37 protein-coding genes and 1 pseudogene (1 of these 38 cut by a window edge) are annotated in these 47,576 nt (G+C 45.5%); 19 read left to right on the top strand and 19 right to left on the bottom strand.

Translation table 11 applies throughout. The features are described 5' to 3' along the window. The first annotated feature begins 449 nt into the window (after positions 1-449). Positions 450-2,816, top strand: a complete 2,367-nt coding sequence (locus QZ938_RS02305) for a hypothetical protein (protein ID WP_293347252.1) — start codon at positions 450-452, stop codon at positions 2,814-2,816. A 289-nt stretch (positions 2,817-3,105) separates the two neighbouring features. Beyond that, positions 3,106-3,996: a glycosyltransferase gene (locus tag QZ938_RS02300; protein WP_293347249.1), complete on the top strand. Its 891-nt coding sequence runs from the start codon at positions 3,106-3,108 to the stop codon at positions 3,994-3,996. Positions 3,997-4,486: 490 nt separating this feature from the next. On the opposite strand, the gene ribE is transcribed toward QZ938_RS02300, so the two are convergent. Then, positions 4,487-5,200, bottom strand: a complete 714-nt coding sequence (ribE, locus tag QZ938_RS02295; RefSeq protein ID WP_293347246.1) for a riboflavin synthase — start codon at positions 5,198-5,200, stop codon at positions 4,487-4,489. A gap of 385 nt (positions 5,201-5,585) precedes the next feature. Here ribE and QZ938_RS02290 point away from each other — a divergent pair, with 385 nt between their 5' ends. From QZ938_RS02290 to QZ938_RS02270, 5 genes are all read left to right on the top strand, one after another. Continuing rightward, the gene (locus tag QZ938_RS02290; RefSeq protein ID WP_293152327.1) at positions 5,586-6,095 is read left to right on the top strand and encodes a bifunctional nuclease family protein; all 510 of its coding nucleotides are present in this window, start codon (positions 5,586-5,588) and stop codon (positions 6,093-6,095) included. A gap of 5 nt (positions 6,096-6,100) precedes the next feature. Beyond that, entirely contained in the window at positions 6,101-7,231 is a 1,131-nt protein-coding gene (locus QZ938_RS02285; RefSeq protein ID WP_293347242.1) for an aldo/keto reductase, read from the top strand. A gap of 388 nt (positions 7,232-7,619) precedes the next feature. Further along, positions 7,620-10,910 (top strand): PAS domain-containing protein, encoded by a 3,291-nt coding sequence (locus tag QZ938_RS02280; RefSeq protein ID WP_293347239.1) that lies wholly within the window; start codon positions 7,620-7,622, stop codon positions 10,908-10,910. Positions 10,911-10,927: 17 nt separating this feature from the next. Next, entirely contained in the window at positions 10,928-11,458 is a 531-nt protein-coding gene (locus QZ938_RS02275) for a hypothetical protein (RefSeq protein ID WP_293337898.1), read from the top strand. A 108-nt stretch (positions 11,459-11,566) separates the two neighbouring features. Next, positions 11,567-12,505 carry a DUF1963 domain-containing protein gene (locus QZ938_RS02270; protein WP_293347236.1) on the top strand — a complete coding sequence of 313 codons (939 nt, stop codon included), beginning with the start codon at positions 11,567-11,569 and terminating at the stop codon, positions 12,503-12,505. A 170-nt stretch (positions 12,506-12,675) separates the two neighbouring features. On the opposite strand, the gene QZ938_RS02265 is transcribed toward QZ938_RS02270, so the two are convergent. Next, on the bottom strand, positions 12,676-13,785 hold the full coding sequence (locus QZ938_RS02265; RefSeq protein ID WP_293347233.1) for an extracellular solute-binding protein: 1,110 nt from the start codon (positions 13,783-13,785) through the stop codon (positions 12,676-12,678). A gap of 64 nt (positions 13,786-13,849) precedes the next feature. Here QZ938_RS02265 and QZ938_RS02260 point away from each other — a divergent pair, with 64 nt between their 5' ends. Then, positions 13,850-14,008 (top strand): hypothetical protein, encoded by a 159-nt coding sequence (locus QZ938_RS02260; protein WP_293347230.1) that lies wholly within the window; start codon positions 13,850-13,852, stop codon positions 14,006-14,008. Between the two features lie 600 nt (positions 14,009-14,608). Then, complete coding sequence (locus QZ938_RS02255; protein WP_293152309.1) at positions 14,609-15,004, top strand: hypothetical protein; 396 nt, start codon at positions 14,609-14,611, stop codon at positions 15,002-15,004. A gap of 447 nt (positions 15,005-15,451) precedes the next feature. Here QZ938_RS02255 and cobT read toward each other — a convergent pair whose 3' ends face one another. The 6 genes from cobT to QZ938_RS32975 all read right to left on the bottom strand — a co-directional run bounded on the left by cobT (position 15,452) and on the right by QZ938_RS32975 (position 21,015). After that, on the bottom strand, positions 15,452-16,558 hold the full coding sequence (cobT, locus tag QZ938_RS02250; RefSeq protein ID WP_293347227.1) for a nicotinate mononucleotide-dependent phosphoribosyltransferase CobT: 1,107 nt from the start codon (positions 16,556-16,558) through the stop codon (positions 15,452-15,454). 317 nt (positions 16,559-16,875) lie between these two features. After that, the gene (locus tag QZ938_RS02245) at positions 16,876-17,631 is read right to left on the bottom strand and encodes a DUF2232 domain-containing protein (protein ID WP_293347224.1); all 756 of its coding nucleotides are present in this window, start codon (positions 17,629-17,631) and stop codon (positions 16,876-16,878) included. A gap of 602 nt (positions 17,632-18,233) precedes the next feature. Beyond that, positions 18,234-18,731: a universal stress protein gene (locus tag QZ938_RS02240; protein WP_293152300.1), complete on the bottom strand. Its 498-nt coding sequence runs from the start codon at positions 18,729-18,731 to the stop codon at positions 18,234-18,236. Positions 18,732-18,820: 89 nt separating this feature from the next. Next, entirely contained in the window at positions 18,821-19,531 is a 711-nt protein-coding gene (locus QZ938_RS02235; protein ID WP_293152297.1) for a Crp/Fnr family transcriptional regulator, read from the bottom strand. Positions 19,532-19,852: 321 nt separating this feature from the next. Further along, positions 19,853-20,692, bottom strand: coding sequence for a transposase (locus tag QZ938_RS02230; RefSeq protein ID WP_363318766.1), 840 nt, complete (start codon positions 20,690-20,692; stop codon positions 19,853-19,855). A 26-nt stretch (positions 20,693-20,718) separates the two neighbouring features. Further along, positions 20,719-21,015, bottom strand: coding sequence for a helix-turn-helix domain-containing protein (locus QZ938_RS32975; RefSeq protein WP_363318765.1), 297 nt, complete (start codon positions 21,013-21,015; stop codon positions 20,719-20,721). Between the two features lie 293 nt (positions 21,016-21,308). Here QZ938_RS32975 and QZ938_RS02225 point away from each other — a divergent pair, with 293 nt between their 5' ends. From QZ938_RS02225 to QZ938_RS02195, 7 genes are all read left to right on the top strand, one after another. After that, positions 21,309-21,560: a hypothetical protein gene (locus QZ938_RS02225; RefSeq protein WP_293152291.1), complete on the top strand. Its 252-nt coding sequence runs from the start codon at positions 21,309-21,311 to the stop codon at positions 21,558-21,560. A 451-nt stretch (positions 21,561-22,011) separates the two neighbouring features. Further along, positions 22,012-22,587 (top strand): IS607 family transposase, encoded by a 576-nt coding sequence (locus QZ938_RS02220; protein WP_293152287.1) that lies wholly within the window; start codon positions 22,012-22,014, stop codon positions 22,585-22,587. Then, on the top strand, positions 22,496-23,656 hold the full coding sequence (locus QZ938_RS02215) for a transposase (RefSeq protein ID WP_293347221.1): 1,161 nt from the start codon (positions 22,496-22,498) through the stop codon (positions 23,654-23,656). Before QZ938_RS02220 ends, QZ938_RS02215 begins: the two co-directional genes overlap by 92 nt. A 184-nt stretch (positions 23,657-23,840) precedes the next feature. Then, positions 23,841-28,166, top strand: coding sequence for a hypothetical protein (locus QZ938_RS02210; RefSeq protein WP_293347218.1), 4,326 nt, complete (start codon positions 23,841-23,843; stop codon positions 28,164-28,166). Between the two features lie 425 nt (positions 28,167-28,591). Continuing rightward, complete coding sequence (locus QZ938_RS02205) at positions 28,592-29,302, top strand: sugar transferase (RefSeq protein ID WP_293347215.1); 711 nt, start codon at positions 28,592-28,594, stop codon at positions 29,300-29,302. A 329-nt stretch (positions 29,303-29,631) separates the two neighbouring features. Then, on the top strand, positions 29,632-30,150 hold the full coding sequence (gene pgsA / locus QZ938_RS02200) for a CDP-diacylglycerol--glycerol-3-phosphate 3-phosphatidyltransferase (protein ID WP_293152275.1): 519 nt from the start codon (positions 29,632-29,634) through the stop codon (positions 30,148-30,150). A 635-nt stretch (positions 30,151-30,785) separates the two neighbouring features. Further along, positions 30,786-32,237 (top strand): methyl-accepting chemotaxis protein, encoded by a 1,452-nt coding sequence (locus QZ938_RS02195; RefSeq protein ID WP_293152272.1) that lies wholly within the window; start codon positions 30,786-30,788, stop codon positions 32,235-32,237. A gap of 157 nt (positions 32,238-32,394) precedes the next feature. Here the strand turns inward: QZ938_RS02195 and QZ938_RS02190 are convergent, their stop codons facing one another. The 3 genes from QZ938_RS02190 to QZ938_RS02180 form a co-directional block, all read right to left on the bottom strand. Then, positions 32,395-34,140, bottom strand: coding sequence for a diflavin flavoprotein (locus tag QZ938_RS02190; protein WP_293152268.1), 1,746 nt, complete (start codon positions 34,138-34,140; stop codon positions 32,395-32,397). Positions 34,141-34,608: 468 nt separating this feature from the next. After that, positions 34,609-36,336 (bottom strand): diflavin flavoprotein, encoded by a 1,728-nt coding sequence (locus tag QZ938_RS02185; protein WP_293347212.1) that lies wholly within the window; start codon positions 36,334-36,336, stop codon positions 34,609-34,611. Between the two features lie 693 nt (positions 36,337-37,029). Then, the gene (locus QZ938_RS02180; protein ID WP_293347209.1) at positions 37,030-39,129 is read right to left on the bottom strand and encodes a GAF domain-containing protein; all 2,100 of its coding nucleotides are present in this window, start codon (positions 39,127-39,129) and stop codon (positions 37,030-37,032) included. A 318-nt stretch (positions 39,130-39,447) separates the two neighbouring features. Here QZ938_RS02180 and QZ938_RS02175 point away from each other — a divergent pair, with 318 nt between their 5' ends. Then, positions 39,448-40,347 (top strand): pantothenate kinase, encoded by a 900-nt coding sequence (locus QZ938_RS02175; protein WP_293347206.1) that lies wholly within the window; start codon positions 39,448-39,450, stop codon positions 40,345-40,347. Between the two features lie 441 nt (positions 40,348-40,788). On the opposite strand, the gene QZ938_RS02170 is transcribed toward QZ938_RS02175, so the two are convergent. From QZ938_RS02170 to QZ938_RS02155, 4 genes and pseudogenes are all read right to left on the bottom strand, one after another. Beyond that, positions 40,789-41,595: an alpha/beta hydrolase gene (locus QZ938_RS02170; protein WP_293347203.1), complete on the bottom strand. Its 807-nt coding sequence runs from the start codon at positions 41,593-41,595 to the stop codon at positions 40,789-40,791. Between the two features lie 158 nt (positions 41,596-41,753). Beyond that, positions 41,754-42,209, bottom strand: a complete 456-nt coding sequence (locus QZ938_RS02165) for an NUDIX hydrolase (protein WP_293185753.1) — start codon at positions 42,207-42,209, stop codon at positions 41,754-41,756. A 69-nt stretch (positions 42,210-42,278) separates the two neighbouring features. Further along, positions 42,279-42,530 (bottom strand): redoxin domain-containing protein, encoded by a 252-nt coding sequence (locus QZ938_RS02160; RefSeq protein ID WP_363318764.1) that lies wholly within the window; start codon positions 42,528-42,530, stop codon positions 42,279-42,281. A gap of 187 nt (positions 42,531-42,717) precedes the next feature. Continuing rightward, a pseudogene (locus QZ938_RS02155) lies at positions 42,718-42,846 on the bottom strand (redoxin domain-containing protein); the annotation flags it as partial. Positions 42,847-43,325: 479 nt separating this feature from the next. On the opposite strand from QZ938_RS02155, the gene QZ938_RS02150 reads away from it, so the two are divergent. Further along, the gene (locus tag QZ938_RS02150) at positions 43,326-43,517 is read left to right on the top strand and encodes a hypothetical protein (protein ID WP_194066729.1); all 192 of its coding nucleotides are present in this window, start codon (positions 43,326-43,328) and stop codon (positions 43,515-43,517) included. A gap of 104 nt (positions 43,518-43,621) precedes the next feature. Here the strand turns inward: QZ938_RS02150 and argH are convergent, their stop codons facing one another. Both argH and QZ938_RS02140 read right to left on the bottom strand, forming a co-directional pair. Then, positions 43,622-45,007: an argininosuccinate lyase gene (argH, locus tag QZ938_RS02145; protein ID WP_293155522.1), complete on the bottom strand. Its 1,386-nt coding sequence runs from the start codon at positions 45,005-45,007 to the stop codon at positions 43,622-43,624. Between the two features lie 246 nt (positions 45,008-45,253). Next, positions 45,254-46,690 (bottom strand): transposase, encoded by a 1,437-nt coding sequence (locus tag QZ938_RS02140; protein WP_293347200.1) that lies wholly within the window; start codon positions 46,688-46,690, stop codon positions 45,254-45,256. 83 nt (positions 46,691-46,773) lie between these two features. On the opposite strand from QZ938_RS02140, the gene QZ938_RS02135 reads away from it, so the two are divergent. Next, entirely contained in the window at positions 46,774-46,965 is a 192-nt protein-coding gene (locus QZ938_RS02135) for a transposase (protein WP_363318763.1), read from the top strand. A gap of 214 nt (positions 46,966-47,179) precedes the next feature. Here QZ938_RS02135 and QZ938_RS02130 read toward each other — a convergent pair whose 3' ends face one another. Both QZ938_RS02130 and QZ938_RS02125 read right to left on the bottom strand, forming a co-directional pair. Next, a complete protein-coding gene (locus QZ938_RS02130; RefSeq protein ID WP_293155516.1) occupies positions 47,180-47,419 on the bottom strand; it encodes a hypothetical protein in 240 nt (79 codons plus the stop codon). Further along, positions 47,409-47,576, bottom strand: the 3' portion of a protein-coding gene (locus tag QZ938_RS02125) for a PP2C family protein-serine/threonine phosphatase (protein ID WP_293155513.1). It continues 1,320 nt past the right edge of the window; the window shows 168 of its 1,488 coding nt (coding positions 1,321-1,488); the start codon falls outside the window, past its right edge — the gene reads right to left on this strand; its stop codon occupies positions 47,409-47,411. The genes QZ938_RS02130 and QZ938_RS02125 overlap by 11 nt, the downstream gene beginning before the upstream one ends.

Below are 47,576 nucleotides of genomic sequence, written 5' to 3'. Positions count from 1 at the left end.
ACAATCAAATAGGTTCGTAGTGAGGACTTTAGTCCGCATCCATAGAAGGACTAAAGTCCTTAGTACAAACAATCAAATAGGTTCGTAGTGAGGACTTTAGTCCGCATCATAGAAGGACTAAAGTCCTTAGTACAAACAATCAAATAGGTTCGTAGTGAGGACTTTAGTCCGCATCATAGAAGGACTAAAGTCCTCACTACAAACAATCAAATAGGTTCGTAGTGAGGACTTTAGTCCGCATCCATAGAAGGACTAAAGTCCTTAGTACAAACAATCAAATAGGTTCGTAGTGAGGACTTTAGTCCGCATCATAGAAGGACTAAAGTCCTCACTACAAACAATCAAATAGGTTCGTAGTGAGGACTTTAGTCCGCATCCATAGAAGGACTAAAGTCCTCACTACAAACAATCAACAAAAGCCTCCCATAATAATTGGTAAATTGTAGCTTATGCTAATAGCGCAGTATTTGTGGGAATTAATTTTATTTCTGATTATTATAGTCTGCCCAATTCCCCTAAGCTTGTCTCTGACCTTCGAGAATCAAAAGGAAAACAGTAACTATTCATTTCCTCATTTTATTCTCGTACTTTTGACGGGATGGAGTATTGCACAAATTTGTATAGGTTTGATTTTAGGAAGTGCCGATCGCCTAAATCTGGCTGCGGTCATTCTAGCAGAAATGTTGATTTGTGCGATCGGCTTAATTCTGATTTATGCCAAAAACCAGAAATCTTTTAGCTTCTCGCAGTGGCAGATTCCCCAACTCAAGCAACCTCTCAACCCATCCGAACTCCTAATCATTGGTGCCACCGCATTTGCAGGATTTGTGTTGTGGGAAACCCTAGCAACTAAACCCACAACAAATTATGACTCATTGTGGTTTCACCTACCTGTAATTGCCAGATGGTATCAAACCCACTCATTTACATTCTTAGATGCCGCCGGAAATTGGATTTTTGAACACGAGCAAGCCCGAGTATATCCCTACAATTGGCACGTCTTGTCTGCTTTGTGCGTACTCCCCTTCAAAGAAGACTTTCTCACAGCTTTTCCCATGCTAATTGCCTGGGTACTTGAAGGAATTGCCGTCTATCTATTAAGTATAAAATTTGGAGCAACGAGATTTTATGGCATGGCAGCAGCATCTTTAGTATTAACAGTACCGATGATGCTCAACCAAGTTAACACCATTCACCCAGACTTACCGCTAGCTGCGATATTTACAGTCGCTTTATATTTAGGTTTATCCTATCACAGCAGCCGATCGCAATCCGAGCTATCCCTATTTTTGGCATCTGTAGGAATGATAGCCGGAATTAAAATCACTGCCCTAGTCTATGCAGCCTCACTTTTAGGAGGATTAGCAATATTAGAAATTAAAAAATTCATCGTTAATAAAAATTCTACAGGGACTAATTTTAGAATTCGCCACATCAAGCCAGTCTTGGTGTGCGGCATACTTTGCTGCTTGTTTTTAGGAGGTTTTTGGTATGCGAGAAACTTGCTGCACATCAATTATCCTGTTGGTGATTCCCGCGAGATTAACATTCCCTTACAGCCTGTTCCCCCACCGTCTCCCGTAACGCCGCCAAAACCTCCCGCAGCATCTCCAAAACCTCCCGTAGCATCGCCAAAACCAAGCGTAACGCCGTCACCCACACCTCCCGTACAGCAGCCAACACCTACCATACCTGCGCCTTCAGCTTCGCCACTGTTGAAGATTTGGCAAAGCACTTTAGCCGCTCAATTTAATCCCAGCAATATTTCCCACTGGCAAATATTTGGCTTGCAAGTCCTGATTAGATTGCAACTGCCATTTCTGGCGATCGCACTTCAGGCCTTAGCAGCACCTCTGGCTTTGACCCAAGGTAAAACCAGAATCAATCAAAACAATATCATTTTAACCGTAGTTCTCGCCAGCACCGCAATTCTGTACGTCATTACACCTTACACCTCCGGTACAGCGGGAGAGTCTATTGGTCAACTCAGCCCTTTACTCGGCTTTAATCTCAGATACGGCTTTCCCTTTTTAAGCTTACTGGCGATCGCAGCAGCAGCAACCGCAACTCTGCTCAAAACTCGCAAGCAAGTAATTATAGCAGTTGTTTTAATTAGCAGTATTTCCGGAATTATTAGCAACACAATTTTTGACCTGATTAAAAATGCTTCTTTTACCGGAAAGAGTATTGTTTGGGGAAGCTGGTTAATTGACAGGTTTAAATCTAACTTCGCGGAAGCCATCAATGTGGTAATGAAGATATTAGCGCCCAGTTGGCCAGATTTAGGAATCTACCCATTAATTTATGTTGGATTGCTGCTGCTAGCTGGGATTTTATTTAAGCGCAATGCTAGCTTGATTGGCTTGAAAAATCTACTCGCCAGCTTAAAAAAGTCGAGTTACATAATGATAATTTGTGTCTGCATAGCATTGATGGTAAGTGCTAGTTGGGTGGCGAGGGAAAAGCGAGACGTTGCTCGCGCCGAACTGTATCGCGGCATTTACGAATATATTGATAAAAATACAGTACCAAATGAAAAAATCGGCTTCTTTTTAAGTTACCGCAGCTACCTGTTTTACGGGAGAAAGTTGGACAGACAAGTTTTGTATGTGCCGTTTAGAGCCGATCGACTTCCGCAATGGATGGACAACCTCCACAAAAATAACATTAAGATGGTAGGATTCGGGCCCTTAACTGATACAGACGAATACACCAAACTAGCTTTATCTTGGCTGACAAGTCCCGAGGGCCCGTTGCAACCAGTTTTCGGCAAAGATTTTAATACTGAGTCGGTTCTGTATCGCTTAAAATATTAAAATATATACAGGTACGTTGTTGGGCTTGAGCCTCCTTATATTTATTATATAGTAAGCGCCGTCTCATCAAAAAATCTATTTACAGTCATATAGCCTTTCTGAAAAAGATGAGGTATGAATGACATCCTATATAAGCACTAAACTAAGGAATGAAAAATATATAACTTGCACAATTAAACTCCAGAAGCCTTGATGCTAGCTAAAGTATTCCTGAATTAGTAACATTATTTATTTTTCATTACCAAGAAGGGCTAAAGCCCAACAACGTACCTCATGTTTCTGAACTCTCATGAACCAAACTAAAACTCTATTTTCAATTATAGTTCCGACTTACAATCGCCCCGAGCAATTAGCGCAGTGTCTTCAGTCTTTTGTTGAACTAGAATATCCGCGCGATCAGTTTCAAGTGATTGTCGTCAACGACAGCACCGAAATATCTGTAGAAACTACAATTTCCCCTTTTCAAAATGGGTTAAATCTCACACTTCTGACGCAACCCAACTCAGGCCCCGCAACGGCGCGAAATACTGGGGCTTTTGCAGCGGAGGGCAAATTTTTAGTGTTTGCAGACGATGACTGTACTGTGGCGGCAGATTGGCTGCAAAATCTAGAAAAGCGATTTCGGGAAACACCAGACTGTTTGATCGGAGGTCGAACTGTCAACGCGCTGCCAGATAATATCTATTCTACTGCCAGCCAGCAACTGATCGATTACCTTTACAGTTATTACAATGCTATTGGCGATCGCGCACAATTTTTCACTTCTAACAATTTTGCCCTTCCCGCTGAGGCTTTCGAGAAAATCGGCGGGTTTGATATGAGTTTTTCGCTGGCGGCTGGAGAAGATAGGGAATTTTGCTTTCGGTGGCTCAATTTGGGAGGCCGCGCGGTATATGCTCCCGAAGTGACAGTCTATCATTACCACGCACTAACTCTGCGGAAATTTTGGCGGCAGCAATTCAATTACGGTAGAGGTGCTTTTTTGTTTGGGGAAATTATCTCGAAAAGTGGGGCTAAGGGGAAACGGCAACATCCGTCATTTTATCTGAATTTGCTAATTTATCCATTTTCCCAGGGATCGGGTATTCAAAAGCTATTAATTGCTGCTTTGTTTTTGGTTTCTCAGGCGGGAATTGCGGCGGGGTTGTTTTGGGAGAAAAATGTTTTTTTTGAGGAATAGAGTTTGTGGATGGGGAGCTTCAGTTTTAATAGGATCGGAATGATTTAACCACAGAGAGCGCAGAGGACACAGAGAGAAAATAGAGAGATTAATCCAAGACGATGCTACCGGATTTTATATAATTCGTGGCTGACTCACCAGAGAAGTACGAACTATTGTCTGCTTTGTTTTTGGTTTCTCAGGTGGGAAGTGCGACAGTTTTTTTTTTGGAAAAATGTTTTTATTGAGAAATAACATGAAGTTCATTAAAATAACCATTATCGGTTCGTAGTGAGGACTTTAGTCCGCAAAAAAAATAGGAATCAACTCCTCAATACAGGTTCGTAATAAGGACTTTAGTCCGCAAAAAAAGAGAGGACTGAAGTCCTTGCTACGAACCTTTTCGTAATGAGGACTTTAGTTCGCAAAAAAAGAGAGGACTGAAGTCCTTGCTACAAACATTTTTTGGGAAAAGAGAGGACTGAAGTCCTTACTACGAACCAATTTATGATTACACAAATCCGTGTTCTGCTAAGAATTCCGGTGTAATTGTTCCTAAACTGTTGATGGCGGGGGTTTCTTCCCAGGGTTCGGGATGGGCTTGCCGGCCGCTGCGGAGAAATTTGGCTACATATTTGCCTAGTATGTCTGCTTCTAAATTAACTAAACTTCCCGCCTGCAAATAGCTGAGGTTTGTCTCGGAAAAACTGTGCGGAATTACGGCAACTTCAAACCAATTTCCGTCAGCATCGCAATCTGCTACGGTGAGGCTGATGCCGTTGACGGCGATGCTGCCTTTGGAAACAATGTATGGTGCAATTTGACGCTGCCATCCTGAATTGGCTGTTGGTGGGGCTGTAAACCTCATCTCCCAAGCGTTGGCGGTTTGGGTGGATGTGGCTAAAGTGCCGATCGCATCTACGTGCCCCGTCACAAAATGTCCGCCCAATTTGCTACCGGCGCGCAGGGAACTTTCTAGGTTTACCCAAGCATCGGGTAATGCTCCCAAAGTAGTGCGGCGCAAAGTTTCTGGGGAAGCGATGGCGACAAAACCTTGGGGCAGAACTTCTACTACTGTCAAACAAACTCCATCTACTGCTACGCTGTCGCCAACGGCTAAATCTTGTAAAATCTGGTAGGAGTTGCTTGAGGTGCAGGAAATTTGGAAGTAATCGTTGCCTAACGATTTCAGCTTTCCGAGAGATTGAATTAGTCCTGTAAACATAGTTATTTTTTTCTAGTCGATCGCTTATTTAAATCAAACCAAAGGCACAAACAAACCAGACACATCAGCTTTTGCTGTCCCTTACCAAGAATAATGGGTTTAAAGCCTCCTCCTTCGAGGGGAAAATAAAACAAAATTATTCACTGTTTCAATCCTCTGACTTATAGGTAGAGGTCGCTCTCCCACGGTCAACTGTCAACTGTCAACTGTCAACTGTCAACTGTTGAAGCCCCCTCCTTGAATCTTCAATCCGAAAATCGAAAATCAACAGTCCTCAATCAGTTGTAGATTCAGGCGAAGATCGAGTCATACTTGATTTAGATCATCTATTTATGTCCAAGTTCTCTGCCGCCTTGCAGTGTCTTAATTCTATGAGGCCGATCGAATGATTGAAATGAAAGTCGCTGGAATTGCCTTAGATGCAGCCACGCGCAGCCCTATTGTCCTATTGAGAGACGCTACAGAGCGTCGCGCTTTGCCTATTTATATCGGTCAGGAGCAGGCAAAGGCTATTATTAGCGCTCTAGAAGGTCACAAGCCTCCTCGACCTTTAACTCACGATTTGATAGTCAATTTCCTAGAGGCCTGGAGTCTTACCTTGGAGCGCATAGTGATTCACTCGCTGCAAGATAACACGTTCTATGCCGTGCTGATTGTCCGTCAGGGTGAAGTGAAAAAAGAGATCGATGCCCGTCCCAGCGACGCGATCGCCATAGCTCTGCGGACGAATAGCCCCATCTGGGTGATGGAAGAAGTCGTCGCCGATGCTTCTATACCGGTCGATCGAGATGCTGATGAGGCCGAACGCCGAGCTTTCCGAGAATTTATTTCAAACCTCCGTCCAGAGGATTTGATCAAAAGAAGCGGCTTGGGCCAGGGCGAAACTTCGTCCTAAAATCTATGCGCTATCGACGGTTTGGCAAAACGGAGTTGCACCTGTCTGTTTTTTCGTTGGGAACCATGCGCTATCTGGCTTCTGAGGAAATTGCCTGCCAGACTGTACGGCAGGCGGTATCTCAGGGAATCAATCACCTGGAAACGGCGGCGGGTTACGGTTGTAGCGAGGAATATCTGGGCGCGGCCCTCGCATCTGGTTTGTCTGTCGGTCGATCGCGCTTCCACGTCACCACGAAAATCCCTCCTGGGGACGATGCTGCTGCAACGGAACGCTGCATCGACTCGTCTCTCAAACGCTTGAATTTAGACTATATCGATTGTCTGGCAATTCACGGTTTGAATGCTTGGGAACATTTGGCTTGGGTGCGATCGCCCACAGGCTGCATGGAAGCTGTACGCAAAGCCTTGGCTGATGGCCGAATTCGGCACGTCGGTTTCTCGACTCACGGGCCTCTGGATCTGATTTTGGCTGCTATAAATACAGATTTATTTGAATTTGTCAATCTGCATTATTACTATTTTTTTCAGCGCAACGCCCCGGCAGTTGAACTCGCCAAGCACAAAGATATGGGCGTTTTCATCATTTCTCCGGCAGACAAAGGAGGGCAACTCTACACGCCCCCAGAAACTCTCGCACAATTGTGTTCGCCTTTCTCGCCTTTGGAGTTGAACTATCGGTTTTTACTGAGCGATACTAGAATTGGAACTCTGAGTGTGGGGCCTGCAAATCCGACAGAATTAGAGCAACCTCTAAAATATGCCGATCGCGACTTTCCCCTCACCCAGGCCGAAATTGCTGCGTTTGTGAGGCTGGAATCGCTGATTGCCGATCGTTTGAAAACTGACAAATGCAGCCAGTGCTACGCCTGTTTGCCTTGCCCGGAAAACATCAACATTCCTGAAGTATTGCGGCTGCGGAATCTCGCTGTCGGGTGCGACATGACTGAGTTTGGCAAATACCGTTATGCTATGTTTGAAAATGCCGGACATTGGTTTCCTGGAAGCAAAGGCAACCGCTGCACCGATTGCGGCGAATGTTTGCCCAGGTGTCCCGAAGAGTTGGACATCCCAACTTTGCTCAAAGACACTCACCAGCGACTGAATGGCAAAGCGGGCAGGCGGTTGTGGGATTGAACACCAGTTGACAGTTGACAGTTGACAGTTGACAGTTGACCTGTGGTAGGGGCGGTGCCAAGAGTGCCCGCCCTCTTAGTTCATAGTTCAAAGTTCATAGTTGACAGCAACCTTTAGCTGGAAGGAAGAGGATTGGAGTAATGAATCATCTTCTTTTAATTTCTTCCGATCGGGCTTGGGGCTTTCAACCAATTCTTTCTGGTAAAAAAACTAAATAACAAAATCTGGTTGAAGAGCCAGAAACTTTATTTCTATGACAATACCCCAGTTATTTTATTACTTTCTTCGAGCCAGCGAGAGCCAACATTTTTCTGATGGGTGATTAACGGAACTCTCTCTAAAATCTCAACTTCCCAATCTCAACTTGATACTTCCAGATTAATATCCCGTGTCATCTACAAACGATTCAGCATTTACTACTATGGCTCAAACTCAGTTAAACGACAGCCAGCAAAACTGTTCGGAGCTTACTAATTTTGGGACTTCCGAAAGAAGATTGAAAGCAGTTTTCAGACCTTCTACCTACAACTTGTCTGTCACCAGAAAACAATTAATTGGATTGCTGGCTTTACAAACCATCTTGCCAGTCGGATTAACGGGAGCAGCACTTTGGCTAACATCAACTGTTGGAAGCAGCGAACTGCAAAATCAAGCTAAATCTGAACTGAGCCTTAGTGAAAGTAACTACAATCTTAAACTCGATCGCGCTGCATTCAGTTTGCAAAACTCCTCTGACAGCAAAACGATCGCCCAAATAGCCTCAGCTTATAACAGCGGTAAAAACATATCAAATTTGCGACAATCTGTCAAGGATATTTTGGAAACCCAAGTTAAAACAGGGGAAATAGACAGTGCTGTCTTAGTGGGAAAAAACGGGCAGATTGTAGTTAGCGTCACCCCCAACATCAAGGAAAAAAGTGTTAACCTGCAAAAAATAGTCGATCGAGTATTCGCTGCCAAAAAGCCAATAACCGCCAGCAAAATTATTGCCAAATCGGAACTTCAGAAACAATTGGTATCTTTGCCGCGCGCTGCGGGAGACGGTAGCGTTCTCGTCCGCTACACAGCAACTCCTGTAAAAGATCCCAAAACTAAGACGGTGATTGGTGTCTTAGTGTTAGAAAAAATTTTGAGCCAAACGACGGCAGTTGCTAGCAGCGAAACCATCAATTTACAAAGTGGCGGATATCGCGCTATCTACTCCGTCCCAACTGACGGCAAATTTGTGTTGGCAAGTTCGCAAACATTTACCAAAAATCAAAAGTTGCCAGATTTGCTGGCAGACAAATCGCTGCTGAAATCGGCACTCGCAGCCGCCGGCAAGCCTGTCGCTCAGGAAATGCGAACAGGCAGTAAAACTTATACAGTAGCTGCTCAATCCCTGGACAATTTAGCCGGAAAACCCGCAGCAATTTTAGTGCGGGGAATGCCACAAACTGATCTCGCATCCTGGTGGGTCAATAATTGGCTGCTAGCACTGTCTGTGGCTGCCGCCGCACCCCTGGCCTTGGCAGTAGGAGTCACCCGCCTCCTGGCCAAACCAGCTAACTCAGATTTATTAACAGCAGACGGCAATTCACGATCTAACTCCACCGCCGAAGCGCAGCCACAATCGGTGAAGTGCGTTAGCGAAACCCTAGAAAAGGATCGCACTTCTGACAATTTATCTGACAATTTAAATTTGGGCGAACTCCCCGGTTTATTCCCGAAACAACCGAATTTAGACAGTCAATTAGCGATGGATTTTGAGTATGGAAATTGTGCGGGCGATCGCGCGCAAATCACAAATCCCGAAATCTCGCTAACTGTCCCAACCCCAGTATTGGCAGCCAACTCAGGCTCAAACCACCCACAGCCGACAAATACAGAACCAGCAAAAAGCTCGATCGCCTTAAATCAAGTCCAAGAAGCTTGGCAAGACTTAAATCGCCTCAACTTGGAATTGCAGCGAGAAATACTCGAACGTCAAAAGGTTCAAACAGCCCTGCGGAAGAGCGAAGAACTGCTGCAAGCGATTTTAGACAACTCCACAGCAATGATTCACATCAAAGATGCTGACGGAAAATACCTGCTTACAAACAGCCATTTTGACAATTTGTTCCATATGGCAAAAGAACAAATAACTGGTAAAACCGACGGCGATATTTTTCCTCAAGACAAAGCATCAGTCTTGCGAGAAAATGACCTAAAAGTGATTGAAACCTGTTCGCCCCTAAGCATTGAAGAAGTCATCCCTCAAGACGACGGGCCGCACACTTATCTGTCTCTCAAATTTCCCCTCTGCAACTCCGAAGGTACAGCTTATGCAGTCGGTACAATTTCTACAGATGTGAGCGATCGCAAAAAAGCCGAACTCACCCTAGAAAAAGCCAAAGTAGAACTAGAAATAGAAGTCGAACAGCGCACGGCATTCCTCAAACAAGCCAACCAACTCTTGCAGTTTGAGCTCGCCGCCCGAGCCCGCGGCGCCATTACCGTCAGACAAATGACGGCTCAAGTAGCCCGACACGCCAGAACAGTTGACGGCATTCTCGGCGCATCCCTCGACCTAATTTTTCTAGTGGATCAGTCGGGAAGGTACACTTACGTCAGTCGCACCGCCGCCCAAGCTGCCGGCATGAACCCCAGAGAAATGATTCGCAAAACCTGGCAGGAATTAGGCTGGCCTCCAAACATTATGGAGCGGGTTCACCAACAGTGCGATCGCATATTTGTCACAGCCGAACCCGCCAAAGGCGAAGTAATCGTCCCCACCGCAGCCTGGGGAACCCGCGACTACGAGTACATTCTCAGCCCGGTGTGTGCGACAGACGGTAGCGTGGAAGCGGTGGTAGCCACGCTGCGGGATATCACAGAGCGCAAAGACGCCGAGGAAGCGTGGCAGTTGGCCAAAGAAGCCGCCGAACTCGCCAACCGCGCCAAGAGTGCTTTTCTGGCAAACATGAGCCACGAGTTGCGGACTCCCCTAAACGCAATTATCGGCTACAGCGATATGCTGGTGGAAGATGCCGAGGAGGTGGGCAACTTAGAGGTAGTTTCGGATTTAGACAAAATTCGGACTGCTGGGAAACACTTGCTGCAACTGATTGACGACATTCTCGACATTTCCAAAATTGAAGCTGACAAGATGGAGATTTATCTCGAAAGCTTCGATGTTGGCGGCCTCATCGAGGAGGTGGCGACAACCATCAAACCGTTAATTGAGAAAAACGGCAATACCTTGCAAGTATTGAGTGCCGAGAATATCGGCGCCATGCACGGCGATTTGATGAAAGTGCGGCAGGTAATCCTGAATTTGCTGAGCAATGCTGCTAAATTTTCTGAGAATGGGGCGATCGTACTTACTGTCGAAAGAATTACCAGTGAAGAATTTAAAAATAAATATCAACCGCGAGTTGTTCAAATGTTAATTTTGGATGCTGAATATTTAGTTTTCCGAGTGACAGATACGGGCATCGGCATGACACAAGAACAGCAAGAGCGACTGTTCCAACCTTTCACCCAAGCGGACAATTCAACTACTCGCAAGTACGGCGGTACAGGTTTGGGATTGACTATCAGCCAGCGTTTTTGTCAGATGATGGGCGGTGATATTGAAGTTACCAGCGAGTTAGATTGTGGTTCTACTTTTACGGCTTTTCTTCCTGCTTCCTTGTTTAGGCGATCGGAATTTCAATAATTTTGTCGCAATAAATTATGATAAATCACCAGAAACTCAGCCACAAAAATCAAGTTTTCCGGCGCAGACCTAGCATTTTGACAAAAAGTTTATTTTTGTTCCTAATTGCCAGTTCTACGTGCATCACAACCTTGCTGTGGGGACAATCTGCGGCGTTTTCCCAGCAACCAGTTTGCCCGAGTGGAGATGCTGCCAATTTCCCGTCGCCGCCGCTTTCGCAAACCGAAAAAAGCACGCCGAGTCTGTGGTTGGCTCAAAAACAGTTTGGCGGCAAATTGCTCGATCGCTGGTTTGTCGATCGCAGCAACACATGGGTTATCCTGATCGTCAACCGCCAACTGTGGAGTTTGCTGGATTATATGGAACGCTATCAGTTTGTCAACCGCTTCGGCACAGCTTCCAGCGAGTACGGTTACAACCTGCGAGTTTGCAACCGTCAGGGGACGGCTTTGGCGGTTTATGCGTGCAAGGGCGATCGATCGAGCTGTAAAATAGATTTAGAATCTCTGTCAAATCCGGGTCTTCGAGGTAAATTCAAAGTATTTTAGTAGGGTGCGCTAGTAGCGAGTTGTGTTTTGGGCGATCGATAAATCAAGAGTTCACGCACCCTACATTTGAGCTAATAAAATGTGGTTTGTTATTCGGGCGAAAAAAAAATGAAAACAACCCTTAATCTTCCTGCTGAATTTGAACCTTTTCGTCAAGAAATTGAAAGTTCAGAAAAGCCTGTTATTAAAATCACTTATGAACGCAGGGCGACTGATTTCTGGTCAAGCAAATTTGGCGGACTGCCTTACTTGCCGAAAGGTTACGATTTTCCCAAAGATAGTGATGGAAAATATATGCACCTTTTGGCACAACTCAATTTTGAGGAAATCTTTGCCCAAGTGCCATATTTAGCGCCTTTCCCCACAAAAGGAATTTTGCAATTTTATATTAGTAACAATCTAGGTTGGTATGGAATGGATATAGAGAAGTTGGACAATCAAAAAGATTTCAAAGTATTGTACTTTTTAGAAATTGACAGAAATAATTGTCAAACAGATTTTGCTTTTTTGTTGGATATCAATGAGAGCTATTCAACTTTAAACAATCAAAAATTTAGTGCCTTGCAATTTGTTGACGCAAATAATTGTCCGATTGATAATCCTTTTAGTGAGCATATTTTTGAACGTGATTATTTACCTTTAAAGCACCAATATGTGAATAATTCTCAAGAATGTTTGGCTTTACAGTTTAGTCCTGACAATGAGTGCGTTTGCCCAGAAGACTATCAAATTAATAACTTTTTTGAAGAAGAGAAACTTAAACAATTCTTTGATATAATGGAGGCAGATGATTGCAAATTAAATGATTGGTATTATGCGAATTTATACGAGATTCACCATAAAATAGGGGGATACGGCTACTTTACACAAACTGACCCTCGTGAGTATAGTCCGCAATACCAAGACCATAAAGTTGTACTCTTACACATGATTAGTGATGATGAGATTTGTTGGGGTGATTGTGGAGTAGGTAACTTTTTGATTCGTGCTGAGGACTTAGAAAAATTAGATTTTTCTCAGGTGATTTATAATTACGATTGTTCTTAAAATTAAAATACTAACTCTTCAACCAGTGCTATTTTTTTATTGTTCTAAGGTACGTTGTTGCGTTTCAGCGCTCTTTGGGGGACAGCATTATAAATGCAAAACTGCGATCCTCCTCGCTATTTCATAGATTAAAACAGCGCTGAAGCGCAACTACGTACCTCAATACGTACTTAACCTCTCACTACTTGCCGAATTTCTTGCCAAAGAGCTCGATATTGGGCAATCCCCGCATCCCCGAAAGGTAGCAGAAAGTCGCTGGCGGCAAGAATTTTAGCATCCGGCAGCAACACGGGATTGCTGCGTACATCTGCGGGCAAAGCCTCGGGTTTCATGCCGACAATTATTGGCGAACTAGCCTTAGCCAGCAAAGATAATTGAGGTGCAATCTGAGGCTGCAAGCAAAAATTAATCCATTTTTCCGCTAACGAAACTGGCTTTTTTGATGCGGGTTGTACCCACAAATCTGTCCAAATTGCACTTCCAGAAGCAGGAATTACTACACCAATATTGTTTTGAGTTTGCAACAGCGGCAGTACGTCACCAGATGAACCTACTGCCAGCCAAGTATCACCTAAAATTAACGGTTGCAAGTAAGCATCGGAACTGTAAAGCTTTGCTTGTGCGTGCAGGTTGGCGAGTTCTTGTTTGAGGTTGGGAACTCGATCTAATTGCTGCGTGTTGTAAGATTTCCCGAGTTTTTTTAATGTTAAACCTATAACTTCTCTCGCGCTATCCGGTAGCGAAATTCGATCGCGCAATTCCTCTCGCCACAAGTCACTCCAATCTTTCGGAGTCCACCCCAAAGCCTTAAATTTGTCGGTTCGATAGGCAATTACCGTACTTCCCCAGCGGTAAGGTGCAGCCCAAACTTGACCTTTGGCGTCTAATTGGCCGTCAGCGTTACGCCGGACGAGTTTTTGCCATCTTTCGGGCAATTGCGACCAATTAGCAACTTTAGCAGGATCGATCGGCTGAATCAATTTTTGCCGAATTGCCAAAGTCAGCCAATAATCTCCCAACATCACCAAGTCAGCTTGATTTTTGGCTTCCGGTGTGCGTTTCCACTCCTGTAACAGGGCGAATAATTCTTTTAATTGCCCTTCCTGCGTTACTTGCAACTGCGGAGACGGTTGTAAATCGCGACTAAATTTGCTTGCGAGTTGGGCGGGAATACCGTTTTTGAGCGATCGAATTTTGAGAGTGGGTTTCGAGTCGCAACCTGCCACCAGTTGACTTAAAGTTAGGGTAGCTGCGCCCAAGAGCAAAGACCTTCGTTTCACCTGTGAATCCGCTTTTCTAAATATTGACCGATGTTTTGTGTTCTGCGACCCGGGAAATAATTGTTTGTCGAGTCCGGTAGCCCGCACCGATTTGTCTTATTTCTTTTTCCAACACACAGCCATTGTACTCGCTTCTGCTGCGATCGGAGTCCGTGCTGCTCTTGCCGTCAACTTACCAGAAAGAATTGGTTCAAAGCCCGCCCGCCTTCGAGGGAGAAATTAAAATCAGACTATTGATTACTCGAATCCTCTGGCTTAATGGTATAGCTTGCTCTCGAATTGTCAACTGTCAACTGTCAACTGTCAACTGTTAAACGCCGGTCTTTCCGGGCGATCGCCTGTATCTGTGTTACATTCCTTAATATCAGGAAACCGCGAAAGCCCCACACTCTGCCGTTGGATGACGCTTTTTCCACAACCGAAGTGAAAAATTTCTTTTAAATCCGCAACAGTTTAATAACTACAAAACCCGGTTGCTGTCTCCATAACAATCTCAAGTCCCAAATCGAAAAATGGCAAATTGACTGCCGAGTCAATCTCACACTCCTGGAGGGACTCCCACTCTCAGAAGCCGAGTTTTTTTGTTTTTTTTAACTATGATTGAAGGTTTGAACAAAGTATAGGAGTTAACAAACCTCGTTTCAGAATCCAAGAAAATCTAAAATCTAAAATCTAAAATCCTCAACCTGAGTCTCTAAATCTAGCGTCAGGATTGGGAACACAACAATTACGTCAAAAATTAAATAATTTAGTGATAAATCCCAGTTATGTAAAGATTTCCCTAAAATGTAAAGATATAAGTTACTATCCCGAGGATGACTGTATGGAAGCGCTACGCCAGCAAGTTACAGCATTGACCCAACAAGTCGATGCTCTCTACAAACTCGTAGAAAACCTCAATGAAAAGTTATTGGAGTCCGCCAAGGAGACGAAGCTGGCCCAGCAGCATATGGACGATCGCTCCCTGACAGCAGGAAATCACAAAACCTCTCCCTATCAAAGCTACAGCAATCTCGACGGCATCCTCGGTCACAAGGACATACTGTTAGATGACAGCTACTTCGACAAGAATTCTCAAAGTCTGGAAAAAGAGCTGACTTCCGAAATTCAAATCCAGCGCCTAACAGCTCAGCTAACAGCGGCTTACAATCGAATTGCTGCCTTAGAAGAACAGTTGGTCGCCAAAAGAATGCACTCACACGTAGGCGGGTCTAATTAAATATTGCTGCTGGCGATCGGCATCGATCGAGAGAGAAAAGACAACTTGCGTTGATTTATCCTCGTCTACTTATAGAGTCATTGAATAGAGTGTTTTTGTCTCGCACAATTCACAGTATGAATACTGCTTCAAAGCGAGATATTGTGTAGAATATTCTGTAAATCTGAAAGCAAAAATGCTACAGAAAATGATATAATTATTCAGCCCAAACTAATGTATAGCAATCCTAAATGATTCATGAAGAGTTGTAGGGGTAGTGCCCCCGTGCCTACCCCTTATCTATCGGGGCAACCGGGCTCTTAAAGATTCCCTACAAGAATTATGCAAATGATGCGAGGATTGCTATAGTTGAGCAGCACAACGAGGTTTGCAGCTCGATCGCGCATCTGAATTTTTCATATTTAATGCGTGAGATTCCGAGACGCACGGAAAACGAAAAACCCGGTTTCATTGTGTAATTTCACAGCGGGAGGCAAGGGCCTCCACAGCTTGCAGGAGTTGGGTGGGACTCCAATTCACAGCTAGGCCGCTGGCGATCGCACACGCGCCCGCACCCACACCTTCCTTCACATACCCGCGATCGTAAGCTTGCAGTTGCGGGTAGCGAGAACTCGCAAAACTTAGCTGTGCAGCCAACAAAGGGACACCGCCGATATCCGAGGCGAGTCCTATAGTGTCCCCTGTGGGGTCTTCGGCTACCCAGCGCGTAGTCCCCACCGCGACTTGTTCGGGACGCCATAACAACTCATATTCCGTGGCTAAGGCTTGCATCAAAGCATACACTGCCAGCATTTGCGTGCCACCAGCCAAGAGTACCCCGCAAGTCCGACTCGCGGCGATCGCCATTGCAGCCGTCGCTATCTGCATCGGATCGCCCACCGCCGCTACCAAATCCAGGGGAGTGCTATTTTTTTTGCCGCTTTCCCACCCAGCATTATTCAGTCCCGCTGTCACCGCAGCTAATTTTTGAGCGTGATTGCAGGTAGGGTGAGAACTATTAACCTTGCCCGCTGCTGCAAAACCCAAACCCATTAACACGGCCAAAGCAGTAGTCGTCCCGCCAACTACGCACTCCCCTAAAATTAAATAACTGCCATTAGTTTCGGCGGCCAATTTAGCGCCCCAAATTAATCCTTCTTCCAGCAAATGTTTGACTGTTTCTACTTCCAAAGCATTCCCAGAAGTAAGACACTTTGCCGCAGTACCGCCCAAATCAATTGCAGGTACGGGAGGTGGGAGGGGTAAACCTGCATTAAACAGGTAAAGGGGAATTTCCAAAGCTTCAACTGCGGCGCGAGATATTAGTACCGGTGAGGCACCCGCTTCTAGGGGCGGCAAGGGATACTGCGGCGACGGTTGGGGGCCGTTGTGCAAAAATTCTGCATCGGCCAAACAAGTAAATTGTCGATCGCGCGGGGTTGCTCCTGCTGCCGAAATCCCCGGAATTAAGCCAGTTGCGGTGAATCCTAACACGCAGGCAAATATCGGTTTTTGTCCCCGATGGCGATCGAGCCACCGTTTGCCCCGTTCAATTTCTGTATAAACATGAATCATAAAATTAGTTATTAGTTATTAGTTATTAGTTATTAGTTATTTGTTATTTGTTATTTGTTATTTGTTATTTGTTATTTGTTATTTGTTATTTGTTATTTGTTAAGCTGTCACGCATTTAAATTGCATATTCAGGGCGAGACGCCCACCCTACGAGACGGCGAATTGTTTGTTGACATTCAACTTAAATGCACAACAGCTTATTTTTGATTTTTCTTATATTTGTTGTTATTTGTTGCTTCCCATGCCCCATCCCTCCGCTTCGCCCATGCCCCATGCCCCATGCCCATGCCCCATGCCCCATGCCCCATGCCCTATAACTACTCCTCATAATCGATTAAAACTTGCACCCAGCGCGGCGGCCGCGGAATCGGATTTCCCAAACGATCTAACAGCAACAAAGCTACTAAATGCACTACAAATAAATAGACAATATTGTTAATCAAAATCATCCCAGCGGCGATCGCCCCAATTGTACTCAAACTCGGCACGCTCAGCCAGCCCAGCTTCACAAATACCCATTCCACAATCTCTGTTACCTGGGCGGTTACATAAACCCAGAGATCTTGACCCACCAAAGCTGACAGCAGCCAAAACTTAAAAAAGAAGCCGACAGCACCAATTACCGCCCCCACACTAATAGAGACAGACCAACTCGCTTTGCGCCGCCAAAGTCCTCCCAGTGCAACTCCCATAATTCCAAAAGGAATCACGTATAAAATGCTCCGCGTTGGGCCCATGAGTACCGACAGCAGCAAACCGGAAACCAAAGCTGACATCCAAGCGGCTCTACTCCCCCAGCGCAGGTAAACCAGGGCTATGGGCACCGGGAAAAAAACCCGCAGCAACGGGCCCAGCGGAAAGTAATAATTTATCAGCCAAATCAAGCTAGCGGTACTTGCCAAAAATGCCGTTTCTACGAGCCTCAAAGGCGCTTCTCCAGAGGGGGGCGTTCCCGGCTCCGAATTTTTGCGATCGCCAGCCATTGCTGAAAAAGTGGCGGTTTGTGGCTCATTATTGCTACTGGGTGAACTGCCTGAATTAGACGCGGCATCTGCTGACAAAAAATCACTCATCCGATTTTAGATTTTAGATTTTAGATTTTAGATTTTAGATTTTACAGGACTTACGTGCTACACGTCTGATTCCTGATTTGAAATTTTCCGATTTTAGATTTTACAGGACTTACGTGCTACAAGTCTGATTCCTGATTTGAAATTTTCCGATTTTAGATTGTAGATTTTACAGGACTTGCGTGCTACAAATCTGAATTCCCGATTTTCCGATTTAATATTTTACCATAAAGAATAGGTTTAAAGCCGCAACTCTTCGAGGGAGAAATTAAAATCAGACGATTAATTACTCGAATCCTCATACTTAAAGATAGAGGTCGCTTTTTTACTGTCAACTGTCAACTGTCAACTGTCAACTGTCAACTGTCAACTTTTGAATCCAATCTTCTTCCTTCTAGGTAGAGGTCGCCCTCAAGCGGTCAACTGTCAATTGTCAACTGAATAAAGTTTGATATTTTACGGCACTGGCGTGCCATAAGATTAATTTCCGGTTTCACTATTTGGAGGCCTCGCCACCCAATTTAATATTTTTCGCACAAACCAGGTTTAGGTAGGAACGCCAGTCTTATTTTAGATTGATTTTCTCAGGAAAATTTTCAGCAGCATCATTTTTCAGCTTTGACTTCCTGAATTACAAATACCGAACAAGATGCGTGGTGAACGACATAATTGCTCACACTCCCGAGGAAAGCTTCTGTAAGCCCCGTGCGGCCGCGCCTCCCCACTACTATTAAATCTGCACCCCAAGTTTGGGCGTGTTCGCAGACACAATGCCCCGGATCGCCATCCATTTGGCAGTCAAATTCCACCTCCAATCCTTGTTTGGCTGCGACCTCGCTATAATTTTTCAGCAAACCCTCAGACTGTTTTACCTCCCTTTCCAGCCGCAAACGTTGAGCTTGATAAGCTTGATCCATTAACTCGGCATTCAAGCCCAAATCTACCGGAATTGGCACTGCCGTCTCGCCCAGCGAGTTGACAGTAACGCAGTGAAATAGCATCATCTTAGCTCGATCGATCGAGGCTAATTCTAAGGCTTGACTGAAGACGCGGCGGCCAAGTTCAGAATCATCGACGGCGGCGAAAATTTTCTTAAAACTCACAGCTTTACCTCTGGCGGGAAATCATCAATATCCGTTAGTTAACAGAGAGTGCTGTTGAAGGAGATTCAAATTAACAATCTCTGATACTTCTAGACTAACAGACGTTCCAAGGCGTGTAGGTCGGGAATGCACAAAACGTCACGTTCGCGCTGAATAGTTCCTTTTTTTTCCAGCTTGCTCAGCACTCGCGTTACCGTTTCCCGAGCCAGCCCGCTGAGGCTACTTAATTCTCTGTGCGGCAGGTTGGGAATTTCTGTACCTCCACTGGACATTTTTTTCCCTTGCCCCTCTGCCAAAAATAATAGAATATCTGCTACTCGCGAGGTACTGTCAGACTCTCGCAAACGCAGGCGGCGGTTGACTTGCCGCAGGCGGCGGGCCATCAGTTGAGCTAGCCGAATGCCTGCGAGGGGCTCGGTATGAATGAGTTGCACAAAATCTTGAGCTGGCATATTGCCGATCAGTGTCGGGGCTAGGGTGATGACATCTGTCGATCGCGGTGCTTCTTCGATCGCTGCCATTTCCCCGAACAGTTCTCCTTTCCCTAAAATATTCAGCGTTACTTCTTTTCCGTCTAGATTGTAGGTGCGAATTTTCACCCAACCATCCAATATAAAATACACTGATGTTCCCCAGTCATTTTCTAGTAAAATCACTTGATTCGACGGATGACTGCGGGTAACGATGTGGACAGTTGCTCTCTCGATTACAGGGTCAGGCAAACCTGCAAAAAAAGGAGTAGAAACTATCAATTGATTTATATTTGACTGCGGATCTCGGGCGTTAAAGCGGTCTTCCATGAGGCCATCATCTTAATTTATGCGCTTGAGCTGCGCTGGGCAGTTAGAAATAGCTTGCAGCCGAGTCATTCGAGCGATTTGAGATTCAAGCATTTGAGGAACAAGGATCTAAAAATCGGCAATTTTTCCTCTAAAGTTTTGCGGTCAAAGGTCGAATATGGGAATTATTGACGCGATCCCCGGCATAAATGCGCGGGAATTCTCAAAGGTTGCATTCCGGTGCGATCGCATCCACACCTTCACGCTTTCTTCTTCCTGTCTCTTAGGCTCTTAACTAGACCGTTTCCGGTCCCCGTCAGACCGCCTCCACAGGCAATTTCTTTAATGTCTACGAAGCGTCCCTCCGCCGACAATCCTTGAAAACCGAATAACTTGAGCGGCTGCTACATCTCGATGTGTTGTATACCCACACTCAGGGCAATTATGCACTCGTTCGTTAAGTGCTTTCTTGCCAGTGTGACGATCGCAATTCGGACAAACCTGAGAAGTGTAATCCTTGTTTACCTTCTCAAAATGTACTCCCCGTTTCCAGCACACCCACGACAGAATCGCGATGAATTGACCGAAACCAGCATCTAAGGTGTGTTTGCCAAACCTACCTTTTGCCCAGACTCGAAAATCGATATCTTCAACAAATATCATTCCCGCATCTAGAGCTAGGTCATGAGCTAATTTAAACTGCCAATCTTTTCTGGTATCAGTAACACGCTGATGCAGCCTAGCAATTTTTCTATTCAACTTATGACGGTTGTTAGAGCCTTTCTTCTTGTTCTTGAGCCGACGTTGCAGCAATTTAAGCTTGCGGTGTTCGATCTTGAGAAACTTAGGACGTTTAACTAATTTGCCTTCAGAAGTTGCTAAAAATTGGTCTAAACCTAGATCTATGCCAACGGGGAATCCCTGTGCAACGGGTTGAGGAACATTAACATCACATTCTAAGAAAAGTATGACGAAATATCCACTAGCCTTCCGGACAATTTGAGCTTGCTCGATCGCAAACCCATTAGGAATCTCTCTTGATTTAATGAATTCAACAATGCCTAACTGTGGGAGTTTAATAGTATTTCCTTGGAGGCAATTTTTGAGCATTTGGGGAAATACAAACGACCGCATTCGGTATTTATTCTTAAATCTTGGGAATCCCATTCCCTTACGTTTCATGTCTAGGAAGGCTGTTTCCAGCTTTCTTAACACCTGTTGAAGCATCTTTTTGCGTTAACCGTTTTAAGTTCGGGAAACAACTCTTTAGCTTTGGTTAGCTCCGCTGCCTGATTGTAATAATTTGGGTAGGGAGCATCAGCCGGAATAATGTACTCGCGAGCGATCGAGCAAGCATTAATCGGACATTTACGAGAGTTAATCCAGTCTTTACGTTCTCTCAATGCGTAGTTCCAAACCTTACGACAAATTACCAGAGTTATTTCGATTTGAGAAATTTGCTTCTGTGTCGGCTTTAGTTTGTACTCGTAACTGAGATTTAGCATGATTCTTGACTAGCTCTACAAAATATTATATCATTTTGTAGATACTATGACAATAACGAAATCTCACTCTTGTCACTGGCATTGCCTTAGCCTCCTGTTAGCTTTCATGTCCGTCTTGAAAGGACGGGGTTCTCAGCATATTTTTTATAGCCTCAAGCTCTGATTGGGAGCTAGAAACTAAAGACTATACCATAATTGTTTAGATACATACCGCCGAGTAAATTTTATTAACAAAATTTTAGCAGCGCAGCAAGGGACTGAGCGATCGAGTTAGCGAAGACAATGACTTCGCGATGACAAGCTTAACACTGCTGAGAGATTTGTTGTCAGCAGGCCCGACAGTCGATCGGCTAGCGGAAGCACAAGTCCGCCAACGGGACAGACAGCGACCACATCCGATTGCAACTCTCTGGAACCAGTCAAATGTCAGCACTACCAAGAAAATCCACACCAATTCCCAGTCTAAAGGTTGGCACTCTTGGCAACCGAAACCGACGCAGTTTCGAGCAATTTTTTATGCTACCCCGAGATTATTGTACCATTAATCTCTAGCCATGAACACAGATCGAAAGCTATCATGAAAGGTTGCTCAAATCGACTGCATGGGGACAAGCCTGAATCCGAGAATCCCAAATCGCAGATTGTTTGAGGTTTTTCACAAGTCTGTGAAAGATGGAAACAAAAATTTACCGCATTACCTGAGGAGAGACTCGCACCCAGCCACCGACGCCAACTCCGGGTTATGGGTGAGGCACTGGCAGTTCGCGCGCGACTATCCGTCTTCGGGTATAGCCTGTGTGTGTCCGGAAACCAGGAAAGCAGTCGCAGAATTTGAGAGGACTTGCAGTCAACAGAAGCGGGCATTTGATGCGGAAGTACCGCCTAACCTATCATGGCAATAGAAGTCAACCGAAGGCAAAAGCAAAAGGTTGACATACAGTAGTTGATTTTCTAACAATCATTCACATATGCTGCCAGATGCAGTATCTTTGGTGAATGGCATACATACCACTTAGAAAAGCAGTCGAATTCCTAGGCTTGCATCCAAACACCTTGAGGAAGTACGCAGATGAAGGACAGATTAAATCAATCAAAAATGGAGCAGGGCAGCGCCTCTACGACGTTGAGTCTTACCAATCCAATGGAAAAATCTGTTCAGTCATCTGCTACTGTCGAGTCAGTAGTGCCAAGCAAAAAGATGACCTTGCTAGACAAGTCGAATTCATGCGACAGCGATACCCAGACTCGGAAATCATCCAAGACATTGGCTCTGGACTTAACTTCAAAAGAAAAGGACTGCAAGCCTTACTGGTCAGATTTATGCGCGGGGATAAGCTCACGGTTGTTGTTACCTGTCGAGACAGATTGTGCAGATTCGGATTTGAACTTTTCGAGTTCATGGCAAAACAAAACGGTGGAGAAATCGTGGTTCTCTCAAATCCTGTTCACGCGAGCGAATCCGAACTTACAGCCGATCTTCTTGCCATCCTTCACGTCTTTAGTTGCCGAATGCACGGCCTCAGAATCTACAGCCAGAAAATCAAAGAAGATCCGACTATTCCTAAGCCCTGAACAAAAGGCAATACTCAAGCAATGGTTGGGAGTTAGTCGTTATGTCTACAACACAACTATCAAATACTTGCAGCAACCAGGCACCAAAGCCAATTGGATGTCAATTAAAACGCAAATACTCAATGGGCTGCCTGATTGGGCAAAACCAGTACCGTTTCAAATAAAATCTATTGCCATTAAAGATGCTTGTGTGGCTGTCAAAAAAGCCAAAGCAGATTTCAAGAAAACTGGAAAGATTTGTAGTTGCAAATTTCGCAGTCGAAAAAATACAAAACAGTCTATTTGTATTCCGAAGTCCGCCATTGGGACGCAAGGAATTTATTACACAAAATTGGGTCAGTCAAAGCTGAAAGAGGCATTACCCAAAGACTTCAGCGACGGACAATTAACCCTTGCCTATGGCGAGTATTACATTGTTGTATCTGAAGAAGTGCAACCACGTCAGACCGACAACCAAGGTCGCGTGGTTGCCTTAGACCCCGGTGTTAGAACGTTCATGACTTTCTTTTCTGAGTCTTCCTATGGATGGCTGGGAAATGATTCTAATCTTTGGATTCAAAAGTTGTGTTTCCGCGTCGATAAGTTGAGTTCAAGAATGAGTAAAGCCTCTAGCAGACAACGCAAAAAATTCAAGAAAGCAGCGGACAGATTGAAGTCTAGGATTCAACATCTTGTCAAAGAGTTGCATCAGAAGATTGCTAAGTTTTTAGTTGATAATTTTGACGCGATCTTACTTCCATCATTTGAGTCTTCTCAGATGGTGAGCAAGTCACGTCGCAAGATTCGCTCTAAAACTGTTCGTCAAATGCTGACTTTGAGTCATTATCAGTTCAAAAAGCATCTAGAGTGGAAAGCTTGGGAGCAGGGCAAAGTTGCTTTAACTTCTATTAATGAAGCCTACACTTCAAAGACTGTTTCATGGACTGGAGAGGTCAAAAAGATTGGTGGTAGCAGAACGATTAAAGATTCTGATGGGAATCAGATGAACCGGGATCTAAATGGTGCTCGTGGGATCTTCCTTCGGGCATTGGTTGATACGCCTTGGTTACACAGCTTTTTGGCTGTTTAGCTTGTGTGTTTGTTAGTAAATATTAGCAAAAAAGTATCGGTTAATTCAAAGTTGTCAGCAAATATTAGTCAATTATTGACCGACTCGCATTCAGATGATTCTATCTATTGGCATAGCTGCCGCCTGATTTCAATCTTTTTTCAATTAAAATTTCTCTCTAGCCGCATTCCCAGAGGTTCCGCCCTTGAATTCTCAGAAGTACAAAATTCAAGCACTGATTGCTGAGATTGATGAGGTACTCAGCAAGCCCGCACCCCGCTTGCCTTGGACGGGTTCGATCGATACTGTCCACCAGCGCCAGCTTTTAGAGCGAGTTCGCACTTATCTGGTTTCCTCGGAGTCAAAGGTAACTGCCCGCAAGGGGCCCGCCAGCCCAACTGTCCGCCCGGAACCAGTTCCAGTACCCAAAATGCCCCCGAGGATCGATCGCCCCTCAGCAACAGAGCAAATTATGCTTGCCGTCACCGAGGAAATCACCAACCTGCGATCGGGTTTGACGGGGCCGCTCCAAGAAGAAATAGTAGCTCTGCGACAAGAGCAACAAGCCCTCATTCAAGAAATCAAACAGCTAGAAGCAAAACGGCAGCAACAACAATCCCTAGCTCAGCAACAAGCAAACCAACAGCAAATCATTTCTGAATTCTTGCAGGTACTGACGGGGCGCTTGGAAGAAACTTTGGATCGCGATTTATCCCAAATTTTGGGCGGCCTAGAAAATCAATTATTACCAAGCACTGGCGCACAATCGCAGCAATCGGCTTTAACCGCACAAACCTCAGAAGAACTCCCGCTGCTAACACCGGCTCAGAGATTGGAGCAAATGCAACGGTTCCAAGCTAGTGCTGACAGTCTGCTGATGAGGCTCGATTCTACGATGGGTATTGTGTTCGAGGCTTTGGAAGCAAATCTGCAAAGCTATCAAGCTTCCTTGTCCCAAGGACTTGAAAATATGCATGGTTTGAGCCAGCAGAGCGAGGCAATGTTCGCGACTTTTGTCAATCACTTGGTCGCACAGTTGGGACGAGAAGCCTCTTCCTACGTGCAGCAGCCGATCGCCCTGGCAAATGTCGAAACAGGATCCCCAACCGCATCCGATCGCTCTGTTGCTACTGGTGGCTTCTCAAATACCAAGATTCACTCATCAGCCGATGCCGAAAGTGAAGAGCACAGTGGCGAACTCGGAGAACAAGACAGATTGCCCTACGCCGGGACAGAAATTTCTTCGCAATTCGGAAAGTTGAGGCGCGATCGCGATCGCATTGAAACCCCTCTCTCGCTTCCGGATTTGGAAGATAATTTGTTCGGTTCTTCACCGGAAATCCCTCCACAGGTAACTCGCTTTTCGGGTGCTGATTCGGAAAATTTATTAGCAGAAAATGACGAAAATGTTGAGGATTTGTACGCTAGTTTGTTCGCGGGAGAAACAGTCGCAGAACTAGAATTAGAACTGGAAGATTTTACGATCGAAAATACGGAAAGTTCTGCCGCCACAGAAGCGGTACCATCTCCACCAGTGGCAGAGCGTGAAACTACAGAACCCCTAAATTCTGCGGAAGATTTGTTTGCAAATCTACTGGATGAAGGCGAATCGCTGGAAGATGTTCTAGCAGATGAAGATTCAGAATTTGCAATCGGTAATTCTGTAGAGACTCTAACTTTAGATACTGAAGATTTATTTGAACCGCAAGTTACAACAGTAGCTGAAGTTTCAGCACCGTCAGCCTTAAGTTCGATCGAGCCGCAACTTGATTTGGACGATCGAGAAAATCTAGAAATGGCTCAAAACCTAGGCGAGCATTTCGACACTGCTGCTGTGCCGGGGCCACATCCTGAGCCTCATCCCCCGACTGCGAGCGCGGGCGATCGAATTAGCTCGAACCAACCCAGGAACCCCCGCGTACCCAGTGCCCGTGATGTTCAAACTGGAGATTTTGGAAGCTCGTCCCAAGGGCTCAACGATGTTTACATCCAAGCTTCGCCGGAGGAGGATTTGCTGCCGGTTGAGGCATTAGAAGATGACCTCGATCGAGCTCTCAAGTTGGATGTGAGTACGATGGAACTGTTGGAGGCAGACCTCTACAATCTCGAGGGTTCGGATCGTAATGCTCCAAGGCGATCGACTTCAAGTGCTTCTAACAACTTGGATTTATTGGCGAGTTCCCCCGACGGCGGTGCAGACAATCCCTTTGCCGAAGTGGCGGAGGAAGAACTCGGATCGCTGGAGGATTTGTTCTCCGATGAGTTGGAACTTTCATCTGAAGATGAACCCTTTGTTTTGGAGGATGAACTTGAGGATGATTTGTTTGCTGGTGAAGATGAATCGAATTTGACGCTAGACGAGATTTTGGCGAGTTTGAAGGATACCGATCCAGAAGTGGCCCAAACTCCGGAAACCGAGGAACTGCCGTCAAATCCTCCAAAAAGTCAAAAAAAAAACCTAATTTCCAGACAGAGTAAAGCCGGGGTTGTTGAGGAGATAACCGAAGCTAGCGAATTTGGTGTTCCGCAGCAGCAAGAGTCAGCGCTGCATTCTGTTCCAGGTGCGATCGCCCCTTCATCCTCTCCATCCCAAAAACGCCCGAATTCTCGCTGGTATTTGGGCCTTGATTTTGGTTCCAGCGGGCTATCGGCGGCTTTGCTCGATCGCGCCAGCGGCCAGTTGCACCCAATTTACTGGGAAACAGCCCAGGCTGAGGTTTCCGCAGCCAGCGCCAGCTTTCGGATTCCCTCAGTCGCGGCGATCGAGGAAACAGCCCCAACCGCCACCAGTGGCCCGCAGGTGACAGTCAAGTCGGTGGGATCCCCGCAGTTGGATTTGCGTGCGGGAGAATTTTTATTGCAAAATTTTAAATTGCCTTTAAAGGTGGGCATTCCTTATCAGCGGGAAGCTGGTGGGATGTACGAACCGCTGTTGCAGTGGTCATCCGATCTGGCTGTGTCGATCGCCATACCGCTGCACGCTGTGCGGGCGCTGCTGGCTACTTTGAATCGGAAGCACCAGGGGCAAAAATTTCGCACATCGCCGGAAGTTTTGGATTTTGCCAGCCCGGAGGCGAATTCTGCTCTATTGCCAATTTCCCATTTAATCTGTAAAGCTTCGGGACTGACGCCAGAAATTCTGGATGCGGCGCTGCAAGACTTGCAGGCTGTGATTTTGGGGACTCCTGCGAGCTGGTCTCAGGCCTATGGGTTTAACCTGCGGGAGGCTGTTTTGGGCGCGGATCTGGTGGCTTCGGGGGCGCAAATTTTTGTGGTTCCCGATGCGATCGCCACTTTGGTTGCTGCTGTAACTCCTATGAAAAATGCCACAGGAGAGCAATCTGCGGCGGTGGATACTATTGAAAGCTCCCTTGCAGAAGCTGCACCGCTAACTGTTAATGCTTCCTCTTTTAGCGGGGGAACTTTGATTGTGAATGCGGGGGCTGCCACGGTGGAATTAGCTGTAGTTGAGTTGCCGGAAAATCTTCAAAATTTAACTCGTGCTGATTTTACTTGCCAAAGTTTTGATGCGGCTGGCAATGCTTTCGATCAGGATATTATTTGTCAGTTGTTGGCTAAGAATGAAACTTGGGGAATGTCGATCGATTTGCCGCGTCCTGGTCATCCAGATTTACCGAGTCGCTATCAATTGCAGCAGCGGTTGCAAGCTTCAGATTTTGGCCTGCAATTGTTAGAGGTGGCAAGGCATTTGAAAGTTATTTTGCAACATCAAGAAACTTTTGCTTTTGATATTGACCAGCAGCATTGGGAAGTGAAGCGTCGAGATTTAGAAAGTTTGGTTTTAGTGCCTTTTGTACAGCAGTTGAATCGTGAATTGAATGCTTTACTCAGCCGTGCGGGAATGTCGCCGGCGGGAATCAATCAGGCGATTTGTACTGGGGGCATGGGTGGTTGGCCTGCGATCGCCCGCTGGTTGCGGCAAAAGCTGCCGAATGCGATCGTGGTTCAAGATCGCGAATTGGAGAGCGATCGAGATATTTCGGAAATTTACAATTTCGCCTCAAATTCCGTATTTCAAAGCACAAACTCTTCAAAAAAAAGCGGTCAAGTTGCCTGCGGGTTGGCAAGTTTAGCTCTCTATCCTCAAATTTTGGATGTGCGACAGCAACAGTACAGCGACTTTTTTCTGCTGTGGGAATTAATGCAGATTTTGGGCCCAAAAACTCTGAGCTTTGAGGAAATTTTGCAGTTGCTCGAACGCCAGGGCGTGAACACCCGCACCTGCGAGCCCCGAATTCTGGGGATTTTGGAAGGAAGATTGCCGGCGGGGCTTTTGCCAGAGGAGGAAGATTTTATGCTGCTAGCCGAGGAGTCGAGACAAAATCCGGATTGGCAAGCAATTTTGGCGGAGCCGCTTTTCTTTGAAGATGTGTCGCGGGGTTATCGTTTGAATGTGGAACACGCCTCTGTTGTTCGCGAATATTTAGGTAAACTTGCCTCTAGCAGCCAGCAAAAATTGTTGGAGCCACTAACAATTGCTTGGGATATTCCCACGGATATCGATCGGTAAACAGTTGACAGTTGACAGTTGACAGTTGACCGCTTGACCGAAGGAGAGCGACCTCTACCTAGAAGTCCGAAGATTGGAGTAATGAATAGTCTGATTTTATTTTCTCCCTCGAAGGCTTGCTTGGGGCTTTCAACCGATTCTTTCTGGTAAACTGCAAAAAAACCGGTTTTCTGAGGCAAATTCTCCCTTTCTTCTCGAATATTGCTTATAAAAACCGGGTTTGTGGCGCTCAAAAACTCACTTTTTTTGTTGAATCTAGTTAATTTTACCTAAAGTTTATACATTTTTAAAATAAATACACACAAACTTTATAAAAGAGTAGCAGCTTTTTAAAGATTGTGCAAAGCCCTGGAGTTCCTCTTCTCGCGATCGGGAGAGTTTCATAAGATAGACGTGAGATCGTGTTAAATCTTGAGACTAATCAGATGAAATTTGTGATGGGTGCTTCTAAATTATCAGTGTTATCAGAAATGCTTTCGTTATTTATTCCGAAACCTACTTACAGAGTTTGTGTATCAAAACAGCCACTTCACCGATCCGTAACAAGTAAGGTCAAGCGGTCGATCGATATTTTGGGCTCGTTGCTAGGATTGGCAATTGCTGTGGCGGTGGCCGTGCCGGTAGCGCTGGTGATGCTGTTGGACAGTCCGGGCCCGCTCCTCTACAGTCAGGTTCGCTGTGGCTTCAAAGGACGGCATTTCAGAATCTGGAAATTTCGATCGATGGTTGTAGGTGCAGAAAATCTCAAACACCTAGTTACCAACCAAGCCAAGGGTCACATTTTCAAGAATGACAATGACCCGCGAATTACCCCCATCGGCAGCTTTTTGCGGTGCACAAGTTTGGACGAGTTGCCTCAATTCTGGAACGTGCTAGTCGGGGACATGAGTTTGGTGGGAACTCGACCACCAACTCCCGATGAGGTCGCAGGCTACGGCGATTTTCACTGGCAGCGTTTAAATGTCAAACCCGGTCTGACTGGGGAGTGGCAAGTCAACGGACGCTCTGGAGTTAAAGACTTTGACGATATTGTCCGCATGGATCTAGACTATCAGCGCAAGTGGTCTGTTGTCTACGACATCAGCCTGATTTGCAAAACTATTTGGGTTGTATTGAATAAACAGGGTGCGTGTTAATCGATTTAGTCGATCGGTTGTTTTGGGTTGTTTTTTGTGAGCTTCGATTAGATGAATATTAAGTTAAAAGCTGTTTTGCTCAAAGTTAAACAGCTACCAAAAAATGCTAAATTAAGGGCAAGCTTTTTACAAGCTTGCCCTTAATTGTTTTCTATTCCTTTATCTTTCTTCTTTTGGTCAACTGTCAACTGTTAACTCTTCAAGTGCGATCGGGGGGCAAGCTGTCAACCCTTCGACTGCGCTCAACTGTCAACTGTCAACTGATTAACGCTGTCAACTGTCAACTGTCAACTGTCAACTGATTAACGCTGTCAACTATTAACTGTCTTATGAATTTGCCTAATTTGATTACTTTTTCTCGCTTGCTGGGAGTGCCGTTTCTGCTCTACGGTTTGTACGACCCAAGCGCGCAAAGCCGTTGGATTTGTACCGCGATTTTTGTGGTAGCCGCAGCTACTGATTGGCTGGACGGGTATTTGGCTAGAAAGCTGAACCAAATTACCGATTTGGGCAAATTTCTCGACCCTTTGGTGGATAAATTGTTGGTACTCGCGCCGCTTTTAGTATTGATTGAGTTGGGTAAAGTCCCGGCTTGGGCAGTGTTTTTAATTTTGGGGCGGGAGTTGACAATTGCGGGGTGGCGTGTTAATAAAACTACGATTTCGGGAGCTAATATTTGGGGCAAGTTGAAGACGGTGAGTCAGATTGTGGCGATCGCACTTTTAATCGCTCCCCTCTCCGAAGACTGGAACGTTCCGGCATTAATTGCGTTTTGGGTTTCTGTGGGTTTAACTTTAATTTCTGGCGCTATCTATCTCTGGCCGTCCCAGACTGCTGAGGAAAAGTAAGGATAAGCCAGTTATTTGTTTGAATCCAAATTGGACATTCTAGCTAGCTAAGGTCGCAACGGGCGATCGAACTTTGCTGGAATGTACACAAAAACGTTTTTGACGAAGAATTCTGGATGCACTAATCTGCTATACAAGCACTTTGTGGTATGGCAAATTGCCATGCTTGAGATCGCACATTCCGCACCCGCTTAGGAATAGGCTCACAGAGTATAATTACTGAGAATAATCCATCCTTACAGTAATAAATTATGCCTTTTAAAAAAATTTTCATTACTTAACACGCGGTATAAAAGTATAATTTATAGCTTAATAGCTCTATAAAAACAAGTAAAAACCGAGGGCGCCCAATGTGGGAAGAGCCAATCTGTGGCGTTCTTGCGTCCATAATTGACCCAAAAATATCCTGGATTGCGATCGCCACAATTGAAACAGTAGTTGACTAGACTGGAATTGTATCTGCGGTTAACATATCAGTCAACCGCAGATGTAAGGCAGATCGACGCAGATGAACGCAGATAATTCAAAGAAAAGCGAGCTAATGAATGCCATGCAAGTCTATTGAATGTTGGTGCGTCCATAACTGCTATTAATAGCCCTGCTAGGAAACACTCTATTGCAAATTAGCAAAAACAATGAACTTAGGAATTCGGGCTAAATTGTTGGCTAGCTTTGGAGCTTTGACTGCTTTACTCGCAGTTGTCGGATTTGTGGGTTGGCGGAACACTGTGGAATTAGCACAAGATGCGGAGAAATTGTACGCATATCAAGTTAAGGGGACGGTGGCTCTAGCCAACTCAGAGTCAGCTTTATGGAAGCTGCGTTACGGCTTCCCACAGTTTATCGTTTTACCATCCAAGCGATCGGACATTTTGACCGAAGAGCCACAATTATACAAAATAATTGACGATAACCTGCGAGAATATGCCAAAGGGGAACTCACCGCAGAAGAGCAAGTTGCTTTCCATAAGCTGCAAGATGCTTATCACAGGTATATTGCGGCCAGACCTAAGTGGTTTGAGTTGCAGCAAACAGGTAAACTTAAGGAAGCAGCAGAGTATCGCGCAGCTACGACAACTCCTTTTGGTGCCGAAACAGTTGAGGCTTTTTCAGAACTAATCCAACTCCAGCGAAAAGTTGGCGAAACAAAACATCAGGAAATTGAAGCCAATATTCAGGGTTTGACAGTTTTGCTAGTCTGTACTCTGAGTTTTGCTTTGTTGTCCGCAGCAATCTTGACTGCGATCGTCAGCCGCGATATTGTTAACCCGATAGTGCAATCTGTCAAAAAGATTGTTTCTTCTTCCATGCAAATTACTGCCGCAGTCGAGCGACAAGAATACACGATATCTCAGCAAGCCAATGCTGTGAATCAAACGACTGCGACGATGAACGAGTTAAGTGTTGCATCGTCCATGTCAGCCAAGCAAGCAGAAGCATCAGCAGTCTCGTCCCATCAAGCACTAACCCTAGCTGAGTCTGGAAATCAATCTGTAGAAAAGACGATGAAGGGAATAGTAACTCTGCAAGAAAAAGTAGACGCGATCGCCAAACAGATTACATACTTGAACGAAAATACTGTTAAAATTAGTGGGATTTCTGACCTGGTAGCCGATCTCGCTAACCAAACAAATATGCTAGCTCTTAATGCCGCTGTGGAAGCAGTGCGTGCTGGGGAAAATGGCAAGGGTTTTGCTGTAGTCGCGACAGAAATTAGGCGGCTAGCTGATGAAAGCAAACAATCAGCGGATAAAATTAATGCTCTAGCTAAAGAAATTCAAGTTGCGATCGGCTACACGGTGATGGTAACGGATGAAGGTTCAAAAACCGCAGCACAAGGAATTACACAAGCTAGGGGGACAACAGAAATTTTTGCCGGTGTAGCAGAGGCGATAGACAAGGTATTTTTGAACAATCAACAAATTGCTCTGAATGCTAACCAACAGGCGATCGCAATTGAACAAGTGCTCGCAGCAATGAACCATGTTAACTTAGGAGCAACAGAAACTGCTACTAGCCTTGCTCAAGTTAAAGTCAGTACGGAACTGCTCAACCAAACCGCAGCAGAACTAAATAAAATGGCTTAGTAGAAGAAAGAAGTAAAAAGCTGTAAGGTGCGGTTTAATTGTCAGGATAGCATATATAAAACTACCAAAAGGCTGGCCAAGGTACGTTGTTGGGCTTTAGCCCTCTTTGCTAGTCTTATGAAAGAGGGCTAAAGCCCAACAACGTACCTAATGCAACTTAATAATGACTCCCAGATTTCCGGTAGTGTACGGCTGTCACCCCGTCATTTTTCAACAAATGACCGCTTTCAACCGCCGCATAAACCACCCAGTGATCGCCACATTCCATCCGACCGATCACTTCGCATTCGAGATAAGCTAAAGCATCAGTCAAAACCGGACAGCCGTTGCTAGCTTCTGTTGTTTCAACTCCGGCAAATCTGTCTTCTCCCGGAGCAAAGTTTTTCATGAAATACTTCCGCAACTGTCGCCCTTCTGCTAAGATATTGAGCACAAATTTATCTCCGGCGTACATCAAAGCTTCGATCGATCGATCTTTAGCCACCGCAATCGTCAAACCCGGAGGGCTAAACGTGGCTTGCGACACCCACGAAGCCAACATCGCACTCGTGACATCCCCGCGCCGCGCCGACAGTACGCACAGGGAACCTACCAATCTTCCTACAGCTTGTTCCGTGCGATCGCTCCCACCAGTCAACTGCGGTTTCGGCGCCCGCAATTTTTGCGACTTAATCAAAGCTTGAGCAAAATCCGTTCCCGCTTCTTTGCACTCGTGAATCGTCGCCGCCGTCGGCTTAAACTTGGCTCGAATCGGCTCAAATCCAATCCGATAGCCAGCATCTTTTAATTTTCCTTCCACTAAGTCGATCGCCTCGCCGCTCCAGCCAAAAGAACCGAAAACCCCCGCTAATTTGCTCTTAGTTGCTGTAGACAACACAATGCCCAAAGCCGTTTGAATTTGCGTCGGCGCGTGTCCGGCTAGCGTCGGAGTACCGATGATAAATCCGGCGCATTTCTCGATCGCCTCTTGAATTTCTCCCGGTTCGGCAAATTCGCAATTGATGCTTTCTACAGCAACACCGGCCTTCGTAATCCCTTTGGCGATCGCCTGCGCCAAAGTAGCAGTATTGCCATAAGCCGAAGCATAAATCAAAGCAACTGTCAAGTCCTTTGAATTTTGTTGTTGGCTCCATTCCCGATACAAATTGCTCAATTCGTGGAGGCCGTAACGGACGATCGGGCCGTGACCGGGAGCATAAAATGCTGTTGGCAAATCAGCTAATTTATCCATTGCTGTCAGCACTTGTTTCGCCTGAGATGCGTGCAGGGAATCGTAATAATAGCGCCGATCTTCGCTGTAAACGCTCCAGCCTTCATCAAATACTTGATCGCTGCAAACGTGAGAACCAAAAAATTTGTCAGTGAACACGATTCGAGTTTGCGGATCGTAGGTGCAAAGTTCATCAGGCCAGCGCGGAGTCGGAGTCGCCAGGAATTTTAATTTGTGACCTTTACCTAAATCGAGAGTTTCTTCTCCCCGAACGATCATAATATTTAACTCTTGTTCGGGAAAAGCCGATCGCAAACCAATAGCCGCCGGATTCGTGCAAACAAAAGCTACTTGCGGAGCCAATTCTAACAAAGCTTTGATCGTGACGGATCTGTTAGCATTGAAATGCCCCAAAATTATGTAATCCAGCGTTTTCAAGTCCACCCGTTTCTGCAAAGATTCCAGATAATTTTGGGTGAAAGATTCTCCTGGCGGGTCGAACAAAGCAGTTTGGTCAGCTTGAATGAGATAGCTGTTGGCTGTTGTCCCCCTTTGCAGGGAATATTCTACTTCAAATTTTAGTCTGTCCCAAGTGCGCGATCGCACTGCTGCGGTATCGGTGGCAATTGGGACAAACTGCACGTCGCGGGGTTTGGTATTAGATCCGAGTCTGGGAGTCAAAGTGTTAGTCATTAATTGCACCTATCTATATTAAGTTTGCTAGGGGGAAACTGTTGATTTTGTGAATGAGATTTTTTTTATTAACCGCAGAGGACGCAGAGGACGCAGAGGGAGAAAGGAAGAAATACAGTAGCATCGTCCTGTGTTTAAATGTAGGGTGCGTCAGCAGATAGTTGATGATTAACTCGAATAAAACTTCGGCTGACGCACCTTACTAATACATTTTGGGTATAGATGTTGTCAGAAAGATAAGGTACGTTGTTGGGCTTCAGCCCTCTTGGTCTGGGTGGTTATGTAAGCTATCCGTCATACCTCATCTTTTTGACAAAGGCTATATGTTAATTCAGACAAGAAATACAAAAAACTCGATGGTTTAATTTCCGTCTTACTCGTGATAACTAAGAGGGCGGGCACGGGGGCACCGTCCCTACCACAGGTAAACTATCAACTGACAACTATCAACTGACAACTGTCAACTGACTAATAGTGATTTCCGACTTTGCGGTGGTGAACTGCCGGCAGTGCTTCGGGATTGGATACGCGACCGCTATCTACCGTCGCATATACGATATGATGATCCGAAAGTTCCATCCGGCTAACCACTTCGCATTCCATGTAGGCCAAAGCATCGGTCAAAATCGGAGAACCGTTGGTAGCTGGTTGAGTTTTAACTCCGGCAAATCGATCGGCACCTGGGGCAAAACGCTTCAAAAAGTGCTTCATCAAGCTTTGATAATTGCCTTCTTCCAGCACGTTGAGTACAAATTTATCACCCGCGTGCATCATCGATTCGATCGCCCGATCCTTCGCAACTGCTATAGTTAAACCCAGCGGTTTAAAGCTGGCTTGCGTCACCCAAGAAGCCAACATCGCACTGCTAACCTCGCCTTTTTGAGCAGTAATAATGTACAATCCGCCGCTGATGCGTCCCAAAGCTTTATCAACATCGCTATCCAGGGATTTCATCTGTTTGACAGCCTTGTCCCGCGACAGCCACTGTCCCAAGTCGGTACCAGCTTCGTCGCAAACTTGATAAATCGCTTCCGTCGGCGCTTCTTTAATCAAAATGTTGGGAAATGCTTCTTTCAAACCCAACTCTTTGAACTTGTTTCGCAGCGGATAAATTGATGCGTCATCGCCACCGCCGGATTCGCACAAACCGAAGGATTGTTTGTTGTTAGCTGCAACTAAAATTGTGTTAATAGCAGCTTCGGCATTCTCCGCAGCAGCGCCATTACTCGGTGGCGAACAAATGACAATCCCCGCAGCAGTACCGACAAGTTCCCGAACTTCTTGCAAGTCGGCGGTTTTCAAGTCCATCATTTCTACAGCGACACCGGTTTTGGTAATCCCGTGGGCGATCGCCTGAGCGAGTCGATCGCTAAATCCGTAATCGGAAGTGTAAAATACCGCTACAGTGGTTTCTGCCTTAGCTTGTTCTTGGCTCCACTTTTTGTAACGTCCGGTAAGTTCCACCACATTGTACCTGAGCAGCGGCCCGTGACCGGTTGCCACCGTACCGATTTCTCCCAACTCGGCCATCCGCTTCATTGCACTGAGTACCGATCGAGCATTTGGAGCCATCAAACACTCATAATAAAAGTGATAATCCTCCTCAACCGCCGCTAAATCGTCATCATAGGTACTATCAGAACAGTAGTGCATCCCGAAAGCATCGCAGGTGAACATCACCTGAGTTTTGCTGTCATAGCTGAAAATAGTATCGGGCCAGTGCAAATTCGGCGCCGACACAAATTCGATAACGTGGCCATTTCCTAAATCTAGTTTGTCCCCATTTTTCACGACAAGTCGCTCAAAAGGCTGATGTATCAGGTTTTCTAAAAATTGAATTGCTACTTTCGCCCCTACCACAATCGCCTGGGGCGCCAAAGCCAGCACATCTTTCACCAAACCGCTGTGGTCTGGTTCAGTGTGGCTGATAATTAGATAATCAATCTCTTTCGGGTCAATTTCCCCCGTCAGAGTTTCCATATATTGTTGGCGAAACTTCTCGTGCGAGGTATCCACGAGGGCAGTTTTTTCGCCACGAATGATGAAAGAGTTGTAAGTTGTACCGTTTTTGAGCCCGAATTCGATGTCAAAACGGTCTCTATCCCAGTCCAGGCATCGAATTGCCGTTGTATCAGAGGCAATTTCGACCTTTTCCACCGTCAATCTGCGTTGGACTCGTTCAGTCAGGGCTACCATACTCTGCCTCCTTGTCTGTTATCCATTACCTTATTGTTTCCATTCTGACACGTTTCTTTTGTAAATCTTCATAAAATTTCTTATGACGCTGTTAAGTAACTTCAAAGTTATTAATGTTTGAGTTAGGCGATTCCCTACGGGATAGCTTCGCTTCACGACCATTTTGAGAAAAATCCACAAATTAGGTCTTGACAAAATCCCCATTTCACCAAATCTGATTTATTTTACGGATTGCTGAAAAAGTATGCGTAGTGGAAAAACGAGGCTACACACCTTAAAAAACCTGAGTTCGGGATAAGAAATCATTGAATGTGCCTTGGCGAATGGAATTCGTGGCTACACAGACTCGATCTGACGGGAGCAGACTAGATTTTGAGGCCTGCAGAAGAGTGTGTGGAGGCACACTTTGTCTGTATAGCTGCGGTTTCTAACCGCCAAGCGTCCAAAAATTAACCCGAACTCAGGTTAAAAAATAATAGGTTTATTGCTAAAATCCCAAATTTATCCAGAAACTAACAACTTTCATTGGAAGGGTTTTGAGCCTCTATAATCCTATAACTTGCACTTAGATAGAGCCAAGAAATCTTGAACGCCTGCTCTGGCAAGCTTTATACTTTATATTCAGCAAGCCCTAAAAGAAATTGGACGCACCCAGAACTCAGAAACCCGGTTTCTTCCTATATTTCTTGCTATTCAATTCTTCCGATTCGTCAGCGGTAACTCCACTATCAACTCAGTTCCTTCGCCCACCTGACTGACGCACCGAATCCGGCCGCCGTGAGCTTGTACAATTACCTGATAGCACACCGAAAGTCCTAAGCCCGTACCTTTCCCCACAGGTTTAGTCGTAAAAAACGGATCGAAAATCTTGTCTTGAATCTGCGCCGGAATGCCACTTCCCGTATCGCGCACAGAGATTGTTACCCAGTCCGGCTCGCTTAGCCAACTGCGGATTGTTAATTCTCCGGGTTTGTCGGCTGAGTCGATCGCATCTAAGGCATTGTCCATCAAATTATAAAATACTTGGTTGATTTGACCGGGATGACATTTGACTCTCGGCAGATTTCCGTATTGTTTTTCAATTTTGATATTTGATTTGAGTTTATGTTGCAGCATCAATAAACTGCTTTCCAAACCTTCATGCAAATCCACAGCTTGAAATTCTGCGCGATCTAAGCGAGAAAAATTTCGCAGCGTCATCACGATCGATCGAATCCTGCCACTGCCTTCCCGCATCGAATTGAGCATTTTGCCAAAGTCATCTCGAACGTAATCGAGTTCTAGTTCTTCATTGATTTTGACAAGTGCCTCCGCTGCTTCTGGGCAGGCATTCCCGCACAATTCTAGAGCTTCGTTTAAGACTTTAAAATATTCTTGAGCGTGAAACAAGTTAGCGTGGATGAAATTGTTAGCGTTGTTGATTTCGTGAGCAATTCCCGCTACCATTTGCCCCAAACCAGACATTTTTTCGCTTTGAATCAATTGCTGCTGTGTCGATCGCAATTCTTGGAGGGCTGCTTGCAATTGCTGGGTTTGAGCTTGAGATTTGACTGCCGCTTCTCGGACTTGGCTGTAAAGTTCTGCTTGCTGAATCGCGATCGCCATTTGATCGGCTAGCTGCGACAGCAACTCCATTTCTTGGCGCTGCCAATTTCGGGTATCGTGACACTCGTGAGCAATCAACAAACCCCACAGTTTACCGGGAAATTTTACAGGAGAATTTATGTCTGTAGAAAGTGAATGGTCTTCGTTTTGGGATGTAACAATCGGTACGATCAGATTAGCTTTTACCTGCAAGCTGTCTAAAAAATCAACGTGACAAGGCTCTAAACCGGCCTGAAAAATATCATTAATTGCTTTGACTCGCCCTTGCTGGTAAAGATCGGCGTAATTTCCCCTAAAACACTTATCTGCCCCCATATCTCCTAAAATTGAAGGCCAAGGAACTGTCATATCTTCAACGACAACTGTTCCCTGCCAGTTGTCTTGAAACTGATAGATAATTACCCGATCGCACTGCAACAATTGGCGGACTTCTCTCACCGCTGTTTGCAGGATAGTTCCCAGATCTAGGGTACTGCGAATTTGGTTGCCAATCAGTCGCAGCAGAGATTCTCGTTCGGCTTGACGGCGGGTTTTGCTGTAGAGTTTGGCTTGATTGATCGCGATCGCCAATTGCGATGCTACCCCTTCTAATAGTTGCCGTTCCCAATCAGTCCATTCCCGTTCGCGATCGCACTGATGCAAACCAATTATGCCATTCACTTCACCTTGATAGCGAGTAGCAACTGCCAGCATAGACTTAATTTCCAAAGCCTCGGCAATTTTTCGGGTTTGTGCGTTCAACCCCGGAAAATCCAGAAACTTCGTCAATGCTAGCGACTCTTGCCCAGATACGACTGCGGCCAAGTGCGGGTTGTCAGTAATCGGTACTTTCATCCCCAGTTGTATGGGATAGTCTCCCGCGTTGTACTCTCCCCGCGTGACTAACGTTTTTTCTGTATTGCATTCTTTGACTAAAATACTCGCGCGGCTGCACTGTAGCGCTTGCCCCAGCAATCGGCACGCCGATGTTAAAATCTGTTCTATATCAAGGGTGCTGCGAATTTCGTTATTAATTTCGTTGAGCAAGTTTGATAGCTGAACTTGCTGCTGCATCTGCACGATGATAGCTTTTTGTTGGTCTACTTCCGGCAGCAAAAGACCTTCTTCTTGATTCCAGTTACCTGATTCAGGCAACCGCGCAGTCAGTCTCTGCCAGGGGGTTTCTGGTTGTTGTATTTTTAAAGACATATTTACTCAGCACTTGTACAGTATTTTGATAGACTCTGGTTTTTTACACATTTGCTTACCCCGCCACCAGCCGATCGTCGCTACCACAAATTTAGAACGATATTAAAACATTATAAATGATATATCCCGAGCATTGCAATTATTTGCTTTACAAATATTTATCAATAATAATTATGGCTCAGCAGCCGACAATACTAATGAGGCACGCGCCATCTTTTTCGTCAGATGTCAATTAGAGTTAACCGTCCCCCTAAGGGAATAAAATTAATCTAAAATCTATCTATAGTGATACTGTTTGCGCGCGATCGATCGATAAACATGGAAAATTCAATTGCCGACAATTTTTGCCCGGGAAGTGGCACCGACAACCCGATCGCTGGATTGACAGGTAAAAGCCCGATCAAAATAGCTTTGGCGATCGGCAATTCGCGGTTGCACTGGGGATTATTTACGGGCAGAACCCTGGAGAGAACATGGGATACTGAGCATCTCAAAGCTGATGCTGTTTCCCGGCTATCGGAGGCAGAAAAAGCGGAATATTTGGTGGAAACGGTGATGAGGTCGATCGAGCAAATATCGGCTCAAAATCTGCTTGGTCTTCCTGCTACTCCCGCTGTGTCTAGTTCTCACACGCTTTCTGTAGTGCCGCTACCGTTAGTTTTCGCCTCAGTAGTTCCCCAGCAAACAGCTATTTGGCAGAGTTATCCTGAAGTCCGAATTATTACTTTAGACCAGTTGCCGATCGGGGGACTCTATCCTAGCCTGGGGATTGACAGAGCTTTAGCTTTACTGGGTGCTGGCAACCAGTTAGGTTGGCCAATTTTACTTATAGATGCTGGTACAGCTTTAACATTTACTGGGGCTAATGTCAATAGGTATTTAGTCGGGGGTGCCATCTTACCGGGTTTGGGTTTGCAGTTATCCTCGTTGGGAAAAAAGACTGCTGCATTGCCCTCAGTACGCTTACCAGAAAACATTCCGCATCGCTGGGCTACAGATACTGCTGGGGCAATTCAAAGCGGGGTTGTATATGCGGCGGTGGCAGGAGTTAGGGATTTTATTGAAGATTGGCGGAGGTTGTTTCCGAATAGCAAAATTGCACTCACGGGGGGCGATCGCATTTTGTTATTGAAATACCTCACCGCACTATTTCCCAATACGGCTTCCTCGGTAATTGACGCACCAGAGGCTATTTTTTGGGGAATCATAGCATTTTAGATTTTAGATTGAGGGATTGGGGGATTGACCAATTGATTGAGATTTGATGTTGAAGAATTGGTAATGATTGATTCCGTAAAGGTTTCAAACAGGGGCATACAGTTGTATTTTTTTTGAATTTATATGAGTTTGTTAAATGTTGACGGCGACCAATTCTCTGCAATCAATCGGAATAGGAATAATAAGAACAGAAAAAATCCGCCTCAATCAACACAGTCTTGAACGCAGCAACTGGCTCTATTATGCAGGTTAATGTTTATTAGGCACGTTGTTGCGCTTAAGCGCTCTTGCATATTAGGCACGTTGTTGCGCTTAAGCGCTCTTGCATATTAGGCACGTTGTTGCGCTTAAGCGCTCTTGCATATAAAGAGCGCTCAAGCGCAACAACATACCTTTTTTAAAGGTGTACCAATGACTAATGACTAATGACCAATTATCAATTCATTTGGCAAACTGGCGAATATAGCGAGCAACAATATCCGGGGCTTCCTGCGGCAAATTGCTGTCTCCCGGACTGACAGATTGCAGTTCGGCATTAGGAGCCAGAGCAGCATAGGATTGACACAGAGACAAAGCTGCGGGGGTATCTTCAGAACCTTGCAAAACCAAAACAGGCGCTTTCAGCAAGGCCAAATTCTCATCAACTAACTCTGCTATAATTTCAGGCCGCCGCCGCCCGAACAGCAACTGCACGGCAACTGGGGACTGCATCAACTGCTGTCTCAAGTTTAGCAGTCTGTCAATCTGCTTTTGACCCCCCAGCAACTTAGCAATTGGATAGATCGATCGCAACAACCAGTATGCCAACGGAGGTTGAGCGATCAGCCAACTAGCCGTCTGCCACCGCCCCCCCTGGTTGCCAGCCTTGACGCCTTCTGGGGCTAACAACACTAAACCCTGAACTCGATCGGGATATTTGATGGCGTAGCTAGCAGCCACCCAGCCGCCCAAAGAGTCACCAATTAAATAAACCTCTTGCAGGTTCAAAGCATCGAGGTATTGGGCGAGACATTCTACTTCCAGATCGATCGAATAATTAACATTTGGGTGTTCCGAGTCGCCAAAGCCCAGCAAATCTGGTGCGAAGCATTGGAAGTCCGGGCTCAAAAGCTCGATCGTCCGCAGCCACTGACTGCCGTCGCCCCAAGAACCATGCAAAAATACTAAATTTGGGCCTCTGCCGACTTCGCGCCAGAAAATGTGTCCTAAAGAGAGTTTGACCCGAGAATTGCGTAACGGTGAGTACATCCGGTTTAATATTCAGCAATAAAAAGATTATTAAATTAATGTTCAGATATCATAAATTAAAGCATGGAAACATTAAAAATTAATTCCCTACTAATAAAAGGTAGCTTGTTAAGGTGAGGTAATTCCCAACGTTGCTCAAATGTAGATGCCCTGAGAATTTACGCTAAAGTTGTCAGGCCTTGAAAATAGTTCTGCAAGTGCTCGCCATTATCATGGCTAAGCTGGTCTTCCGGCAGCGCTGTCGGCAAAAAAGCTTCCACCTCGCTGATTTCAAGCGAATCCTGAACTTGCATCTTGCCCTGCACCTCTGCTTCCACCACGATACAAATCGAGTGCAAGCGAGGATCTCGATCGGCAGCCGAATAAACGCCCACCAAGCGACGAATTTTGACTAAATCGAGTCCTGTTTCCTCCGCCAATTCTCGGCGCACTGTTGTCGGAATATCCTCTCCCCAATCCACCATACCTCCCGGCAGGGCCCAGCGACCGTTGTCGCGGCGCCGAATTAACACTATTCGCCCGTCAGGCAACACAGGAATCACGGCGGTACCAGTGACGGGATGTCGAAAAATCAGACCCAGCACAGTCTGTACAAATTGCCACAATCTACGCATACACTCAAAAGTTTGTTTAGGGGAAAGTAATTTTAGACCTGCTATCTCGCAGATTTGGGGTCAGAATTATTATATTCTTCTTTCAGGCAAAATATCCGACAATTCTCCTAAAATCTCCACTGCGTGAGATTCTGGTTTGACTTTGCGCCAAACAGTTTCAATCCTACCATCAGGGTCGATCGCGAAGGTCGATCGAGTAATGCCCATAAATTCTTTGCCCATAAATTTTTTGAGTCCGTAACAACCGTAGGCGGTTGCCACTTCGGCGTTTGAGTCGCACAGCAAGGGAAAAGGCAGTTGATATTTAGCTTTCAGCAGCATTCATCCCCGCGCCAGGAGCGTAGCCTCGCGTCGGGATGAATGCGTGCGAGTTGACGATTCCACTCTTGCGAGTCAAATTCCTCTTCGGAACGTGGAACAGCGTCGGGGTGGATGAGGAAACCAGCAAATTCTTTGGTATAATTGCATAAACTTGACCATTATCCCCCTACGCGAAAACCAAGCTAAACGGGGTGTTATCCCGAGGATAAAAATAAAGTACAACTCGCCGCCCTCGAAAATCTGCGAGGCCCACAAGTTGGCCGGCAGCGTCGGGCAGGCTGAAGACAGGGGCTAAGTCACCAGGATTTAGTGTCATTTGTGGTATTTGTCAAGAGTTTTTAGAATATGTTCGCAAATAAAAAACATTGCGTCCCGATCGCGCGCGGATCAAGATCGACTTAAGAAACTCTCAGTCGAGGGACTGTTCTTGTCGATCGGTAATAGTGCCGGGTGTGATATAATCGTCATCGGTCTAAAATTGAGTATAACTAGACAACGTAAAAACTCGCACTCCTTTAGTTGAGTTCGCAGTCACACCGATCGGTGTTGCGGTTTAGGAAAGCTAAATTTGAACAAAACCTAACTACATTAAAGAGAATCGATCGAGTACGGTAGGATATACCGGAATTCACGATTGGGAGAAGACACCTCTAAAGCGACTGGAGCAATCCTGTCGTAAACAAGTGACTTTGCCCAAGCAAGAATCTCAGTAACAAACAAGTGCTGAGAATTTCAACCCGAAGAATCCCCGAGCCGAAAGCTTGGGGAATGTCAATGTTTATTAGTGAGGTCAGAATGGCTAAGCGCCGCAATCTCAAGAAAGAGAAGGCACAACGAAATCAAGCATACGCTCGCAAATTTCGCAAGCGGAGAAATCAAGATATGTTCTCCAACAAGAGAAGGCGATTTGACGGCGGCAACGGCGGCGGGATGGGCGCCATGAGCGGCGGCGGACGGGACAAAGATATGGCTGCTGCTGAAGAGTAATATAGTCAGGCTATCTGCCCAACTTAGAACCGAGAGTGCAAAACACGATCGTTCTAAGGAGAGATAGCCATCATGAATTTGCCCAAGAATTCAACGAGGATAGTTTAGGCGATCCGATCGCGCGCAGCAATCAGTGATTTTCTCACTTGTTCAAATCCGGTGCCACCGTAACTATTGCGAGCAGCAACCACTTGAGTCGGTGCGATCGCGCTATAAATGTCTGTATCAAAAGCTGGGTGCAAGTCTTTCCACTCCTCAAGTGTCAAATCTTTGAGGAGTTTGCCCCCCGACAGACAAGTTTTAACAACTTTGCCCACGAGGTTGTAAGATTCCCGGAAGGGAACGCCCTTAGCAGCCAAATAATCTGCTACGTCTGTAGCGTTAGAAAAGTCTTCTGTAACGGCAGCAGCAAGGCGATTGCTGTTAAACGCGATTCCTTCCCGCAGCAAAATCGTCATTGCTTCCAAGCAACCTTGTACAGTTTTGACGGTATCAAACAAAGCTTCTTTATCTTCTTGCAAATCTTTGTTGTAGGCCAAAGGCAATCCCTTCACTACTACAAGCAAGGCTTGCAAATGACCGAAAACCCGCCCCGCCTTGCCCCGCACCAACTCCGGCACGTCGGGATTTTTTTTCTGGGGCATGATGCTAGAGCCCGTAGCGCAGCTATCTTTGAGCGTAATAAATCCAAATTCGTGAGAAGACCACAAAATCATTTCTTCTGACAAGCGGCTCAGGTGTACCATAATCAAGCTGGCGGCTGCGAGAAATTCGATCGCAAAATCTCGATCGCTCACTCCATCTAAGCTATTAGCATAAACCTGGTCAAACTCCAAGAGTTCTGCGCTATAGTGTCGGTCTATCGGGAAAGTCGTCCCCGCCAGCGCGCCGCAACCCAAAGGCGAAATATTCACCCGCTTCGAGACATCGCCGAGGCGTTCCCAATCGCGATCGGACATTTCAAAATAAGCTAACAAGTAATGAGCCAAACTGATTGGCTGAGCGCGCTGCAAGTGCGTGTAACCGGGGATTAATGTTTCGACGTTAAGTTCTGCAATTTCGAGCAAAACCCCTTGAAATTCCCGCAATTGCTCGCGAATTTCTGCAATGCGATCGCGCAAATACAAACGAGTATCGGTGCCGGCTTGGTCATTTCGCGATCGGGCCGTGTGCAGCTTTTTGCCCGCATCCCCGACGATATCCGTCAGGCGCTTTTCTACAGCGAAGTGAACGTCTTCTGCATCAACTCCCGGCACAAAAAGACCTTGGCGGTATTCGCGGCGGATTTGTTCCAAACCATTGACTAGCTGTTCCCCTTCTGATGCGGAAATAATTCCAGTTTTGGCGAGCATTTTAGCATGGGCGATAGAACCCGTCAAGTCATACTCAATCAGTTCTATATCGAAACCAATACTAGCATTAAATCGGGCGATCGCTGGGTGCAGCGCCGACTCAAATCTTTGACTCCAAGTTTTCGGTTGTGTGGTCATTGCTGAATGTAAAACTCAATTATATCTCTCTTGCAGAACTCTCTAAAAACTGGTTCTTAGGAAGGAATGCAAGTCTTCCGGTTTCTAGGAAAGAATGTCAGTCCTCTGGTTCGCACTCAAGAATGCAAATTCTTCCTCCCAAATTTGGCCAGAAAAGACTAAGGTAATTACTACCAACTTTTTATACCTGTACAGAAACTAAAAAACTGAATTCTAGACTACAAAATTAGTGAACGAACCTGACTGTCAACGGAGTACCGTTAGACCACAGGCTTCTATTTCCCTTTGTGCAAGGGCTTTTTTGAGTGACGAAGCTCCCCCGCCACTTTGATGAATTAGACCAATCTTTTTGATCAGCTTAGCTGAGTTTTCATCTCGTTCCAAAGACTCGCCACATTGACAAGAATGCCATCGTTCCGACAATTCTTTCGACACTTTATTGAGGCCATTCCAGCAATACTGAGAAGTTCCCTCTGGGTTAACCAATAAAACGTTTTTACCCAGCTTCCAAGCAACATACTTGAGAACGCTAGCGAATTGACCGTGAGCAGCATCAAGCATTGATTTGTTCAAGCCACTTTTAGCTGATTGACCGTTTGGCAAATAAACCAAATTACCATTGTTATCAATATCGGTTTTAGCTTTGGCACGTCTTGTCAAATTCTTGACACTCAGATATTCAACCACCAAAACATCGCATTTACGAAACAGCTCGTGCGCTGTTTTGAATTGAAAATCAAGTCTTGCTCTAGCCACAAATTGATGCAGTCTAGAAATCTTACTCTTGATAACTTGCCAAGGCTTAGAGCCTTTGACTCTACTAGCTAGTTTCGCCTGAAGCCTTGCTAATTTCTCAGCGTATCTCCTCAAGAACCTAGGGTTTTCGACTCTTTCACCATTAGAAAGGTAAACGTAATTAGTAATTCCCAAGTCAATGCCAAGAGTGTTTTCGTCAGTCGGCTGAATTTCTGCAACCGTCACGGGAACCGCTTTGTCTTCTAGCGTCAGGGCAATATACCACCTATCTGCTTCTCTGATAACTGTCCCCGTCTTAACCGTGAATCCTGTTGGTATTGGGCGATGGAATACCATCGGTACTTGACCTATTTTGGCAAGGTTAACACAAATTCTATTTTGCTCATCCTTGATGATATCTAAATTATCTAATTGAGGATAAGTAAAAGATTTGTAGTAGTCAAATCCTTTAAACTTGGGCTTGCCTCTACGATTGCCATTTTTGTCAGGCGTGGTGAAATTTGAAAAGGAAGTTTCCACTCTGTTAACCACATCCTGTAAAACCTGAGAATTCAAAGCTTTGTAATCAGGAAATAGCTTCTTAGTATTTTTCAGGTCAGCTAGTTGTATTGCCTGCCACTGTACATATCCGCCTTCAACATTCGAGAAAACGTCACCTTTCCTAGTCAAAGGATTGCCTGACTCATCCTTCTTTCTGCCATCCCTAGTTTGCACCCTGGTCAAAGGAATATTTTGATAAATCTCCTCAACGGAAACTATGGATGCAGTTAAGGGGCAGGCGTTAACAGGCGTTCTAGTGGACTCCCACCATCTAAATCTTTCACTCAATCGGTAGTTGTACTGACGGCGACAGAGTTCTAGATGAGCCACGATTGTTCCCAATTGGGCTTTTGTGGGTTTGAGGCGGTATTTGTACGTGAGTTGCATGGGAAACTTCCTTTTTTTTCGACCTTCCCACACCACAGTATAGTTAGTGTATCCCTGAAACGCAACACTTACCTTGAAAAAACATGAGAAACGACTTCGTGTCAAACGCCCGCTCAGTTTCAGACCTCAAAGCTCATGTGAATGAGTTTTACCGCAAAGATGTTTTGTGGAGCAGTTCATATTTCATTGCTTCCTGCGGAGGTGTTACTGTTTCTACACTTAGGAAGTATATTGAGAATCAGGATGGGTCCCGAAGATTGATCTGTGGTAGTTGAGTTTAATTGTCGGGCTCCGTGCCTCCGACCGACGAGCCTTTCATCCCTGCGATAATTTATTCGGGGTACTTCGCGCAGCGCTCAGATACAATCCCCTCTAAATATACTGAGGTACTTCCCGGCTGCTAGTTAAAATCATGCTGCATCAGAAAGGAATAAAGTTCTGACTCCGAACCTTTGCAATCCCTTCCTGATGATTTGTTAGGAAATAACTCTAAGGAATAATCCCTTTAATGAACCAGCCAATGAAAATACCTATAAAAAAAGCTCCTATTTGACCTGTCGAGACAAAATTGTTCCAAGCTTTCTGGAAATTCGTAAATATCTCGTAGCTTTGACCCAATATCACAGGCGAACTCAAATGAGATTTCACAACTAACAAATGAACGGCGTCATGCCAATGAATCGAGCTGGTCAATCCAGCAATAATTTCCGGCATTAAATTAACTATCATGGTGATTTTCTCCTGTGGTCGGTGTTACCCTAAGTACAACCAGTGTCATGTCATCTTCATTGCGGTTGCCGATGCCGATAAACTGGTGAACGCGATCGAACAAATAATCCAGAATTTCCTCAGACTGCTGATAATTTTGACAAGCCCACTGAAAAGC

The sequence above is a fragment of the Microcoleus sp. CAWBG27 genome (assembly GCF_020883145.1).
GTDB lineage: Bacteria > Cyanobacteriota > Cyanobacteriia > Cyanobacteriales > Microcoleaceae > Microcoleus.
The sequence above is the reverse complement of the archived record's forward strand: the minus strand, read 5'-3'. Positions and strand labels throughout refer to the sequence as shown.

Excerpts from the sequence above, each read along its gene's own strand:
- QZ938_RS02290 (WP_293152327.1), top strand. The coding sequence starts at position 5,586 with ATGATTGAAATGAAAGTCGCTGGAATTGCCTTAGATGCAGCCACGCGC.
- QZ938_RS02160 (WP_363318764.1), bottom strand. The coding sequence starts at position 42,530 with ATGCTGCTGAAAGCTAAATATCAACTGCCTTTTCCCTTGCTGTGCGAC.
- QZ938_RS02135 (WP_363318763.1), top strand. The coding sequence starts at position 46,774 with ATGAGAAACGACTTCGTGTCAAACGCCCGCTCAGTTTCAGACCTCAAA.
- QZ938_RS02165 (WP_293185753.1), bottom strand. The coding sequence starts at position 42,209 with ATGCGTAGATTGTGGCAATTTGTACAGACTGTGCTGGGTCTGATTTTT.
- QZ938_RS02270 (WP_293347236.1), top strand. The coding sequence starts at position 11,567 with ATGAAAACAACCCTTAATCTTCCTGCTGAATTTGAACCTTTTCGTCAA.
- QZ938_RS02185 (WP_293347212.1), bottom strand. The coding sequence starts at position 36,336 with ATGGTAGCCCTGACTGAACGAGTCCAACGCAGATTGACGGTGGAAAAG.
- QZ938_RS02220 (WP_293152287.1), top strand. The coding sequence starts at position 22,012 with ATGGCATACATACCACTTAGAAAAGCAGTCGAATTCCTAGGCTTGCAT.
- QZ938_RS02205 (WP_293347215.1), top strand. The coding sequence starts at position 28,592 with ATGAAATTTGTGATGGGTGCTTCTAAATTATCAGTGTTATCAGAAATG.
- QZ938_RS02225 (WP_293152291.1), top strand. The coding sequence starts at position 21,309 with ATGACAAGCTTAACACTGCTGAGAGATTTGTTGTCAGCAGGCCCGACA.
- QZ938_RS02235 (WP_293152297.1), bottom strand. The coding sequence starts at position 19,531 with ATGGAAGACCGCTTTAACGCCCGAGATCCGCAGTCAAATATAAATCAA.
- QZ938_RS02150 (WP_194066729.1), top strand. The coding sequence starts at position 43,326 with ATGGCTAAGCGCCGCAATCTCAAGAAAGAGAAGGCACAACGAAATCAA.
- QZ938_RS02275 (WP_293337898.1), top strand. The coding sequence starts at position 10,928 with ATGATAAATCACCAGAAACTCAGCCACAAAAATCAAGTTTTCCGGCGC.
- QZ938_RS02230 (WP_363318766.1), bottom strand. The coding sequence starts at position 20,692 with ATGAAACGTAAGGGAATGGGATTCCCAAGATTTAAGAATAAATACCGA.
- ribE (WP_293347246.1), bottom strand. The coding sequence starts at position 5,200 with ATGTTTACAGGACTAATTCAATCTCTCGGAAAGCTGAAATCGTTAGGC.
- QZ938_RS32975 (WP_363318765.1), bottom strand. The coding sequence starts at position 21,015 with ATGCTAAATCTCAGTTACGAGTACAAACTAAAGCCGACACAGAAGCAA.
- QZ938_RS02140 (WP_293347200.1), bottom strand. The coding sequence starts at position 46,690 with ATGCAACTCACGTACAAATACCGCCTCAAACCCACAAAAGCCCAATTG.
- QZ938_RS02190 (WP_293152268.1), bottom strand. The coding sequence starts at position 34,140 with ATGACTAACACTTTGACTCCCAGACTCGGATCTAATACCAAACCCCGC.
- QZ938_RS02195 (WP_293152272.1), top strand. The coding sequence starts at position 30,786 with ATGAACTTAGGAATTCGGGCTAAATTGTTGGCTAGCTTTGGAGCTTTG.
- QZ938_RS02285 (WP_293347242.1), top strand. The coding sequence starts at position 6,101 with ATGCGCTATCGACGGTTTGGCAAAACGGAGTTGCACCTGTCTGTTTTT.
- QZ938_RS02180 (WP_293347209.1), bottom strand. The coding sequence starts at position 39,129 with ATGTCTTTAAAAATACAACAACCAGAAACCCCCTGGCAGAGACTGACT.
- QZ938_RS02170 (WP_293347203.1), bottom strand. The coding sequence starts at position 41,595 with ATGTACTCACCGTTACGCAATTCTCGGGTCAAACTCTCTTTAGGACAC.
- QZ938_RS02305 (WP_293347252.1), top strand. The coding sequence starts at position 450 with ATGCTAATAGCGCAGTATTTGTGGGAATTAATTTTATTTCTGATTATT.
- QZ938_RS02255 (WP_293152309.1), top strand. The coding sequence starts at position 14,609 with ATGGAAGCGCTACGCCAGCAAGTTACAGCATTGACCCAACAAGTCGAT.
- pgsA (WP_293152275.1), top strand. The coding sequence starts at position 29,632 with ATGAATTTGCCTAATTTGATTACTTTTTCTCGCTTGCTGGGAGTGCCG.
- argH (WP_293155522.1), bottom strand. The coding sequence starts at position 45,007 with ATGACCACACAACCGAAAACTTGGAGTCAAAGATTTGAGTCGGCGCTG.
- QZ938_RS02175 (WP_293347206.1), top strand. The coding sequence starts at position 39,448 with ATGGAAAATTCAATTGCCGACAATTTTTGCCCGGGAAGTGGCACCGAC.
- QZ938_RS02130 (WP_293155516.1), bottom strand. The coding sequence starts at position 47,419 with ATGATAGTTAATTTAATGCCGGAAATTATTGCTGGATTGACCAGCTCG.
- QZ938_RS02245 (WP_293347224.1), bottom strand. The coding sequence starts at position 17,631 with ATGAGTGATTTTTTGTCAGCAGATGCCGCGTCTAATTCAGGCAGTTCA.
- cobT (WP_293347227.1), bottom strand. The coding sequence starts at position 16,558 with ATGATTCATGTTTATACAGAAATTGAACGGGGCAAACGGTGGCTCGAT.
- QZ938_RS02300 (WP_293347249.1), top strand. The coding sequence starts at position 3,106 with ATGAACCAAACTAAAACTCTATTTTCAATTATAGTTCCGACTTACAAT.